Source organism: Micromonospora chokoriensis, from assembly GCF_000718555.1.
GTDB lineage: Bacteria > Actinomycetota > Actinomycetes > Mycobacteriales > Micromonosporaceae > Micromonospora > Micromonospora chokoriensis_B.
This window is the reverse complement of the sequence record NZ_JOAN01000014.1, coordinates 114,327-169,458: the sequence shown is the minus strand read 5'-3', so window position 1 is coordinate 169,458 and position 55,132 is coordinate 114,327. Positions and strand designations below refer to the sequence as shown.

The following is a 55,132-nucleotide window of genomic DNA, read 5'->3' as shown; positions in this document are numbered from 1 at the left end:
CCGCCGCGAAGGGCCGTCTCGCGGACCTGGCCGCCGACGTCACCGGGCCGCTGCGCGCGGCGCACGCCGACGCGGAGGCGCACCCGCCGACGCTGGTCCGCTACGACCCGTGGGGTGCCCGGATCGACCGCATCGACACCTCCGCCGGCTGGCAGGCGCAGCGCGCCGCCGCCGCCCGACACGCCGTGGTCGCGCTGCCCTACCTGCCGGACGCCCGGGGCACCTGGGGTGCCGCCGCGCGGGTCGTGCAACACGCTCTACTGCACCTGTACGGGCCGGAGTCGGCGACGTTCTCCTGCCCGGTGGCGATGGCCGACGGGGCAGCGGCGCTGCTCAGCACGCCCGACGTCGACGCCACGGTCCGCGACGCGTGGCTGCCTCGGCTGATCTCCACCGACCCGGCCACGGCGATCACCAGCGGGCAGTGGATGACCGAGGCACAGGGCGGCTCCGACCTGGGCCGATCCAGCACCCTCGGCCGACCCGCGGCGGATGGCTCGTGGCGGCTGACCGGGGAGAAGTGGTTCTGCTCCGCCGCCGACGCGGCGATGGCGGTGGCGCTGGCCCGACCGGAGGGCGCCGGCCGGGGCAGCCGGGTGCTCGCCCCGTTCCTCGTCCCCCGGTACGCGGTCGACTCACCGTTGGCCGACGCCACGGCGCCCGGCGCACCCGCACCGGGTGTCACGGTGCACCGCCTCAAGGACAAGCTCGGCACCCGGGCGCTGCCCACCGCCGAGATCGGTCTGCGCGACGCGTACGCGCTGCCGTTGGGCGACCCGGGTGTGCCCGGTCTGGTCCGGGCGATGACCCTGGTCGTGGTGACCCGGGTGCACAACGCCGCCGCGGCCGCCGGTGGGATGCGACGTGGTCTCGCCTACGCCCGCGCGTACGCCGACGTGCGGCACGTCGCTGGCGGCCCGCTGGCGTCCTCGCCCCTGCACCGGGCCACCCTGGGCACCCTCGCGGTCGACGCGGCGGGCGCGTTCGCCCTGGCTGGGCACGCGTTCGCCCTACTCGGGCGGGTCGAGGTCGGCGCCGACCCGCAGGCCGCGGCGGAGCTGCGCATCGTGGCGCCGTTGGCGAAGCTGGCGACCGGTCGGCTCGCCGTCAGCTCCGCCAGTGAGTACGTGGAGAGCTTCGGCGGGGCCGGCTACGTGGAGGACACCGGCGTGCCCCGGCTGCTGCGTGACGCCCAGGTGCTGCCGATCTGGGAGGGCACCACCAACGTGCTGGCCCTGGACGTGCTGCGCGCGCTGACCCGGGAGGACGCCGGGGCGCCGCTGCTGAGCCGCCTCGCCGCCGCCGTCGACCTGGCTCGGCCGCTGTCGCCGGTGCTGGCCGATACCTTGGCCGCTGCCGCCGGGCAGCTGGGCGACACCATCACCGCGGTGACCGCTGACCCGGGTGCGCCGACGGTGCTCGCGGGTGCCCGTGGGCTGGCGCTGCGCCTGGCGTACGCGCTGAGCGCCGCGTTGCTCGTCGAGCACGCCGCGTGGGGTGACGAGCAGGCGGAGTTGGCCGCCCGACTGTGGGCGCGGCGCTGGTTGCGACACGAGGAGATCGCCGAGGACGCCCACCAGCATCTGGATCTGCTCTGCTGACCGGTCGGCGCGAGCGGATGGGCGGGCCACCCGTGTCGGTGCTGATCGAGCTGGGTGACGACCGGGGCGCACCCCTGGACGACCGGGGGCCAGCGCCGCGGGTGTCCCGCCGCTGGCGGGCGGCATCGTTGGTGGCGGTCTGCGCTCTGCTCGGTGGCGCGGCCCCGGTCGCGCGCCTGACGCCCCAGATCGGGCCCGCGGTGCCCGCCCGGGCGACCGTGTTCGGCGCTGGGCCGCTGCTGTTGATCGTCGACCCCGGCACGAACCCGCCGACGCTGAGCGCCTACGACTCGGCCGCGCCGCACGGCCCGGCGCAATGGCAGGTCACCGTGCCGCCTGCCGTCGGGTGGTCCGCCGAGGTAGCCGGTGACCTGCTGCTGCTCGTCGAGCGCGATCAGGCGCGCGGGGCCCGGGTGACCACCGCGCGGTCGGCGCGGACCGGTCAGCCGCTATGGCGTCGACCCGAGCGGGTGTACGCGGCCGGGGACGCGGCGGTCGCGGTGAGTGAGGTCCGCAGCGCCTCCGAGCCGGGGCAGCGGGTCGAGGGCACGGTGCACGGCGTCGACCTGATCACCGGCGCGACGCGCTGGTCGATCCCGGTGCCCTCCACCGCCGTGCTGCGGGTGTTGCCCGGCACCCCCGGGCGGTTGCTGCTGGTGCAGGACGACGGGATGGCCCGGCTGCTCGACGCCCGCGACGGCACGGAGCATGGGCGGGGACGGCTTCCGCCGGCCGACTACGGCCCGGACAACCCCCAGGTCGCTGACGGGCACCTGGTGCTGCGCCACCCCAGCGGCGGTGCGGTGGCGCTGACCGGGTACGACCTGCCCGGGCTGACACCGCGCTGGCAGGTTCCGGTGCAGCCGGGTGAGCTGACCCTACGTTCCTGCCAGGGCCTGATCTGCGGGCAGGACGAGCACGGGCGCTGGGCGATCGACGCGGGCACCGGGGAGCGGGTGTGGACGTGGTCGGCCGGCGCGCGCTGGCATTCCGTGGCGGGTCCACGGATCGCCACGGAACCGCTGGTGCTGCTGGGAATGGCGGCGGACGGCAAGCGTGCCCTGGTCGCGACGGTGGGGCGCGACGGTCACCGGGTGTCCGCGGTGCTGCCGGCGGGCCTGACCGACTGCCGGCGGGTCGGCACCGGTCTCATCTGCCGCGACGGCACCGCCCGCGTCACGCTCTGGCCCCTCGACGTGCGCTGACTCTGCCGTCAGCGCACGGCTGGGGCCCGCGGGCAGGGGCATCCCCGCCCTAGTGGATCATCGGTCTACGAGACACAGAAAGGGGTGTCCTGACGTGGATGAGGATGACGACTATCTCTTGGCCAGTTCCGAAAGGGAGTCACCCGGTCGGCCAGCGGTCATCATCAGCCCGGACAACCACCGGCGCCATCTTGAGGACACGGTGGTGCTCTTGACCAATCAGGCCAGAGCCAGGGCTCGCGTACCCCCACTGAAGATGAACGAGCTGCTTCGTCAGGCGGCCCGCAGTCACAGCCTCGACATGGCGCGGCGTCGCTTCTTCTCCCACATCGACCCGGAGGGCGGGACGCCCTTCGACCGGATGCGGGCCCACGGCTACGACTATCCCGCCGGCGAGAATATCGCCGGTGGGCAGCGTCGGCCGCACGAGGTCATTCATGCCTGGCTGAACAGCCCTGGGCATCGCGCCAACCTCCTGCACCCCGACTTCTCCGAGATCGGCGTCGGCGTGCATCTGGGCTACGGCCCGCTGTGGACGCAGACCTTCGGCTACGCGTGACGACGCGACGACCTTCAGCTGCGGCGACGCGACCGGGCCGCCCACACCGCGTACGCCGGGTCGCGGTCGAGGTTGTGCCGGTCCCGGTCGTAGCGGCGGGTGGTGCGGGGGTCGGCGTGCCCCATCGCGTCCTGCACGTCCTCCAACGGCACGCCCTCCGAGCGGGCCGTGGTGGCGAAGGCGTGTCGCAGCGAGTGCGGTGACAGCTTCGCCCAGGCGGGGATGCCGGCGGCGCGGGCGAGGCGGCGGACCATCCGGAACACCGAGTGCCGGTCCAGTCGGGCGCCGCTGGCGGTGATCAGCAACGGGCCGGTCAGCTGCGGCACCGGTACGCCGGTGGTGGCGGCCCGCTCGGCCAGGTAGGCGTCCACGGCGTACGCGGTGCCGGGGGTGAGTGCGCGGCGGCGCTGCTTGCCGCCCTTGCCGACGAAGCGCACGCTGCGGTGGCCGCGTTCGGTGCCGAGGTCGGTCAGGTCCAGCGAGATCAGCTCGCCCACCCGCAGGCCCAGGTCGGCGAGGAGCGCGATCGCCGCCCGGTTGCGCGCGGCGGTCGCGCCGGTGTCCGCGTCGGCGGCGCTGAGCAGGGCGTCCACCTCCTCAGGGGTGAGCCCGACGGTGGCGGAGTGGTCCCGGTCGACGCGCGGTCGGTCGGCACCGGAGACCGGGTTGGCCGGCACTGCGCCCAGCTTGACGAGAAAGTCGTACCAACTGGACAGCGCCGAGAGTCGACGCGCGACGGTCGCCGGGGTCAGCGGTCGGCCGCTGTGCGCGCCGATGCTGCTTTCCAAGGCGCGGGCGTACTCGTTGACGTGCAGGAAGGTGGCTTGCAGTGGGTCCAGGTCACGGCCGACGCACCAGCCGAGCCAGCCGGTGACGTCACGCCGGTACGCGTCGCGGGTGTGCTCGGAGAGCCGCCGGTTACGCAGCCACGCCTCGGTGACCTCGACCGGCCCGCTCGGCAGCGCTGGTGGCGCGGACGGACGGGGTAGCACCGGAACGTTGGAGATCACCATGTGAAAAAGGCTCTCAGCCTCGGGTGGGATCGGCGTGCAGGCGCGCCGATCCCACCCGTCGCTGTGGCGGATCAGGCGTTGATCTGCCGACGGCCGTCGCCGTTGGCCTTGATGGTCACCCGGCGAGGCTTGGCGCGCTCGGCGACCGGGATGCGCAGCGTCAGCACCCCGTCCTGGTAGCCCGCCTCCAGCTTGTCGGCGTCCAGAGTGTCACCAAGGAACAGTTGCCGGGTGAAGGTGCCCATCGGGCGTTCGGCGGCGACCAACTCGACGCCGTCGCCGGCGGGTCGGCGACGCTCGGCGCGGACGGTGAGCACGTTGCGCTCGATGGTGCAGTCGATGCTGTCTGGATCGACGCCGGGCAGGTCGAACGCCGCGTAGAAGTGGTCGCCGTCGCGGTAGGCGTCCAGGTGCATCATCGCGGGACGGGCCGCCGTACCGAAGAACTGCTCGGCGAGTCGGTCGATCTCGCGGAACGGGTCGGTACGCATCAACATGGTCATGCCTCCTCGGTTCTCCTGGCCGAAGGTGATGAGTTGAGCCGGGGAGACTCAACTTCCTCTTCTTATTTAGCGCGTCCGCGAGCCGACGTCAACTGCTTCTCGAACCAGTGCTCGGCGTAGGGGCCCTCCGAGTACGCCGGGATCTCCCGGTAGCCGTGCCGGGCGTACAGGGCGCGGGCCTCGACCAGGTCGTTGCGGGTGTCCAGCCGGATCCGGTCCGCCCCGGCAGCGCGGGCCTGCTCCTCGACGGCAGCGAGCAGCGCGGCGCCCCCACCGGCGCCACGATGCTCGCGACGGACGTACACCCGGGTCAGCTCGGCCCAGCCCGGCTGCCAACGCAGCCCGGCGCAGCCGGCCAGGTCGCCATCGTGGTGAGCGAGCAGGAGCAGCCCGCTCGGGTCGGTCAGGTCGTCGCTGGGCAACTCGGCCAGCGCCGCGTCGACCTCGCCGGGCAGGGCCGCGCGGCGGTGGTAGCGCACCACCATCTCGGTCATGTACTCGCGCAGCAGGAGCACCGCGTCGGGCTGGTCGGGTCGGCTGAGACAGGTCGTCCAGGCTGGTCGGGCGGTGATGGTCATCTGTTGATCATCACCACCCGGTCAACGGCATTACCTCGGCGGCTCGCCGACGCGGCCAGTCGGCCAGGTTCCGCAGCCGCTGCCAGGCGTGGGTGGCGACGACGACGCGGCACTCGTGCCGCGGATCGCGGTGGTCAACTCCTCGGCCAGGCTTGACGACAGGCGGTTGGTTGGCTCGCTTCAGGCGAACACCCATCGTGGAGGCGTGGGCTGGGTGGGCCGTCGGTGGACGTGCAGGAGGCCATGCGCCGAGGCGGTTCGCGCAGCGGACGATCAGAGCCGCTGGTAGATGCCGTGCTCGCGGGTGAGCAGCCGCTCGTCGATCAGATACCGGCGTAGCGTCGCGTGATCCGACCCGCCTGCGGCGCACCACGGCTTGAGCGCGTCGTCGACGGCCCGCTCCGGATAGCGGATGCCCTGCTCGAACGACTGCTCGGCGATGTGCACGAGCAGCACCCGCCGCCGGCTCGGCTGCGCCGGCAGACTCACCAGGACACCCGCACGCAGGAAAGTCCGCAGCACCGGGTCGGCGGCGGGTTCGGCGGCGTCGGCTGGGCGGCTGTCGCGGGCGGTTGCCCGCAACGACGCCTCGTCGGCCGCGAGCACGCCGTCCGCGTCGATGACGAGGCCCGCGTCGGTGAGCCGGCGGATCCCGGTGAGCACCACCCGCGCCGGCAGGCCGGCGCGCTCGGCGACCTCGGTCGCGCTGGTCGCACCCAGCACGATCGCCGCGAAGATCCGTCGCCGTCCGTCGTCGGCCAGGGCTCCGGCCAGCACATGCGCAGTCACGCCGGTCACCCTTCCATCAGCGGTACGCGGACCGCCAGGCGATTTCCGGCCCTACTAAATCGGTCAGCGGCTGCTCGGCGACGAGCAACACCCGACGCAGCAGGGCCGAACCCACAAGCGTCCGCTGATCAAGCGGCAACTACCTGGTCGGCCCGGCCCACGCGAAAGGCTCCCGGCGCTGGCCGGGAGCCTTCGTGCGATGTGGTGGGTCAGCCGGCGTCGCGGGCCATCGCGACGAAGCCATGCCACGACTGCGGGGTGAACGTCAACGTGCCGCCGTCGCGGTCTTTCGTATCGCGAACGAGGACCACGCCCGGAAGGTTGTCGGCAACCTCGACACAGTCGCCACCGTTGCCGCCGCTCTTTGTGCTCTTCCGCCACCGCGCACCGGTCATGTCCATGATGCTGCCGCTTCTCTGAGAAGTTCCAAGGAACGCCCTCGGGGCAGGGCCTCTCCGCGAATACGCTCCCACCGTCGTTCCAGGCTAACAAGGTCATACGTTTGATCGAGGATCTGCGCCTGCGCCGCGCTGTCGACGTGCGCGACCCGCGACCCGTCCGGCATGTCCGCGATGGTGAACGGTCCGTCGAGCCCGGCGTAGCTGGGCGCGTCCGCCGGGACGATGTGCAGCTGCACGCTGCCCGTCTCGACGTGCCCGACCAAGCGGGCGAGCTGCGCCGCCATCAGCGCGCGGTCGTCGCCGACGCGCCGCCTCAGCACCCCCTCGTCCAGCACGGCGATCAGCAGTGGTCCGCCGCCCCGACCGAGAATCGCCTGCCGGCTGATGCGCGCCTCGGCGAACTCGGCGACCGCTTCCGCTGTCAGCACCCCGCCGGCCAGGGTCGCCCGCGCGTACGCCTCGGTTTGGAGCAACCCGGGTACCCAGGCGAGTTGGAACGACCGCAGCGTCACCGCCTCGCGTTCGAGGTCGACCCAGGGCCGGAACCACACCGGCTCGCGACGACGGACCACGTCCGGCCAGAGTGCGTCGGCATCCTTTGCCAGCAATCCTGCGACGGTCGCACGGTGTCGGCTCTGTGGAATGTGCCCCGGGTTTGCCCACCTGGCGACGGTCTTCGGGTGCACGCCGAGCTGACCTGCGAGGCTCTCGGCGGTGTGACCCGCCGCAGCCAGCGCTGCGACAAAGGCGTGATTCATGCCGTCCCTCCCCCGGGACAAACGAGCTGCCCTGAAGAGATTAGATAACGCTGTGTGTTTGTCCAGCAACCCCCGGCAAAGTGCGGTGTAGACGGCGCTGCGACGAGGGGGAGTTGTGCAGGACGAGCAAAAGGTACGGCAGCCCGCACGTCCGAAGCACTCTCCGTTGCGGCCGTCGTGGCGCTGCCCGGTCTGCGGCATCCTGTGGCCCTGCTCGGCTGCGAAGCTGCGCCTCCTCGGCGAGTACCGCGATGATCGGCCGGGCCTGCTGGTTCACCTGGCGAAGCTCCAGGAGGAGGCCACCGCCGATCTCACCAAGCTCAACCCGGATGTCGCTCTGCCCGATCTGACCCCGCGTTTCGTCGACTGGGCTGAAGCCCGCTGAGCCGATGCCGACGGGGCGGGCGATAGGTTGCCCGCCATGACTGAACTTGGGTCCATCGCCTGGCCACCTGCCCCGATCAAGACCGAACGGCTGGTGCTCCGTGAGCCCGAGGCCCGAGACCGGGCGGCGATCATCGAGCTGTTCACCTCACCGGAGGTGGGCACGTACCTGGGCGGCCCACGAGCGCGTGATGAGTGCGAGCGCGCAATGCCCGAGACGCCCCCGAGGCGTCTCGGCCTCTTCGTGATCGAGCTCGACGGAGCGATGATCGGCATCATCGAGCTCAACCGGCGCGGCGCGGAGCGTCGGAGTCACGACCGCCCGGAGGCCGAGCTCGGCTACCTGCTCCTGCCAGAGGCATGGGGACGCGGGTACGCCGCCGAGGCGTGCACGGCGGTGCTCGGCTGGTTCGCCGACGCGCTTCCCGGCGAGCCGGTGGTGCTCTGCACCCAGATCGCCAACGACCGGGCGATGCGGCTCGCGGCGAAGCTGGGGTTTACCGAGGTGCAACGGTACGAGGCGTGGGGCGCCGAACAGTGGATGGGCGTGTGGTCCCCGGTGACGCCGTCCGTCTGAGCGCCCACCGATCACCCTGCAGGCCGTCCGAGGGTCCGGGTTGGCCGCGATTGCCACGCGCGATGCGCCGTGCCGCCACCCGGGATCGCCGACGCGCACTCTGCACCGGTAAACCTCGCAGGCACCCATGGTGTCTTGTTGGTTGACGAGGCCGGGAGGTCAGATGAGGGATTCGCGTGGGACGGAGTTCGATGACTTCGTTCGCACACGGTCGGCGGTGCTGTTGCGGGTTGCCTTCCTGCTGACCGGAGACCGGCACGCTGCGGAGGACCTGCTTCAGGAGGTGCTGGAGCAGGTGTATGTGCGATGGCGTCGGGTGCAGAGCAGCCCCGAGGCGTATGCGCGGCGTGCGCTGGTCAATCGGTCGATCAACCGGTGGCGTTGGCGGGCCCGGCGTCCGGAGCAGGCGTTGGGTGACCACGACGGGGTAGCCCGGGACCACGCCGAGGCCGTGGCGGTTCGCGAGTTGGTCGTCGGGGCGCTGCGGGCGCTGCCGGCCCGGCAGCGGGCCGCTGTCGTGCTCCGCTACCTGGAGGACCTGCCAGTCGTCGACGTCGCGGCGGCGATGGGGTGCTCCGAGGGCGCGGTGAAGAGTCACGCCTCGCGTGGGTTGGCTCGACTGCGAGAGGCGCTGGCCGGAACGAGTCTCGTCATGCCCATCACTGGAACCGGGAGTTCGCGATGACCATGAACGACAGTGACGTGCGCGGCATCCTGCATCGCGCGACGGACGACCTGGTCAGCCCGCCGGGTCTGCTCGCCGAGGTGCGTCGGGGTGGACGGCGTCGGGTGGTCCGTCGGCGGGCCGTGTTGGCGGCGGTCTGCGCGGCCGTGGTGGCCGTTCCCGTGGCCGGCGTCCTCGACCTGCCCGGCAACGCCGGTGATACACAGCTCGCTTCACCACTGCTCGACGAGCCCACTCGCGGTGACCTGGCCACCGACGAAGGGTATCTGCGGCAGGTCCGCGAGGTGTGGCAGCGCGGCATGGAGCAGGCCGATGATCCGCCGCGCGGCGAGCCGAACATCGTGTGGGCAGGAGATACGCCTGCGGGCCCGGCCGCCTACGTCGCCCATGCCACCGTGCACGGCATGACGGTGGGGTTCGTCAAACCCACCGCCGACGGTCCGCGCGTCGGCACTCTGACGCAGGTCACCGACACCGAAACAGACGGCCTTGAGCAGGCGGCGCTGCTCGGATCCCAGCGCGACGTGCTTGTTGTGCTCGACTTCGGGCAACCGGCGGAGTTCTCCCCGCAACTGCGGTACGCGCCCGATGGCAAGGTCGAGCGGACCTTCGAGCCGGTGGTGTTCCGAGACGGTGCGGCGGTGTTGTCGGTGCCGCCACAGCGCACGAAGCTCACCGTCGCGCTCTCCCGTACTCCCGTTGGACGGGAGAACGTGATTCACATCGACGGTACGAGCGAGATCTACTTCCCCGGCAACAAGGATCGGCCGGCACCACCGCTGATTCGGCGCACGCTGCCCGGGGCGGAGCAGGTCTGGGGCATCGACCCGGCTGCCAAGGAGGTGAACGCGCCAACCGAAGCCCTCGCCGAATACCTCGACCCGGCCGGAGCGCACACGCTCAATGGCTCTCCCCTGCTGTGGGTCTACGGCGTCACCCCCGACGGTCGGCGGCTCCTCGTGGAAACCGTCCAGTACGACGACGGTCCTTCCCGCGTCATCGCGCTGCTGGCCGGCAACAACCTCCCCTTCGAAGCGGTGGCCAGCACGACCGCGGACTGGACAGCACCACTACCGGTGCGGCTACGACTGCCCGACGACCAAGGCGTCGTCGTCGCCGCCGAGGGCTCGGCGCTGAGCTACCGAGCCGGCGAAGGGCAATGGCAGGACGCCGGCCGCGACGCGGCGCTGCTACCCGCGACCGCCACCGACGTACGGGTCACCGACGCCAACGGAACCACCACCAGCGTCCCCGTCGGTTCCTGATTCAGCCCCCGTCGCCAGCCGAGAGTGCAGGTGCATGTCGTGCCAGCCGTCGGCGTGGCGCACCGACCCTCGGGCCACGCCCTCCTCGGTGAACCCGGCCCGTCCGGCCACCCGGCAGGACGCCGCGTTGCCGGTCGAGTGCTCCAGCGCCAGCCGGTGGAACCCGCCCCGGGTGAAGGCCCACCGGGTCATGGCGAGCAGCGCCTCGGTGGCGAGGCCTCGACCGCGCGCGGCGGGCACCAGCCAGTACGACACCTGCGCCGACGCCTCGGTCAGCAGCACGTCGCGCAACCCCACCTGACCGACGGGCCGGTCGTCGGCGTCGACGAGCGCCCAACTGGCGGCGCTCTCGTCGCGCCACCGGCCGGCCCACTGCGCTGTCCACGACAGTGCCTCGTCGTCGCTGTCGAGACGACGCACGTGCCATCGCTGGATCACCGGACAGTCGAAGGCAGCCCGCACGGCCGGGGCGTCGTCGTCACGCCACGGCCGCAGCGCCAGCCCGGGGCGTACCGGAAGGTGGGGTTGCTTCTGGGCGGCGAGGCTGCCGGCGGGCAGCGCGGGTACGACGAGCAGCGGCATCCATCCATTATCGAGCCGGCGGCCGCACGCACCGGCCGGGCCACCGACGAGCGCGGCGACCACGTCGAGGGGCTGGCTCGGCGGAAAGGACGACCCGGTCAGGGGTTGACCAGTTTCCAGTCGCCTTCGGAGATGACGTCGACCTTGCCATCGACCACTGTGATGGCGGTGTTGTCGTCGATGGCGTAGGTCGGGACCGGGATTCCGGACGCCCACTTCTGGATGGAGGACAGCTCGGTGTCCTCCATCTCCGGATGATTGAGGTGGGGGTACAGCGTGAAGTCCACCAGCCCCAGCGCCCGGTCGGCGTCCTGTCCCCTGTCGCTGCCGTCCGGGACGAACGCGAGGTCGAACTCGGCGTCGCAGTTGTACGGGGTGACCGCGATACTCCCGGCGCTGACCCCCACATAAACCGTGTCAGTCAGCGACGGCAGCAGATCGGCCAGGCCCGACCGGCGCAGCCAGTAGGTCAGGTACAGCACGTCGCCGCCCCAGACGAGGAGGGCGTCGGCCTCCCGGACCGCCGGGACCCAGTTCTCTTCGCGAATGGTCGGCAGCGCGGTGAGCTCCAGCAACCCCAGGGATTTCCAACCCAGTTGGCACAGCGGGATGTCGGACCGACCGTGAACCGCCTTCCACGCCCGCTCAGCCCCGCCGGGGAAGGGGTAGACAGCGGTGGGCACGAACAGGGCCGTGGACTCGGCGATCGGCTTGCCCAACAGGTCGACGAGCGCGTCGGAGATGCTCGGGTTGCTGATGCCTCCCGACGTGAGAAGGAACTTCAGCACATCCGCTCTCCTCAAGCCATCGCAGGACCGCCGATTGAAGGCCAGCGTCCCGGCTCGCTGACCCGAGCGCCACCTTGCTGGATCATCCGCTGGCGGCCGTCCAACAGTCAACCGCCGCCGCGCGCGCACCAACCAGTGCGCGGCACCGTGACCAGCCCGCCGACGGGCTCACTCCCCGGTCGGGCCTCCGGCGAGTTCGGCGACCACGTCGAGGTGGCCCAGGTGGCGGGCGTACTCCTGGACCAGGTGGAACAGCACCCGCTCCAGCGACGCCGGGTCCGCGCCTTCCCAGCGCGGGCCCGGCGCGCCGATCTCGGTCAGGTCGTGCCCGCTCACCACCGCGCTGGTGTGTGCGCCCTGCGCCCGCAGTGCTGCCACCAGGTCCGCGCGGGTCTCGTCGGGGGCGACGTACCAGCGGTCGTCGCGGCGGTCGCCCCACGGCTCGGCGACGACGCGGCCCTGGAAACCCCACTCGATCCAGCGCCGCTCGACGTGGCGCAGGTGCGTGAGCAGCTCCAGCGGGGTCCACCCGGACGGCAGTCGGCTACGCCGCAGCTCCGGCTCGTCCAGCGCCGACACCTTGGCCACCATGGACTCGCGGAAGTAGTCCAGGTAGCGCAGGAAGACCTCGGCGCGGCTGCCGGCCGGGGCGGTGGGCTCGGGAAACGACGTCATGAGCCGGTCGGTAGGTCACGCCCGCGCTGGCGCACACCCGCTGCGCCGTACGGGTAGTCGCCCACCGGCGGGGCGCTCGCCTCGTCCAGCAGCCGCATCTGCTCGGCGTCGAGGACCAGGTCGGCGGCGGTCAGGTTGTCGTCGAGCTGCTCGGTGGTGCGTGCGCCGAGGATCACCGAGGTGACCGCCGGTCGGGCCGCCAGCCAGGCCAGCGACACCGCCGACATGGACACGCCACGGTCCCCGGCGACCTGGCGGACCGCGTCGAGCACCCGCCAGGTGCGCTCCTCGGCGTTACGACCGGCGTACGCCTCGACGCCGCGCTGCGGGTTCTCGCCGAGCCGCGTCGCGCCGGTGGGCGTGTTGTCGCGCTGGTACTTGCCGGTCAGCCAACCGCCACCCAGCGGTGACCACGGCAGGATGCCGATGCCCTCGTTCTCGCAGACCGGCACCAACTCGAACTCGATCTCCCGGGCCAGCAGGTTGTACTGCGGTTGCAGGGTCACGATCGGGTTGAGGTTGAGGTGCTGGGTGAGCAGGGCGGCCTTCTGCAGTTGCCAGCCGGTGAAGTTGCTGACCCCCGCGTAGCGGATCTTGCCAGCGCGCACCGCGTCGTCGAAGAACCGCAGCGTCTCCGGCAGTGGGGTCAGCGGGTCCCAGGCGTGCGCCTGGTACAGGTCGACGGCCTCGACGCCGAGGCGCCGCAGGCTGGCGTCGAGGGCGCGGGTGAGGTGCACCCGGGACAGGCCGGCGTCGTTCGTCCCCGGGCCCATCGGGAACCGTCCCTTGGTGGCGATGACCAGGCGGTCACGCAGGTCCGGCCGGGTCCGCAGCCAGCGTCCGACGATCTCCTCCGAGACCCCGACCGAGTAGACGTCAGCGGTGTCGATGAAGGTGCCGCCGGCCTCGACGAACCGATCCAGTTGGGCGAAGCTGCCGGCCTCGTCGGTCTCCGCGCCGAAGGTCATCGTGCCCAGACAGAGGGTCGAGACCACCGTGCCGGTCGCCCCCAGAGTGCGATAGCGCATATCGTCCTTTCGGTCCGAGTGACGAAGCCGATCTTCGCACCTGGTCAGCTCGGGTGCACGCGCAGACGTACGGGCACCCACGCGGCGGCTCGGCCGGTCATGATGGGCGGGTGAGCGAGTCCGCGATCGAGATCGACCGACCTCACCAGCCGACCCAGTCATCACCGCCAGAGCCCGGCGCGCGTACGCGCGGCCCGTGGCTGGTGGCCGCTGCCACCACCGTGACGCTGTTGCTGCTCGCCGGCCGCTATGGCTATCACCGTGACGAGCTGTACTTCTTGCTCGCCGGTCGACACCTCGACTGGGGCTACGTCGATCAGGGCCCGCTGGTGCCGGCGCTGGCCCGGCTGCTCGACACGATCGCCCCGGGCAACCTGGTGGTGCTGCGTACCCCGTCGGCGTTCCTGGCCGGCGGCGCGGTGCTGCTGGTCGCCGCGATCGCCCGCGAGCTGGGCGGGGGCCGGGGCGGGCAGCTCGTCGCGGCGGTGCTCGCCGCGTTCTCCGGCATCGTGCTCGCCAGCGGGCATCTGCTCAGCACCACCACCGTCGACCTGCTGGTCTGGCTGGTGGCGGCGTGGTGCGCGGTGCGGTTGCTGCGCACCGGGGACAGCCGTTGGGCGCTGGGCATCGGGCTGGCGCTCGGCGTGGGCATGCTCAGCAAGCTGCTGCCGGCGCTACTGGCCGTCGGCCTGGTCGCCGGCGTGCTCATCGCCGGGCCGCGCCGGCTGCTGCGCGACCGGTGGGTGCTCGCCGCCGCCGGGATCACCGTGCTGCTGGCCGCGCCGAACCTGATCTGGCAGGCGTCGCACGATTTTCCGCAGCTCAGCGTGGCCGCGTCCATCTCCGACGGCGACAGCTCCTACAGTGGCCGCCTCGAGGCGTTCACTCTCCAGTTCGTCATCATCAGCCCGTACGCCGTACCCATCTGGATCGCTGGCCTCGTCGCGCTGCTGCGCCGACCGGCGTGGCGGGCCTACCGAGCGGTGGGTTGGGCCTGGCTGGTGGTGGTCGGCATCGTGCTGATCGCCGGCGGCAAGGGTTACTACGACGCACCGCTGCTGCTGGTCCTCACCGCCGCCGGGGCGCTGGTCACCGTCGCGTGGGCCTCGCGCGGGTCGGCCTGGTGGCGTCGGGGTTTGCTCGCGCTGGGCGTGGTGCCGCTCCTGCTGCCCAACGTGGTGCTGCTGCTGCCGGTGCTCCCGGCCGACCGGTTGCCCGCCTTCGTGGTCGACGTCAACTACGACGCGGGCGAGACGATCGGTTGGCCGGAGTTCGCCGACTCGATCGCAAGCGTCCATCGTGGGCTGTCGCCGCAGGAGCGTTCACGGGCAGTCGTCCTGACCGGCAACTACGGCGAGGCCGGTGCGCTGGCCCGCTATGGTCCGGCCCGTGACCTGCCCCGCGCGTACTCCGGGCACAACAGCATGGTCGACTTCGGTCGGCCGAGCGCCGACGCGGACGTGGTCATCGCCGTCGGCTGGGAGCGCCCCGACCAGCTGAACGCCTGGTTCGAGCAGTGCACCCTCGCGGGGAGAGTGGACCAGCGGGTCGAGGTGGAGAACGACGAGAACGGCGGCCCGATCCACGTGTGCCGGGGGCTGCGGCGTCCGTGGGCGCAGATCTGGGACACCGAGGTACGCCACACCGGCTGACCTCGCTCAGCTGGTGCCGCTGGTCAGCCAGGTCTGGATGCCGGCCAGGGCCTCGGGGCCGGAGTTGGCGTCGACGTCTCGGGCGAGGTCGGCGATCGTGACCGCGGCGAGCGCCTGACGCCATGCCTCCTCGGCGGCCCACATCGCGCGGGCGACCGGGCACGGCGTGGTGCAGGAGTCGGCCGGGGTCGCGAAGGGGCCGCGCTGGCGGATCTCCGTGCAGACGAAGGTCGGGCCAGGGCCGTCGACGGCCCGCACCACGTCGAGCAGGGTGATGCTCTCCGGCGCGCGGGTCAGCACGTAGCCGCCCGACTTGCCCTGCACGGAGTGGATCAAACCGGCACGGGCCAGGGCCTGGAGCTGCTTGGCGAGGTAGCTGCTGGAGACGTCGTGCAGCTCCGCCAGCTTGGCCGCCGCGACGGGCGTGTTGCTGGCGGTGAGCACCACGCAGCAGTGCAGCGCCCACTCGACCCCGCCGGACATCTTCATGACGTCACCCTAATCACCCCGTTACTCGGACTCATCTTGTCCGAGTATAGTTTTCGGACAAGAGAGGTCCGAGTTTGGCTGGTGTCAGCGTCCGGACCACACAATCACGGGAAGGTGCATGGGCATGAAGATCGCCGTACTGGGCGGGACCGGCCTCATCGGGTCGCAGGTCGTCAAGATCTTGCAGGCCGCGGGCCATGAGGCGGTGCCGCTCTCGCTGTCCACCGGGGTGGACCTGCTCACCGGGCAGGGCCTGTCCGAGGCGCTCGCCGGCGCCGAGGTCGTCGTCAACCTGACGAACTCACCGACCTTCGACGACGCCTCGCCCGCCTTCTTCCAGGCGACCATGGACAACCTGCTGGCCGCAGCCGAGCGTGCGGGCGTCGGCCACGCCGTGGTGCTCTCCATCGTCGGCGTCGACCAGGTGCCCGACCTGGACTACTACCGCGCCAAGGTTCTCCAGGAGGACATCCTCACGGCCGGACCCATCCCCTACTCGATCGTCCGCGCTACCCAGTTCTTCGAGTTCGTCGACGCGATCCTCTCCTGGACCGCCGACGACACCACCGTGCGCCTGCCCAGCACGCCAGTGCAGCCGATGGCCGCCGCCGACGTGGCGCAGGCCGTCGCCGAGGTCAGCATGGGCGCACCGCTGCGGGGCATCCGCAACGTCGCCGGGCCGGACGTCTTCGCCCTCGACGAGTTGGGAAGGATCACCCTCGCCGCCCGAGGTGACCAGCGCACCGTCACCACCGAGAACAGCGCCGGCATGTTCGCCGCCGTACCCGGCGACGCCCTCATCGCCGCCGCCGACGCCGTCATCGCACCCACCGCGTACCGGGAGTGGCTCGGCCGCCGAGCCTGAGCAGGCACTACCCGCGTCTCGCGGCGGCGATCGACCGCCACCGCGAGACGCGGGTACGGCGATACCGTGCTCTCGGCCGTCATCCCGAGCCCCGGAGAGCCGACTACATGAACATGCGTACATCGGATTCCCGCGTGACCGTCCGGAATGCCGTGGCCGAGGACGCGCCGTTCGTCAACGAGGCCTTGGCCGACACGTTCGGCAGCACCATGATGGCGGTGCACGACGAACTCCTGGACGCCGCCGGTGACGCTGCCGCCGTAGCCGAGCGGGACAGCCGTCGGGTCGGGGTGATCACCTACCGCCGCGATGGCACCCAGACGTGGGAGATCCTCTCGCTCGTCGCCACCGAACCGGGGATAGGTGCGGGCAGCGCCCTCCTCGGCTGGCTGCGGGCCGAGGCAATCCGTCAACGCGTCACAGTGCTCTGGTTGGTGACCACTAATGAAAATCTGGCGGCGTTGCGCTTCTATCAGCGGCGCGGCTTCGACCTGGTACGCGTCGAACGGGATGCCGTGACCCGGGCCCGGCAGCTCAAGTCCAGCATCCCGCTGGAGGACGACGGGATCCCCATCCGGCACGAACTGGTGCTCGAGTTGCGTCTCTGACCAGGGCGTCAGCCCAGTTACTGGCGCGTCCCACCCGGCAACGTGCTGGTCCGGGCCCGCCACTCGTGCGCCAGGATCGCGAAGACGAGCCGGTCGGCCCACTCCCCCTTGAACAGGTAACTCTCGACATGGCGTGCCTCCTGCCGCATGCCGAGCCGCGCCATCAGCCGAGCCGACGCGTCGTTGCGACCGTGGCACCGACCGTAGATCCGGTGCAGCCCGAACTCGTCGAAACCCCAGGCCAGCAACGCCGTGGCGGCCTCCGTCGCCAACCCGCGGCCACCGTGGTCGGGGTGGAAGACGAACCCGAGCTCGGCGGTACGGTCGGCCGGGCTGCGCCACACCAACTCCACGATCCCGATCACGCCGGCATCGGTGACCGCTGCCACCGTCAGGCAGTCACCCTCCGCTCGCCAGGCGTCCTCGCCCGCCATGGCGCGCACCGACGCCCGGGACTGCTCACGGGTACGCGGCTCGGCGCCGAGCATCCAGCGCACGACGTCGGGCCGGCGCTGAAACGCGTGCACGTCGTCGAGGTCGTCGATCGTGACCGGGCGCAGGGCGAGCCGTGCGGTGCGGATCGGGTAGGTCGGCTGGAACATCAGGCGATCGTAGGCACCCGTGCGGAATGCTCCGGTGCCGGTTGATCGGCGTCCGGGCGCCGGGGCAGTAGTAGCGGGCTGGCGAGGATCAGCAGGCCGGCGACCGTGATCGCCGTGCGGGGGCTGGTGGCCTGCGCGAGCAGCCCACCCGCCGCGCTGAGGGCGGCGATGGTGGCGCTGCTGCCGATCGACCAGGCCGAGAGCGTACGCACGACGCGATCCCTGGGCGTCTGCTGCAGGCGGTAGGTGGCGAGCACCGGGTTGTACAGGCTCATGCTGATGATGATCGCCAGCTCGACGGCGATCACCGTGGCGAGACCGACCACGCCCGGCTGCACGAAGGCGAGGCCGACCAGCCAGATCGCGCGCAGCGTGCCGACGGTACGGATGACCCGGTGTTGGCCGTAGCGCACCACGACCCGCCGGGCCAGCCGTGAGCCGACGAGTCCGCCGACGCAGGGCACGGCGAAGGCGAGACCGTACTGCCAGGGTGCAAAACCCAGCTCGCCGAGCAGGAGCACGGCCAACAGCGGCTCGGTGGCCATGATCAGCCCGCCGATGAGCATCTGATTGAGGTAGAGCGCACGCAGGCCGGGGTGGGTCAACAGGTGCCGCCACCCGTCGAGCACCTCACCGGCCCGGACCCGGGCTGCGCCGGTACGCCGGGGGTGGTCGACATGGCCGCGGATGGCCGCGATGCCCAGCGCGGAGAGCAGGTAGCTCAGCGCGTCGGCCACGATGGTGACGACCGGCCCGAACAGGCCGACCGCAGCCCCGCCCAGCGGCGGCCCGAGCGCGATCGCGCTCCAGGTCGTCGACTCGAACCGCGCGTTCGCCACCAGCAGGTCATCCGGGCGCACGAGGGACTTGAGGAAGGCGCCGCTGGCCGCGCCGAAGGCGATCTTGGCGGTGGCGACCACGGCCGAGACGACAAGCAACTGCCCGAAGCTGAGTCGGCCCAGCGCGTACGCGATGGGGATCGTCAGCAGCACCGCGAACCGGGCCAGGTCCATCGCGATCATCACCTGCCGCTTGCGCTGGACCTCCACCCACGGCCCGAGCGGCAAGGCGATCAGCGCGCCCATCGCCGGCCCCAGCGCGGCCAACGCGGACACCTGCGCGGGGCTGGCGTGCAACACCAGCACGGCGATCAGCGGCAGCGCGCCGAATCCGAGGCCCGAGCCGTAGGCGCTGACCGCGTACGACGCCCACAACCACCCGAACCGCCGGCCGAGGGACCGCCTCGCGGACAAACCCACACCTCCCGCCTCCGACAACTCACCGTTGATCGCTGCGATCAGATCAGGGCCGCCGACCAGGGATCAAACAACCAATTCAGCGGCATGTCACAACCAGACGTTGTGTCAGTAGGGTTGTCGGGTGAATCTCGACGCCGTGCGCACCTTCGTCGCCGCCGCTGACGCTGGCCAGTTCCAGGACGTCGCCGCCGCGCTGTCGATCACCCAGCAGGCTGTCTCCAAGCGCATCGCCGCACTGGAGAAGGACCTGGGTGTACGGCTGTTCACCCGCACGGCGCGCGGCACCCACCTCACCGTCGACGGTCAGACCTTCCTGCCCCATGCCCGGGAACTGCTGCGGGCCGAGGCGCGCGCCGACGCCTCCGTGCGCCCCGGCCGGCGGGCGCTGCGCGTCGACGTGCACAGCCGACGGATCGCCCCGGCGGTGCTGCTGCAGGACTTCCACCGTGCGCATCCGCGCATCGAACTGGATGTCGTCACCCTCGACGCCGACGTGCACGCCGCGATGGCCGCCGTCGAGGCGGGGACTGTCGACGCCACCTTCCACGCCGTCCCGGTCGCCGCGCGTCACCTACCAGCCGCGATCCGGGCCACGCGGGTGATCGACGAGCACCACGAACTGCTCGTCGGCCCCCGTCATCCGCTCGCCAACGCCCGTACCGTCACGCCTGCGCAACTTGCCGACCACCGCATCTGGATGCCCGGCATGGCCCCCGGCACCGAGTGGGCCGACTACTACGACGTACTCGCCGCCGCGTTCGGCCTCACCATCGACCTGGTCGGGCCGGTCTTCGGCAACGAGGCGCTGCTGGCCGAGATCGCCGAGTCCGCGCAGTTGGCGACCCTCGCAGGCGTTCACACCCGGTACCTGTGGCCGGACAGCTACGACCTGCGCCGCATTCCGGTGCGCGACCCGGCGCCCATCTACCCGATGTCGCTCATCTGGCGCGACGACAATCCGCACCCCGCGCTGCGCGCACTGCGCGACTTCCTCGACTCACGACGCGCGCAGACGCCCGACGAAGAGGTCTGGCTACCGCCCTGGGGCTGAGCCGGCGAAGGCGTCGACCAGCGTGTGCGGCGTGCCCTCGCCCAGCATGTCGTGCAGGTCGGAGGCCTCGGCGTTGGCCGCGACACTGCGCACGAACATGGCCTGCTCGTACGCGCTGAGCGCGGTCTCGATGTCGTCGGGGTGCGCGGCGATGGCCTGGCCCAGCTCGGCGCCGTCGAGTAGGGCCAGGTTGGCACCCTCGCCGTTGGGTGCGGTCAGGTGTGCGGCGTCGCCGAGCAGGGTCACTCCGGGCGTCCGGTCCCACCGGTGCGCGACCGGCAGGGTGAAGATGTGACGCAGCACCGGCGGGGTCTCGCCATCGGCGATTAGAGCGGTGAGCTCCGGCGCCCAGCCGTCGAACTCCCGCACGATCCGCGCGGTGGCCACGTCGGGGTCGGCGAAGTCGATGGCGGCGAACCACTCCCGTGACCTGGCGAGCATCACCCAGGTGTGCAGGTTGCCGCCGCGCTCGCGGTGGGCCAGGATGCCCCGGCCCGGCTCCAGCACCATCATCGCTCCGCCGCCGACGGTGGCCGCGCTGGTCGGGTGCCGGGTGTCGCCGTCGAACAGGTGGGTCTCGATGAACGAGATGCCGGTGTACTCGGGTGTCGCGTCGGACAGCAGCGGTCGTACGCGGGACCAGGCGCCGTCCGCGCCGACCAGCAGGCTCGTGACGACGGCCGTGCCGTCGGCGAAGGCCACCTCGTGGCGACCTTCGCCGAGGGTACGCACGCCGCTGACCTTGTGACCCCAGCGCACCGTGTCGGCCGGCAGTGAGTCGAGCAGCATCTGTCGCAGCTCACCGCGCTGCACCTCGGGGCTGGCACCCGTGCCGTCGTCGGGCACGTCGAGCAGGACGTTGCGGTGCCGGTCGAGGAGTCGCATCGCCTGACGCCCCTGCAGGACGAGCCTGCGGAACTCCTCGGTCAGGCCTGCCGCCGCCAGCGCCGGCTGACCGTTGTAGTCGCGGATGTCGAGCAGCCCGCCCTGCGCCCGCGCCGAGGGGGACGCCTCCGCCTCGTAGACGGTGGACGGAATGCCGTGCACATGCAGTACGCGGGCGAGCATCAGGCCGCCCAGACCTGCTCCGATGATCGTGACCGGTGTGGTCATGGTGGTCCCCCCAGATCCGCTCGGCAACCCCCATTGGATCGCCGCTCCAATGCGACGCTAACACGGTTTGGAGCGGCGATCCATCAGTGCCATACTGGGGCCATGGCGAAGGCTCAGCGGCGCACGGACAGCCTGTCCAGAGAGCTGATCATTCAGACCGCCACCGAGATACTGGACAGCGACGGCGAGAACGCCCTGACGCTGCGCGCTCTCACCGTCCGCCTGAAAACCGGCTACGGGGCGATCTACCACCACGTGACGGACAAGAGTGACCTGCTCGCGGCGGCCACCGACGACATCATCACCGGCGTGCTGTCCCACACGGCCACCGACGCGGACCCCCGCGAAACCCTGCGCCGCCTCGCCCTGGGCCTGTTCGACGCGATCGACGCCCACCCCTGGGTCGGCGCGGAGCTCTCCCGGCAACCATGGCGGCCCGCGCTGCTGGACTTCTACGAGAGCATCGGCCGGCTGCTCGACGCACTCGCCGTACCCGAGAAGGCACGCTTCGACGCGGCCGGCACGCTGGTGAACTACGTCCTCGGTGTCGCCGTCCAGAACGCCGCGAACGCCCGCCACCTCACCGCCCAGGACGCGGACCGGGCGGCATTCCTGAACAACGCCGCCGCGCAGTGGGCGCAGTTGGACCCGAGCAGGTACCCGTTCGTGCACGCGACGGTGACCCAGCTACGCGAGCACGACGACCGCGAGCAGTTCCTCGCCGGTATCGACATCTTCCTGGCCGGCATCGCAGCCCTACGCTAGTACGTGCCCGTCGAGCCACGCGGGTACGGTGACAGCGTGCTCTCGGCAGTGAAGGGTCTATCCCGCTATCACACCGAGGAGTCGCTGCGCGCCTACCTGCTGCAACGCTCGCACCGCACCGACAACGGCTGCCTCGTCATCCACGGTTACGGGCCGCGACGCGGGATCCACCAGAAGGTCGCCGGTCGCGCATGGGCACACATCGCCGCGTACGTCGTCCTCGTCGGCGGGTACGACCCCGCCCTCGACGTCGACCAGACCTGCGGGGCCGCCGACTGCATCGAGCCGACACATCTGCGCCAGGTCAGCCGGGCCGATGCCTCCCGTAACCGAGTCCAGCCGGCACAGTGCCGCAACGGCCACGACCGTGAACTCGACCCGGCGACCGGCCGCTACCGTCGGGTCTGCCGAACGTGCAACCGGGACGCTCAGCACCGGTGGCGTGAACGCGAGGCCGCCGAGGTAGCCCAGGCCCGCGCCGCGTACGGCCGCTCGTAGCCGCAACCCTTGCTCTGCGCTCCTGCACCGGCCACGCAAGCGGCTGGTATGGGGTGCGGGCCAATCGCGGCAAGGTGGTCCTTCGCCCGCAACCGCGAGGATGCTTTTGCGTGTCAGTCAATCTGAGGCATCTCGGCTTCCCTCTTATTCGGGATGACCTGACAGGCGTTCGCGATCTCTCCGTCGCGGACAAGCCCGTCGATGGCTTCGAGCATCGCGGTGATGCCGGGCCGGGGCGTGATCACGAGGTCAGTCGCGTAGAAGTATCGGCCGCCAGCGGCTTCGCCGGTGTGTCTCCATCGGCGTAGCACATCGTTGATGGCGTCGAGGGTCATCAGGGTCGCGTAGTAGGTCGGTCCGTCGGTGACGGTGACGTACATGTCCTGGTCCTGGAGTTGTTCCAGGTCGTCGTCCGGGGCCGCCGGGAAGCGGGCGACGAACCGGTCGCGCTGAATGACGAGGAAGGGCCCGTCTTGGAGGATCTTCATGGTGTGCCTTGATGTCCCGTCGTCCGTGCGGGTCGTGCGTTGAGGGCCTCGCGGCTTCCATTGGAGCCGGTTCGAGACCGGGCGTGATCCGCGCGCTGGTGGACCGTCCCCTCGGTCACGGTTGGAGCCTCTGCGTCTCTGAGGCCACTCAGCGTGTGGGTTGCCGCTCTGCGGCGGTCATCTGGTCGCGGCAAGCTCGGTGAGAATCGGGTGCAGTCGATCGGCCAGGGCCGGTTCCGTACGAGTCAGCTCTGCGGTCAGTGCCGTTGCGGCGGCGGAGAGTGCGCGACGCAACTCGGTGTCATCCAGGGAGCGGACCAGGGTCGTTTCCAGCGAGCCGGTGATGTCCGCGGGTAGTAGATGAGCGCCCTTGGCGTAACTGGTGGCGTGGCCCAGGCGCCGGCAAGTGAGCGCGATCGTCTGGGTGCGCAGGGCGCTGATCCAGTGCTCGGCTTGCCAGTATCTGCCCCGTTCGATGCTGACCCGCGCGTGCAGTGCGTGGTGCCAGGCCAGACCAGCCATCTCGTCGTGGCCACTCGGCGTGGTGACCTGGGGTGGGGTTGACTGCCCGAACATGAGCCGCCAACTCGGGCCTCGTGGCCCGAACTCGGCTTCCGGGCTGAACGCGAGGTCGACCTCCAGGCAGTGCGCTAGCAGGAACACCCGGTAGATCGCAGACCCGGACACCAGGTCCCAGTGGTGAACCGCGGCGAAGTCCTGATACATCTGGTGCGTCCATCGGCGCATGACGACGTCGAGCGGTTCGCTGACCGCGAAGGCCAGGTCGATGTCCGACCAGCGATCCTCATCGTCGGTCGCGTGCGAGCCGGTGATCGCGGCGGCGGCGACAGCGGGATCCTGTTCCGCCAGGCGCAGCAGCCGCTGCCGGACCAGGTCGCGTTCCTCTACTGAGAACATAACCACCGATGATGTCGCAGTACCCGCTGCGCAAGCGCGCGACGGCATCCTCTGGGTACGCCTACAGCAAACTTTCGGGCGGGACCGGATGTCTCCCGCACCACCCAACGACCGGGCGGCGGACGGGCCCGTCGGACCGGTAGCTCCAAGCCGCGTCGATCGCGACGACGCGCGGCACGCCGGCATTGGGGCGCGGGAGCGGGATCACGGTTACCAGGCTGCCTCTGCCTGCGGTGCCACCACCCTGAGACACCATCCTGATTCCTTACGCACAAGAACTGTCATTATGGTGCGCGCACCATATGCCCGTTTCGTGGTAGTGATTTATTGAATTATCGTTACCGGTAATCCAATAAACGGCTAATCGTGGGGCTGGCGAGGTCGCGGAGCCAACGGAGGTAGTAGTGGTTCGCGCCGACCGACCATCTGCTACCCGGCCCACTGAAGCTGCTTAGTGGCTGCGACAACGATGCGGTTGATCTGCGAGCATCGTGCGATGGAGCGCTTGGATAGTCGGACCGTCTACGCCAACGCCTGGATGACCGTCCGGGAGGATCGCGTTCGCCGGCCCGACGGCTCGACTGGTATTTACGGGGTGGTGGAGAAGCCGGACTCCGCGCTGGTCCTGCCCCGCTGGGCCGAGGGCTTTTGGCTGGTCGAGCAGTTTCGCTACCCAGTTGGCCGGCGAGCCTGGGAGTTCCCTCAGGGCAGTTGGGGACACGGGGTCAGGGGTGGCGCCTCCGCGCTGGCTCGTCAGGAGTTGGCCGAGGAGACCGGATTGCGGGCGGAGACGGTCACCCATTTGGGGCACCTGTACGAGGCGTACGGCTTTTCCACCCAGGGCTTCGACGTGTACCTGGCCACCGGGTTGACCGAGGGGGAGCCGGACCGCGAGGCGACCGAGCAGGACATGGTGCACCGGGCGTTCACCGACGCGCAGATCCGTGCCATGGTGTTGGCCGGCGACATCGTCGATGCGCCGTCGCTGGCTGCGCTGACCCTCTACACAATGTCCGAATGACCCGCCGCTCGACTCACGGCAGACCGGCCTGCGCGGCTATCTGCCGCACGATCAGTGAGAGATCGGCGTGGGGTTCTATTCCTCCGGTTCCCAGGCGATCAACTGGTCGAAGACGCGCCGGTCGCCGTCGAGCTGCAGCGAGTCCATCGAAATGCGGCCGTAGCAGAACATGACCAGCTCATTGGCCGTGCCCCGGGCGGAAACGTAGGCCGCCTCCGAGTCCTCGGCGGCGGCCGACGTGGGGAGGCGGGCGGCCCGGGCGCCGTCGGCGGAGAACCAGAGCCGCCAGGAACGGCCCTCGGTGGCGTGGTAGTCGACGACTGCGGGCTTGTGCGGCCACCCGGCGGTCGTCGCGACGCAGGTGGTCACGAACTCGTCGATACCGTCGAGGGCCACCTCGGTCGGCAGCGGCTGCGGGGCGCCCACGGCGACCTGGGCGTCGTAGGTGTGCACGGCAACCTGCTGGAGCTGGTGCCGGGCAACGGCTTCAGTCGTCTGCGGCGACTGCGACGAACCCCACCACGTCCAGCAGCCACGATCCGGGCCGGCCTCCCGCAGCGCGTCCAGCAGCTCCCGCGTCGACGCGGCGAACCAGGCCAGCAGGGCCTCGCGCTCCCGGGGCACCACCGGGGCCGTCCGGGCCGGCGGAGCGTCGGCAGGCCCTGCGGCCACGATGGCGGCCCATCTGAGGCGCCCTTCGCCCAGGTGCTGCACCAGGTCGAACAACGTCCACTCGGGGCAGGTCGGCACCCGCACGTCGAGGCTGGGTGCTGCGGCGACCGCCGCCCGGAAAGCGGTCGCTCGTTCGTCCATCAGCCGCAACAGGTCGACGAACTCCAGAGGCTTTTCCACTGCGGCTTTGTACCACCCCGTTCCGATAACCGGCAGCGGGTTTTCCCCACCCCCTTACCTGATCGTCCCCAGTCCGGGACCCTCGGTCGCCCCGGCCCGGTATGACTTCCTGCCCCTGCCGTTCGGATGATCCGGGGGGTGTTGTCGCCGGGTCGGGTGGCGTCGGCGGACCGCTGGTAGGGGCACGGCCACCCGTGTTGGGGTAGGTCTCCTCGTAACGTGGCTGCCGGCAGTCCGACGCCTGGACCAGCGGCCGAGGCCACGATGCGATGCGTGGAGGCGGGTCTGGTGCGCGACGGATAGCCGTCCGGTCTGGCTGCTGGACATCTACGGCGTCCTCAACGCCACCCGACTCGGCTGGGGCACCACACCCCGCAACGGCACCGCCTACGGCGTCAGCCACCCACACCGTTATAGGCAAATCCTCGCATGTCTATTGAGGCTCGGGTGACACGGTCAATCGGCCAACTCGTCAACGCTGCGGACTGCCGCCGCCAGCAGCGCCGGGTCGGGCGCGGCGGCGAGTACGTCGGCGACCGCGTCGGCGTACTTGATCGCGTGCGGATCACCGATCGCCACCGCCCGGCTGGCCAACTCCGCGATAGTGAGGTCGGGGCGGGGCTGCGGTAGCGGACGCGGTTTGGCCGGTGCGTATACGGCAGTGACCGCAGCCGTTGCGGCCCAGGCCGCAGCGAGACTTGCTGGCCGCATCGCCTCGGGAAGAACCGGTAGGACACGCATGACCGCGTTCGGTGCGGTGACGGCGTGTACCAGCATCACCGGGTTGGCGTACCCGTAACTGCCGTGCCGCTCGGCGGCCGCCCTCACCACGGTCGCAAGCCGTTCCGCCGCGGTGCCAGCGCCTGCGTCGGGGATCGCGCCGGCGGCCTCCGGCCACCGTGGTAGGTCGGCAAGCTGGGCCAGCCGGTGCCGGATGCCGAAACGCTGGTCCGGTACCCGCGGTACCGCGTCGAGCGCCGCCCGGGGGTCCGCCGACCGGTAAGGCCCTGCGCCAGCGGGTGCGAGCGGTTGCCAACGCGCCGCCCAGTAGGCCAGCCCTTGTCCGAGCTCTGTCACCCGGGCCGGCGTCTCTATCTCCTGCAGCGCCCGCACCGCGTGGCCGACCCGGATGACGCCATGCGTGGCGCCGGCGGCGATACCGGGCAGCAGCCGCGGCCACCACCGCAACAGCACCCCACGCCAGGGCGCCGCGCGGAGTTCGCGCTCGAACAGGTCGAGCCAGTCGCCGGTGCGAACAGGGTCACCGAGCGGGTCACGCCACTCGTCGAGGGCTATCCGTGCGATGCCGCGGGGCCGCTCTTCCAGCCGGTCGGCGTATCCATCGATCCACTGGTGCACTCGATGCCCGTAGCCGGCATGCGCCAGCGCCTCCACCGCCATCGGCGCGTGATTCGACAGCCAGCCGACGCGCTCAGGCCCGGTGTCGCGTAGCCGGTCAAGGGCCTCGTCAAGAATCGTCGCGGTCATGGCGTCAGCCTCATACCTCAACGACGGTTGAGGTCAAGGCCAACTGCGTCCATGGCATCAGCCGACACCGGTGTCCGGGTCGCGCAGGGGCCTGAGCCGCGGTGCGCTTGACGCCGAGCGGCGACGAGCGGGCGGCGTCCTCATCGCGGACCTGGTAGCCCTGGGCCTGCAGCCCCATACCGATCTTGTGATGCAGGAAGAAGCCCTCTTCGTCTCGTACTGAGGTGGCGGGCGCTGTGCAGTAGGTGGCGGGGGTTCCGAAACCTCGTTGCATCAGTCACAGTGGATCTGAAAGATGCGGTCCGTGAAGATCGAGATCCGACCCATCTCCCGAGCCGAGGCAGTCGACTACCTGAAGGTGTTGCCCTTCGCCAACGGACTGCCGAATTGGGAGCCAGCGCCGGCAGCATGGCACGGCGGTCCTGAGGCATGGCCCCCGCCGAACAATCCAGCGACCGAGCAGCAGTTGGAGAGCTGGGCCGACGAGGTGATGGCCGATCATTTCCATCCCCAGGCCGCGTTCGCCGACGGGAAGCTGGTGGGTGGATCGGCGATGATCTCGATGGCGATCACCGTCCCCGGGCTGGGCAGCGTTCCGTTCGGCGGTGTCACCGCGACGGGCGTGATCGCGACCCACCGCAGGAGAGGGCTGCTTCGCGCCATGATGCAGGCGATGTTCGACGAAGCCCTCGGGCGCGGCGAGCCGCTGGCCGCCCTGAGCGCCAGCGAAGGCGGCATCTATGGGCGCTACGGCTTCTCACCAGCGACGATGCGCTCTCGGTGGGAGCTGGAACGCAGCGCCGCCACGTTCCTCGATCAGGAACAACCACCGGGTTCGCTGGAGCTGGTGGACGCTGCGGCGGCACGGCTGGCCTGGCCGGAGATCCACGAGCAGCTCCGTGGGCGGCAGGTTGGTGAACTCACTCCCCAGCCCGACCAGTGGGCGGGGCTGACGGATGACGCCGTCGGCACCGGCGGGCCGATGCGCTACCTGGTGCATCGCGACCGGCGCGGCAACCTCGACGGAGTCGCGAACTTCCGGCTGCCGTGGTCGCCGACCCCAGAGCACGCGGGGACGCTCGTCGTCGATGGCTTTCAGACCGTGAGCATGGACGCCTACCGCGCGATGTGGATGCTCCTGACTGACTTCGATCTCACCCGGAAGGTTGTCGCGGCATCTCGCCCGACCGACGAGCCGCTGCGCTGGCTCCTGCGCGATCCTCGCGCCATGCGCATCACCCGCCAGGCCGACAACCTGTGGCTGCGCATTCTCGACCTACCGAAAGCGCTGACCGCTCGGTCCTACGAGTGCGCCGCCGAGCTGACGATCGCAATCGATGTGGACGACATGTGCCCACACAACGTCGGCGTGTGGCAGCTAATGGTGGGTCCCGAGGGCGCAAGCTGTACTCCCACTGGCAAGCAGCCGGACCTCACGATGGACATCCAAGCGCTGGGCTCTCTCTACCTCGGTGGCATGTCGGCTGCTCTCCTGGCCGCGGCCGGGCGCATCCGCGCGCACCGCTCAGGTGCCCTTGCCGACCTCACCCGCGTCTTCCGCTGCGACCCAGCGCCGTTCAACTCCTTCGGGTTCTGACGGGTGCTTCCTCCATCATGGACAGGAGCACATTCGCGGTCACGTCGAGCTCTACCAACGCGATGCCAGGTGGATTGCCGCGTACGCCGATCGTCTGGGCGGGGAGATCAGCCGGCGAGCTGGTCGCGGCGGCGGGTGAGGTAGGCCCGCTCGGCGGGGTTGCCGGCCAGGTCGATGGCCCGGTCGTACGCCGTCCGTGAATCTCCGCTGCGCCCTAGTCGACGCAGTAGGTCGGCGCGTGCGGCGTGCAGCGCGTGGTAGCCATCGAGCGCCTCGGCGAGCCGGTCGATCTCGGCGAGCCCCACTGCCGGGCCGTCGACCTCGGCGAGGGCGACCGCCCGGTTGAGCCGCACGATCGGCGAGGGGTCGAGCAGCACCATGCGGCCGTAGAGGGCGAGGATCGTGGACCAGTCGGTGTCGCGGGCCGATGGGACGTCCATGTGGACCACGTTGATCGCGGCCAGCAGTTGGTAGCGCCCGGCCGGGTCACCGCCGGCCGCCACCACCTTGACCCGTTCGCGGATCAGGGCTCTGCCCTCGGCGATGAGGGCGGCGTCCCATGCGCCGCGGTCCTGCTCGTCGAGGGTCACCAACTCCCCGGTACGGGACACCCGCGCTGGCCGTCGCGCGTCGGTGAGCAGCATCAGGGCGAGCAGGCCGGCCACCTCGCCGTCGTCCGGAAGGAGAGCGCGCAGCAGGCGGCCGAGGCGGATCGCCTCGTCGGTCAGGTCGACGCGTAGCGCGTCGCTGCCGTCGCTGGCGAGATAGCCCTCGTTGAAGACGAGGTAGACGACCGCGAGCACAGCGCCGAGCCGTTCGCGGATGTCGTCGGCCTCCGGCACCCGGTAGGGGACGCGGGCCGCCTTGATCTTTGCCTTGGCGCGGGTGATCCGTCGCGCCATCGTCGTCTCCGGCACCAGGAAGGCCCGGGCGATCTCGGCAACGGTGAGGCCGCCGAGCAGGCGCAGGGTCAGCGCCACCCGGGCCGGTACCGGGAGCGCCGGGTGACAGCAGGTGAAGACCAGCCGGAGCCGGTCATCCTCGACCGGGCCGGTCGGCTCGGGCGGGCTGTCGTCGTACGCGATCTGGGCCGCCTGGTGTTTCGCGTCGCGCTGCGCCTCGCGACGCAGCCGGTCGATCGCCTTGCGGGTCGCGGTGGTCGCGAGCCAACCGCCGGGATTCGGGGGTACGCCCTCGCGCGGCCACCGCTTCACGGCCTCGACGAACGCCTCGGCCGTCGCGTCCTCGGCGGTGTCGAGGTCGCCGAAGCGGCGGGCGAGGCCGGCGACCAGCCGCGCCCACTCCTCGCGGTGGGCACGGGTGATCGCCGGCTCGACGGTGGGGTCGGTCATGACCCAGCAGGGCTCGGCGTCGCGCTCACTTCTCTCCGGTGCCCGGGAACCGGTGTATCTCCTGCGGCCAGTCGAGCGCGGTCGCGAGCCGGCCGGCCCAGTACCGCGCCGCCTCGTCGTCGGGCACGTCCACCACGGCGAAGCCGCCGAGGTGCTCCTTGCTCTCGACGTACGGGCCGTCGGTGAAGACGGGCTTGCCGTCCACCGACTCGACACTGCACACCGCGGTCGACCGGTCGAGCGCGCCGTTGCTGAAGATCAGGACACCTTCGGCGCGCATCTCCTCCATCAGGGCCCGTCCGGCCGTGGCCTTCGCGCGCAACTGCTCCGCCGTGTGCGGGGGCACCCACTCATCGTTGAATGCGATCAGGTACTCCGTCACCGTCGTCTCCTCTCGGTTCCCGGACGAGGGCCGTTCGGGCAACCCTCGTGCGCGGCGGGCCGCCACACACCAGGTCTACGAACGGCTGCGCCCGGATACGACATCATCCCGGGAGGTCCTTTTCAAGGCAGCCTCCGGGCCGGGCTGGGCTATGGGCGAGTCACCGATCGGCTGAGCCACTCGGCCATCAGCGCACGTTCGGCGTCGCTGAGCCCGGGAAGGTCGGGGACCACCGTCGCGAATGTCACCGCGATCGCGTTCGTGGTGCTGTCGGGTGTCGCCGGGGCGGTCGCCAGGATGCCGCTGAGCACGGCGTCGAACATGGCGTCACCGAGACCGAGGTCGCGCTCTCCGGCAGGCGTTCCCAGGAGAGCGAGGATGGTTCCGTTGCCTGCGGCGTGGATCATCATGAGCGCGCGCTGCTCGTCGACGCGGAGCAGGCCGACCGCGGCGAGTCGTCGTACGCGAGCGCGCAGCACCTCCATGCCCGCGACCGCGGCCGGCGAGGATGCGCCGCGTCCTCGGGTGGCGATGAGCGCGTACAGCTCAGGGTTTGCCAACCCGAACTCCAGGTGCGTCCGCCAAGCGGAGCGCAGATCCGCCACCGGGTCACCATGCTCGGCTGCCGCCGCTGCCGACTTGCTGCTGACGTAGGTGGCCATGACGTGCTCGGCGACGGCGTCGACGAGGCCGTCCTTGTCACCGAACAACCGGTAGATGGTCGGCGCCTGCACGCCCGCCGCCTGGGCGACCGCGCGCGTCGTCACCGCGTTCGCGCCCTTCTCGCGTAGCAGTTGGGTGGCTGCCGCGATGATCGCGGATCGGACGTCGTCCCGGGATGCCGTGTCCTGCGCCGAAACCATGAACCGATGCTAACAGCAACTTGTTATCCATGGATTATCGCTGCTAACGTATTTGGCGTATCGCCGATAACAGCAGGGAGTGCAGCATGTACGTCGTCACCGGTGCCACAGGTCACCTCGGGTCCCAGATCGTCGACCGGCTCCTCGATCGGATTCCCGCCCAGGAGGTGGGCGTGAGTGTGCGCGACGTCGACAAGGCCGCGGGCCTCGCCGAGCGCGGCGTGCGGGTCCGGGCGGGCGACTTCACCAACCCGGGCACGTTGGCGCACGCCTTCGAAGGCGCCGAGACGGTCCTGGTCGTGTCTCCCGCCATTCGCGGCGCCGGCGCGGTCGTCGCCAACCGCGCCGCGATCGACGCCGCCCGCGCCGCCGGAGCCAAGCGGATCCTGTACACCAGCCACCAGGCCGCATCCAGCGATTCGCTCTTCGCCGCCCAGCTCACCCATGCCGCGACCGAGGAGTACCTGGCCGGTGTGGGGGTTCCCTTCACCGCCCTGCGCAACGGGTTCTACGCGAGCACGCTCGGCTACTCCATCGGTGCGGCGCTGGAGACCGGGCAGCTCGTGGCCCCTGCGGACGGCCCGGTCTCCTGGACCGCGCACGCCGACCTGGCCGAGGCCGCAGCCATCGCCGTGGCCGAGGAGGGACTGCTCGACGGCGTTACGCCTGCGCTGACCGCTCTGGAGATGCTCGACCTCGCAGCGGTGGCCGACATCCTCACCGAGATCACGGGACGCGCGATCACCCGAGTCGTCGTCGACGACGACGAGTGGACCGCCGCTGCCGTCGACGGTGGCATGCCCGCAGAGGTAGCCGACTTCACCCTCGGCATCTACCGCGCGGCGCGACGAGGTGAGTTCGCCGTCACCGACCCGACGCTGCAACGCCTCATCGGCCGCCGCCCGACCTCCGCCCGCTCGGTGATCGAGGCCATCGTCGCCCAGCGATGAGACGTCCCGACCCTGCGGTGCGGGTCGGCCTCGTCGCCGACCCGACTCTCCTGCGGCGGTAGCGACGGTCGGCCTGGTCCCGCGGCGCGCACCGCGCTCTGCGGTGCGCGCCGCGGGCCGAGGTGGTGTCAGCGCAGCATCGCGCGGGTCATGCGACGAGTGGCGACGTGCATCGCGATCGAGCCGAACGCGACGAGGTAGACCACCGGGATCAGCAGATCCCAGCTGAGGTGGCCCAGCGCAGGCTCACGGACCAGCTCGATGGCGTGGTAGAGCGGCAGCGCCCGGATCAAGGGCTGCACCGCCTCCGGGTAGACCGAGAGGGGATAGAACGTCGTCGCGAACAGGTACATCGGCAGCATGAAGAGCTGGACGTACTGGAAGTCCGGGAAGTCGCGCAGGTACGTCGTGACGGCCAGCCCGCCGGCGGCGAACGCGTACGAGATCAGCACCGACGCCGGAAGGGCCAGCAGCACCCACGCCGACGTGACCAGCCCGCCAACGGCCATCAGGGTGAGGAATCCGATCGACGTCAACAACGCGTTGATCATCGCGCTGGTCACCTCGCCGACGGCGATGTCGGTGACGGACAGGGGTGTCGGCAGGATCGCCTCATAGGTCTTCTCGACCCGCATCCGGGTGAAGACACCGAAGCTGGTCTGGTTGAACGCCGTGTTCATCGCGGTCGTGGCCAGGATCGCCGGGGCCACGTAGACGGCGTACGGGACGTCGACCCCGGGGACCGTGCCGACGAGCAGCCCGACACCGACACCGATCGACAGCAGATACAGGATCGGTTCGACAAGTGCGTTGAGCAGCGGCGTGACCGACCGGCGGTAGATCATGACGTTGCGTTCGATGAGCGCGAGGGCTCGCCGGCTCGTCCAGGTGGGTACGACGACGGTGCTCATGCGGCCTCCACGAGACGCGGGACGTGTGTCGTCACGGGTGCAACCGTCGGCGATAGGTGACGCGGGCGACCAGGAAGCCGCCGATCGCGAGCGCCAGCAGGTAGGCGATGTGCACGGAGCTGCCGGCGACAGTCGCCGTGCCGAGGCTCAGCGTGCGGCACAGCTCCACCCCGTGCCACAACGGCAGGAGATAGGAGACCGGTCGGATCCACTCCGGTAGCTGCGAGACCGCGAAGAACGTTCCGGAGAACATGTAGAACGGCATGATGACGAACCGGAACACCGTGTCGATGTGGCGCAGTTTGCGCACCCCGACCGCCCACGCGGCCGCTGGTGCCGCGAACGCGACCCCGGTCAGCGTCGCGCCGAGCAGGGCGCCGAGCGCCCACCACCCCCCGACCAGCCCGAACGCGGCCATCACCGCGATGAAGGCACCGCTGGCGATGAGCAGCCGGAAGGTGATGAAGAGCAGGTGCCCGGCGGCGAGCTGCTCCGGGGCGAGTGGTGTGGGCGTGGCGCTGCGGTAGGCCCCGAAGCTCGCAGCCCGGGCGACGCCTGCGGACCCCTCCAGGAACGCGTTCTGCATCGCGGCCGCGGCCAGCATGCCCGGGGCGAAGAACGCCGCGTAGGAGACGCCGGCGATCTGGGCCGGCGCGTTGTCGTCTACGAGCGCGCCGAGGCCGGCGCCGATGCCGATGAGGAACAGCAACGGGTTCAGTACGTTGATCACGATCGAGCCGCGCCAGGTGCGCCGGTAGCGCGTGACCCAGTATCCGAATGCGCGAAGCACCAGTGCCCTCTCCTGCTACTCGATCAGCGATCGGCCGGTGAGTTTGAGGAACACGTCCTCCAACGTCGCGCGGCGGACCAGCGCGGTGAGCGGCGTGAGCGACATGGCGTGCACCGCGCCGAGGGCGGCCTCGCCGTCGGCGGTGTAGACGAGCACCCGGTCGGGGAGCATTTCGACGCGTCCGTCGGTGTCGGTGCCGCCGGTGGCCAGCACCGAGGTTCGGAGCTTCTCCGCGGCGGTGTCCCGTTCGTCGAGGCGGAAGCGAAGTTCGAGGACCTCCCGGGTGGCGTACCTGGTGATCAGGTCCCGAGGGGAGCCTTGGGCGACGATCCGGCCGTGGTCGACCACGATGAGCCGGTCGCAGAGTTGCTCAGCCTCGTCCATGTAGTGCGTGGTGAGGATGAGCGTGACGCCCTCCTGTTTGAGCTGGAAGAGCCGGTCCCACAGGATGTGCCGAGCCTGCGGGTCGAGGCCGGTGGTCGGCTCGTCGAGCAGCAGGATGTCGGGCTCGTTGATCAGGGAGCGGGCGATGGTCAGCCGCCGACGCATGCCGCCGGAGAGCGTCTCGACCGGGTCGCCGGCCTTCTCCTGCAGCTGAGCGAAGTCGAGCAGCCGGGTCGCGCGGTCTCGGATGACGGCCCGCGGCAGGCCGAAGTATCGCCCGTAGATGTGCAGGTTCTCCCGCACGGTGAGCTCGTTGTCCAGGTGGTCGTCCTGCGTCACGACGCCTAGCCGGGCCCGGATCTCCGGCCCTTGTTTCATCGGGTCCATGCCCAGCACCCGCAGGCTGCCGCCGCTGATCGGCGACGTCGCGGCGATCATCCGCATGGTGGTGGACTTGCCGGCGCCGTTGGGGCCGAGAAGCCCGAAGGACTCCCCCCGCGCAAGCGCGAAGTCGATGCCGTCGACCGCCCGGAACTCCGCTGTGGAGCCACGTGGTGGATAGATCTTGGTCAGATCTCTCGCCTCGACCAGGGGAGGTTTGCTCACCACGGCAGCCTACGAAAACCAGACAGCGAAGTGCAAGATTTGAGCAGCAGATTGTAATTTTAAGACGGCCAGGTGCCGGTGGTGGCGATTTGACCCTCGACCGGGTCGAGGCCCGAGCATCGGCGACATGAACGACCAGCCGACACCCGATCCGACCATGACCCGCATCATCGAGGCGGTGCAGCTCGGCCAGACCGGCGCCTCCGCCCAGGCCCGTGAGCTGCTCACCGCGCTGTGGGACGAGCTGGGCCCCACCGGTGACGCCCTGCACCGCTGCACCCTGGCCCACTACCTCGCCGACCTGCAGGACACCACCGAGGCGGAGCTGGGCTGGGACGAGCGTGCCCTCGCCGCCGTCGGCGACCTCACCGACGACCGTGCTCAGCGGTACCACCACACGCTTCAGGTGCAGGGCTTCCTACCGTCGCTGCACCTGAACCTGGCCGACTGCCACCGACGCCTGGGCAACATCGGCCCGGCCCGGGAGCACCTCGCCCGAGCCCGCGAACACCTGGCGCACCTACCGGACGACCCGTACGGCGAGATGATCCGCGCCGCCATCGGTGACTTCGTCGCCGACGATCCGACCGGCCGCCGGCGGTAACGGTCCCCGCGCACGTGCGGGACCGGTGGGGTCACCGCTCCTGGTGGACGACGGCCATCCGGTAGGCCTGCGGTGAACGTCCGTAGCGAGCGCGGAAGAGACGGCTGAAGTGGGCCTTGTCCGGGAATCCCCAACGGGCGCCGATGACCTGGACCGGCTGCCGCAGTTGCAGCGGGTTGCCCAGATCGCGACGGCACTGCTCCAGGCGCTTGGCGCGGATGAGTTCGGCAGCGGTCGTCGCCTCCCCCTCGAACAGGCGGTGCAGGGACCGCAGCGAGATGTGGTGGGCGGCCGCGATGCTGCGCGGGCTGAGCTCAGCACTGTCGAGGTGACGGTCGATGAAGTCGACGACGCGGGCTCGTAGCGCGGTTTGCTGGGCCTCCGGTGACAGGGTGCCCTCAAGGTCGAGGTGCTGAGCGAGCGTGGCAGCGAGCAGGTCCAGCGCCACACTGCCCAGGACCTCGGCCTCGGCCGGCTCAAACTGCTCCGGGTGCGCCGCGATGCCGCGCAGGTGGTGGGCCAACAGCCCGCCGACGCCGCGGTGCGACGGCATCGGCATGGCCAACAGTCGGCGGAGCCGGTCCGGTGCCAAGGACAGCGCCGCGTGAGGTATCTGCACGGTGATCGCGGTGGCGAGACCGGGGCCGTCAGCGCGGTGCCGGGCGACGTGCGGCCGCGCGGTGTCCAGAAGCGCGAAGTGATTCGCGGCTTCCAGCGTGGACTCGGTGCGGTCCTGAGTCAACACGCTGCGACCCGTGAGCGGTAGCGCGAGCTGATACACGTCCGCCTCGGCTTTGCGGACCAGTTGCGCAGGCCGGATCGAGTCCAGCGACGGGTACCGCAGCGAGGTCAACCGGATACGACCAAGATCGATGGCCTGGATGTACGCGGCGAAGTCGTCGAGGTGGGCGCTGCTGATGTGCGCTGGTGCCGTCTCCTGAGCGACCAGGGCATACCAGAACTCGAACCTGTCCGCCGGTGGCAACACCGTCGTGTCCACCACCAGGTTGGGCAACACTCCGCTCGCCTCCCCCACGCGACGATGGATTCTCGCATGCGTCGAACCCTCTTGCCCATCACAGGATTCCCACGCGGATCCCGGTTGCGCCGTCGACGTGGCCCTGCGAGGGTCGACGGATGTCAGCGGTGACCGGAGCCGACCTGCGGGCGGCGGCCGAGGAGATGACCCGGGTGCTGGTGCCGCACCACGAGCGCGACTGGTCGGTGCCGGCCGGCACGCTGACCTGGAGCTGCTGGACCACCGCGGCGCACGTCGCGCACGACCTTCTCGCCTACGCGGGCCAGGTCGCCGCAAGCCCGGACGACGCCTACCTCCCGTACGACCTGCGGGTCGACCTCGACGCGAGCCCGGCGCGGGTGCTCACCGTGGTGCGGGCCTGCGCCGGGCTGCTCGCCGCTGCCGTCGACGCCGCCTCGCCGCACGCGCGGGCCTGGCACTTCGGCCCATGCGATCCGGCCGGCTTCGCCGCCATGGGCGTTGCCGAGACTCTGCTGCACACCCACGACATCACCCTCGGTCTCGGTGTGCCGTGGCAGCCGCCGCAGCGGCTCAGCGCGCTGGTGCTGCGGCGGCTCTTCCCCGACGCGCCGGCCGGGCCCGCTCCCGAGGTGCTGCTCTGGATGACCGGCCGCGGTGAGCTGCCCGGCCGGGCCCGGCGCACCTCCTGGGTCTGGCGCGCCGCGGTGCACTGATCGCTAGACGGCGGTGAGCGAGTGCCGGTGACCATCGAGCGGGAAGGGCGGCCGAGCCGGCAGCACCTCCTGGAACAGGAAGCCGCACTTCTGCGCCACCCGGCAGGACGCCACGTTGTCCGTCTGGTGCAGCAGGTCGAGATGTGTCAGGGCGGGGAACCGGTCGAACGCCCACCGGCTCAGCGCGGTGACGGCGCGCGGGGCGACGCCGCGACCGCGGGCCCACGACGCCGTCCAGTAACCCACCTCCGGCACCGGGCGCTGGTCGGAGATGCCCTTGAGCACCACGTTCCCCACCAGCCGAGCGCCGTCGGCGTCCTCTTCGAGGACGGCGAAGGTGTACCGCCGGTCGTCGTCGAAGTCCCGCAGTGCGCCTTCCAGCCACCGCCGGCCGTCGGCGGCGGTAATCACCGGCACGTTGGTCCAGCGCCGCAGGACCGGATCCCGGTACGCCTCCACCAGATCATCCAGGTCGTCGGCGCACCAGGGACGCAGGGCGAGACCCGGCGTCGAGGGCATTCCGGGTGACGGCGATTCGATGAGCATCGGGACAGTCTGCCGTGGTCGTGGCCGTGGGTCAGCCCCGACGGCGGCGCCACCGCCGCCACCAGCTACGGCCGGGCCGGCGCGGCGGCGTTACGAAGGTCGCCGGCTCGGTGCCGGTCGTCGTGACCTCACGCCGGGTACGGTCGGCGCGCCAGCGGTGGACCACGTCCTCGGCGTTGACCGGACGCACCACGACCCGAGGGCCGTCGGGATTGCGCAGCCACGCCACGATCTGCGCGTTCAACTGCGCCACGACGTCGCGGACAGACTGCTCGGTGGGCAGGTCACGGACCTCGTCGGGGACCTGCTCGATGCGTCGGCGCAGTTGCAGCGGGGTGGGCAGCAGCAGGTCGCTGGGGAGCGCCTCGCGCTCCAGGAAACTCTTGATCCACCACGACTCGTCGTACGGCGCCCCACGCCCGGGGATCGGCTTGCCCATGCCGGGCAGGTCGTCGAACTCGCCGCGCTGCACGGCTCCCCGGATTTGCGCCTCCACGGCCGCTTCCCACGCCTCGCTCACCCTGCGGCACCTCCCCTGGCCACCGTATCGCGCCGCCTCCGGCGCTCGGCCCGCACTTTCCAGGGTCAGCGCGTCCACGCCGGTGACCATTCCCGCCGGATCGCAGGCCACGGCCGGCCAGGTGGCCCTGGGTGGCGAGGTTCATCCCGTTTACGGTCGGTGTGGGGATTACCGAACGGGGGAAACGTCGTGGTGGTGGGTACGGGTGCACTGCTGGGCATCGCGCTGGTGGCGTTGGGGCTGGTTCTCACGCCCGGCCCGAACATGGTCTACCTGGTGTCCCGCTCGGTGGCACAGGGCCGCCGGGCTGGGCTCGTCTCGCTGCTCGGGGTGGCCGCCGGCTTCGGCGTCTACCTGGCGGCGGCGGTCGCCGGCCTGGCCACCGTCTTCGTGCTGGTGCCGACGCTGTACGCGGTGGTGAAGCTCGCCGGCGCCGGCTACCTGCTCTGGCTGGCCTGGCGGACGCTGCGTCCGGGCGGACACTCGCCGTTCACGCCCGCGCCGCTGCCACCGGACCCGCCCCGGCGGCTGTTCACCATGGGCCTGGTCACCAACCTGCTCAACCCGAAGATCGCGATCCTCTACGTGTCGCTGCTGCCGCAGTTCATCGACCCGGCGTGGGGGCACCTGGCAACGCAGAGCCTGCTGCTGGGCCTGACCCAGATCGCCGTCGCGCTGAGCGTGAACGCGCTGATCGTGCTCAGCGCCGGCACCCTCGCGGGGTTCTTCGCCCGCCGGCCGGGGTGGCTTCGGGTGCAGCGGTGGGTGACCGGCACCGCTCTCGCGGCGCTGGCCGTACGGATCGCCGCCGACCGTTCCCGCGCGGCGGTCGCCGCGCCCTGACCCGACGATCACCGCCCCCGGTGGCGGCCCACCATCGCGGCGGCCAGTGGCGCGGCGTCCAGGTCACCGGCGGCGAGCCGGGCGGCGAGGGTACGGCGTACCAGCCGGTCGGCCAGCGCGGGCGCGTGCCGGCCGACGGCCATCTCCAGCCGGCCGCGTGCGGTGGTCGCCACATCACGCGGCGCCCGCCGGGCCGTGGCGGTCCGCAAAATCGCGGCGACCACCCCTTCGACGGGCTCGGGGCGGGACACCCCTTGCAGGGACAGCCCGGCCTCGGCGGTGCTGTCGTGAATCGGTGAGGCGACCATGCTCGGGTAGACGACGCTGACCCCGACGTGCGTGCCCACCTCGTGGCGCAGCGCGTCGGCGTAGGCGACCAGGGCACGCTTGCTCACCCCGTACGCGGCGGCGAGCGGCAGCGGCAGCACCGCCATCCGACTGGCCACGAAGATCACCCGCCCGCGTGCGGCGAGCAGCGGGGGCAGCGCCGCGGCGGTGGTCCGCCAGGCCGCCAGCAGGTTGACCTCCAGTTGGCGGCGGACCACCTCGTCGGGCGGCAACTCGGCCGGTGCGGGGCCGCCGACCCCGGCGTTGTTGATCAGCAGATCGAGCCCGCCGAGCCGCTCGACGGCGGCCCGCACCGTCGGTGCCACGGCGTCCGGGTCGGTCAGGTCGCAACCGAGCACCGGCACGTCGTCGTCGGGGCACCCGTGCAGGTCGAGCCCCACCACCCGCGCGCCGGCGGCGCTCAGCGCGGCGCCGAGGTGGCGGCCGAACGTGCCGGACGCCCCGGTCACCAGCACCCGGCGGCCGGCCAGCGACCGCCGGCTCACTGTGCTGCTCGCGCCGAGGACGCCGCGCCGGAAACGTCGGCGCGGGCACGGCGGGTCCCGGCGGTCAACTCCCTGGCCAGCTCAGCCAGGTAGACGTCGAAGTCCACGCGCATCGCCGGGCGGCGCTGACCCCAGCGGGCGGTCGCGGCCCGCAGCTCGGCCCGGCAGACGGCGCGCTGTCGGTCCGGGTCCGGCAGCGCGTACCGGCCGGACAGTTGCGCCGCGATCAGCTTGGCCTGCGCCTCGACCAGGGGGAACGCCGAACCGGTGGACTGCATCAACCCGACGAAGCTCAACCCGGGGGCGTCGGGGTGAAACACGTGTCGGTACAACGCCACGGTGTCCGCGCCGCCGGCGAGCAGCGCCGGGTCGAGGAACGGGACGTCCACCCGGTAGCCGGTGCACCAGATGATCAGATCGACGCTGTCGCTGCGGCCGTCGGTGAACTCCACCCGATCGCCGTCGAGGGCGGCGACACCGGGTCGGGCCTCGACGTCACCGTGGGTCAGCCGCGACAGCAACCCGTCAGACAGCGTCGGATGGTCCTGCAGGAAGCCGTGCGTCGGCGCGGGCAGCCCGTAGCGGGCGGGGTTGCCGACGGTGGTGCTCAGCATCGCCTGGCTGATGCGTTGACGCAGACGCCACGGCAGTCGGCGGGCCAACGCCCCGTTGAGGGTGTCCGAGGGGCGACCCAGCAGGTACTTCGGCACCACCCAGACGCCCCGGCGCAGCGATAGCAGGGTGCGGGTGGCGGCGTAGGAGGCGTCCACGGCGATGTCCATCGCGGAGTTACCGCCGCCGACGACCAGGACCCGCCGGCCGGCCAACTGCTCCGGGCCTCGGTAGTCGTGGCTGTGGATCTGCTCGGCGGTGCAGGTGCCGGGGTAGCCGGGCTCGGGCCGCCGGGGCACCCGGTTGTGCCCGTTGGCGACGACCACGGCGTCGACGGTGACCTCGACCGGGCCGTCCGGGCCGCTGGCGGCGACCGTCCAGGTGCCGGTGGGGTTGCGGGTGACCCGCTCGACGGTGTGGCGCAGCCGGATGGCGTCGGTCAGCCCGAAACGCTCGGCGTAGTCGGCGAGGTAACCGGCGACACGACGGTGGTCGGGGTAGTCGGGCCAGTCGGCGGGCATCGGGTGGTCGGCGAATTGGGTGCGGCCACGGCTGGTGTTCAGGTGCAGCGTGCGGTACGCGGGCGAGTCGGGCGCCCCGTACACCCAGAGACCGCCGACCTGCGCGGCGGTCTCGAAGCCGACCGTTGGCAGGTCGGCGTCGCGTAGTGCCTTGACCGCGGCGAGCCCGGCGGCACCGGCGCCGATCACCGCCACCTGAGGTGGTACGCCCATTGCCGCCCCCACTAATCCAACGTCCGATGGATAATCGTCGCGCGGCAGCGGCCCGTCAAGGGGTCGGCGAGCCGTACAACCCGTCGAGCAGGCGATGCACGAACGCCCGGAACTCGCGCCGTTCCCGAGCGCCAGGCGCGCCCGCGGCCAGCGCCACCACGTGCCCGTGCGTCGCCCACACCAGACTCCGTACGGTGATGTGGGGGGTCGGCTCGGCCAGCGCCCCGGCCGCCGCGGCGGCGGTGAGCAGCTCCGCGATCAGCCGGTAGAGCGGGTCGGCATAGCGCTGGTCGAGCTCGGCGTGCCGCTGCGGTTCCAGCCAGCGGCGCAGCCACAGCGCGGTGGTCTCGGGGCGGTCCTCCAGGAAGTCGACGAAGACGTCGACCAGCTCGTGCAGGGCCCGCCGTGCCGCGTCCGGCCCCGCGTCGAGCGCGGCGCGGGCCTGCTCGGCGGCCTCGGTCAGCACCTCCCGCTCGGCGGCGAAGACCCGGGCGAAGCAGGCGTCGTAGAGCGTTGCCTTCGTACCCGTGTGGTGCGCGACCGTGGCCACGTCGACGCCGGCGGCGGCGGCGACCTCCCGCAGCCCGACGGCATCGAAGCCCCGTTCGGCGAAGAGCGTGGTCGCCGCGGTGAGGACCACCTCGCGGGTCGGCCGGCTCTCGTCGCGGCGGGGCCGGCCCGGGCGGCGGCGGGGCATGGTCATGGCCGTCATTCTGCCCCTAGAATCCAGCAACCGTTGGATTGCGGAGAGGATGCGGCGATGACCGGGCTGGACCGGCGGCCCGCGGCCGTCACCGACGCGACGCTGCCACGCGGCCCCCTGGCGGGCTTCGCCGCCGGCTCACTCGGCATGGGTGTCTGGGTGACCGTGCCCGGCCTGCTGCTGCTCTATTTCCTCACCGACGTGCTGGCCGTCGGGCCGTGGCTGGCCGGCCTCGCGCTGCTGCTGCCGAAGATCGCCGATGTGCTGCTGCATCCCTGGGTGGGTCACCGCGCCGACGTCGAGCAGACCCGACGCGGCGACCGGCGTCGCCTGCTGCTGCTCGGCTGCGCCCTGCCGGTCGCGTTCGCCGGGCTCTTCGCCGTGCCCGGCGGCCTCACCGGTGCGCCGGCCGCCGCCTGGGTGGCGGTGTTCTTCATCGCCGGCAACCTGCTCTTCGCCGCCTACCAGGTCCCCTACCTGTCCACCCCGGCCGACCTGCGCATCGGCTACCACGAACGCACCCGGCTGATGGCATTCCGGATGGTCGTGCTGACCCTGGGCATCCTCGTCTCCGGGCTGCTGGCCCCGCTGCTCACCGGCGGCGACGCCGCGACGCGCGGCGGCTACCAACGCATGGGCGTCATCCTCGCCGTGGGGATGCTGGCGGCCATGCTCGTCGGTGTCGCCGGCATCGCCCGGCTGCGCGGGTCCGCGCCGGGCACCGCCGCCACCGGGCACGGCGGGTGGCGCGCGCTGCGCACCGCGCTGCGCGACAGGCAGTTCCGGTGGCTGGTCGCCGCGTACCTGGCGATGTCCACCACCACCCATCTGGTGCTCGCCGGGGTGCCCTACTACGCCGAGTACGAGTTGCGGGCGCCCGCCCTGACCACGGTGCTGGTGGCCGCGTTCGTGGCTCCGGCGCTGCTGGTAACCCCGGTCTGGCTGGTGGTGGCCCGACGGGTCGGCAAGCAGCGGGCGCTGCTCGGCGCGCAGGCCGCGTTCGCGATCGGCTCGCTGGTGCTGGCGGTGGGCCGCCCCGCCGGCCTGCCGGTGCTCATCGGCGCGGTGGCGGTGCTCGGGGTGGCGTTCGCCGGCATGCAACTGCTGCCGTTCTCGATGCTGCCCGACGTGATCCGCGCCGCCGCTGGTGGTGGCACCGGTGCCGGCACCTACACCGGGGTGTGGACGGCCACCGAGGCCACCGGCGCGGCGCTGGGGCCGTACGCGTACGCGCTGTGCCTGACCGTCGGTGGTTTCGTGGCCTCGACCGCCGGTGAGTCCCCGGTGCAGCCGGACGCGGCGCTCGCGGCGGTCCGCTACGGCTTCGGGTTGCTGCCGGCGGCGGCGATGCTCGCGGCGCTGCTGCTGCAACGCCGCTACACCCTGGACGCGACGGCCCGGGCGGCGAGCTGACCGGCTCGCACTAGACTTCGCCCTCGATGGACGCCCAGCCCAGCACCACCGAGACCCGCCCGTGTGCCCACTGTGGAGCGCCGGTGGCGCAGCGTGTCGGCGCGGGCCGACCGTTTCGCTACTGCCGGGACAACGACGGCGCCTGCCAACGTGCCTCCCGCAACACCCGGATGCGTCACCGCAACGCACCCGGTCTGCCCGGGCAGGTGGCCCGCACCTGGGAGGCGGTGGACCGGCTCGACCAGATCGTCGAGACGTTGACCGAGTCGCTGCACGCCGAGTTGTCCCCGGTGGGCGTGCAGCGACAACTCGCCCAGGCCCGCGCGGAGGCCGCCACCGAGATCGCGGCGGCGCAGACCGAACGCGACGAGGCCCGCGACGACGCCGAGAACGCGGCGGCCGACGCGGCGCGTGCCCGCGAGCAGGCCCGCGTCGCCCTGACCGAGGCCGACGACGCCCGCCAACGCGCCGAGCAGGCGCAACGGCACGCCAGCGCCGCCGACGAGCGGGCACGGCACGCCGAGGCCGCCCGCGATCAGGCACGCCACGACGCCAGCGCCGCGCAGGCGCTGCGCGCCCAGGCCGAGCGCGACCGTGACCAGGCTCGCGCCGAGGTGGCCGACCTGCGCGCGGAACGCGACGCCGAGCGACAGCGGGTGGCCGACCTGAGCGTGGAGCGCGACGCGGTGCGCGCCGACGCCGAACGGGCCACCCGGGCCGCGTCCGAGGCGACCGAACGGGCCGGGCGGTGGCAGACCGAGGTGCAGGACGTGCGCCGCCAGATCGAGCAGGCTCGCGCCGACGCCGCGCGGACCCGCGCCGAGGCCGCTGACGCCGCCCGCGCGCGCGAGCAGGCAGACCGGGCCCGCGACCGCGCCGAGGTCGCCGCCCGGCAGGCCGACGAGGCCCGGCAGGAGGCTGCGGAGTTGGCCGCGCGGCTGCGCGCCGAGTTGGCCGCCCTGGCCGCCCATCGCGACACGCTCACCGCCGAGCTGAGCGTGGCCCGGCAGGCCGCGGCGACCGCCGAGGGTCACCGCACCGCCCTGACGGTACGACTCGACGCCGCCGAGACCGACCGGGACCTGGCCCAGCGGCGGGTGGCGCAGCTCGGTGACCAGGTCAGTGACCTGGCGCTGGCGCTGGCCCGCCTCGGTGCCGCCACGGGCGGTGACGCCACCTGATCAGCGTGGCGCAACCTTCGGTAGGCTCGGGCGGTTAACCCCCCGGTGGCAGCGGACACACACCGCCGTCGCGACTCACCTGGGGATCACCTCACCGGGTGACCGTTGCGGCCGGATACCCTTGGTCCCGGCCCACCCGTGGATGCCTCACGCCCTCGGGCGGGAATGGCTCGACGGGAACGCACCGTTACACCCAGAAGACCAGCACCACGAACGAGGGGAAGTCGATCATGGGCGAGCGTATGCTGCGCGGAAGCCGCCTTGGCGCGGTGAGCTATGAATCCGACCGCAACACGGAGCTCGCGCCGCGTCAGACCCGCGAGTACCTCTGCGCCAAGGGCCACCAGTTCGAGGTGCCGTTCGCCGTCGACGCCGAGGTCCCGATGACCTGGGAATGCAAGTTCGACGGCAGCGTCGCCCGACTTGTCGACGGCAACGAGCCGGAGCAGAAGAAGGCCAAGCCGCCGCGCACCCACTGGGACATGCTTCTGGAGCGGCGCTCGATCGCCGAGCTGGAGGACATCCTCGAGGAGCGCCTTCAGGAGGTTCGGACCCGCCGCGGCCGCGCCTGAGCCGCACGACGCACACGACGGCGCCCCCGGGGTTTCCCCGGGGGCGCTGTCGTTTCTGTGCTTCGTCTCAGTGCCGACCGGGCTCGACGATCTCACCCTCGATGGCCCGACCGCCATCGACCACCACCGGCTCCTGCGGCTGCGGGGTCGGCTGCGGCGCACCCTGGCGCACCCGCACCGTGCGGGGCCCGAACAGGTCACCGGCGACCATCGACGACACCCGCCGCTCGGTGGCGCGTCGCACCCCGGCACGGGCCAGGCGGCGCACCGGCGGCACCAGCAGCAACAACCCGACCAGCCCGCTGACCAGGCCGGGCACCGCCAGCAACATCGCCCCCGCCAACCCCACCATGCCGTTGGTCACCTGCGCCCCCGGTGGCTGCCCGGCTGCCGCGGCGGCGCGGAACCCACGCCAGGCGCGTGTCCCCTCGCGGTGCATCAGCACCAACCCCAGCAGCGACGCGGCAAACACCAGCAACACCGCTGTCCCGAACCCCAGCGCCCGTCCCACACCGACGAACACCGCCAGCTCCAGCACCACCGCCAGCACGATGGCCACCGGTGCGAACCTCAGTTTCCGGCGCATCTCACCTCATCGCCATTCCCGCGCGACATCATGGACGTGTCCCGCTCATCCAGCATGACACGGTCGCGCTCACGGCCACCGCGCCTGACCGGTGGCCGTGCCGTGCAGGCCACGGCGTACCGCCTGACGCCGGTCGCGCACACCCCAGGCGGTGATCCGCCACAGCGCCTCGGCCACGATCTTCGGGCTCATCTTGCTGTCGCCGTGCTCCCGTTCGGCGAAGGTGATCGGCACCTCCACGATCCGCACCCCGGCCTGGTGCGCCAGCCGGGACAGCTCCACCTGGAACGAGTAACCCTGGGAGGTCACCGACTCCAGGCCGATCGCGTCCAGCGCGCTGATCCGGTACACCCGGTAACCGCCGGTGGCGTCCGACACGGGCATGCCCAGCGCCAGGCGCGCGTACAGGTTGCCGCCGCGCGACAGCAGCAGCCGCCGCAGCGGCCAGTTGAGCACCCGCGCGCCGCTGGTCCACCGCGAGCCGATCACCACGTCGGCGTCGCGGGCGGCCTCCAGCAACGCCGGCAGGTCCTCCGGAGCGTGCGACCCGTCCGCGTCCATCTCCACGACCGCCTGGTAGCCGCGCTCGCGCGCCCACCCGAACCCGGCCAGGTACGCCGCACCGAGGCCCTGCTTGCCCTGACGGTGCAGCACCTGCACGTGCGCGTCGCCATCGGCCAGAGCGTCGGCGATCGCGCCGGTGCCGTCGGGGCTGTTGTCGTCAGCGATGAGGATCTGCACCGCCGGGACGGCGCGCCGGACCCGGCCCACGATCGCGGCGATGTTGTCGGCCTCGTTGTAGGTGGGGATCACCACCAGCACCCGGCCCACCCCGGGCACCTCGTCCGGGCGTCGGATCGTATCGGTCGCCTGGATCACGGTTCCTCCGCTCCCGCCGGCGTACCGGCTGTTGCTATCCGGGCCTGACCCGCTGCCGCCGACGCAGCACCGCCGCGCCGACCAGGGCCGCCACGGCCAGCGCGGCGAGCGCCACCTCGGGCCACCAACCGAGGCGGGTGGCGAGGGTACGCCCGTCGTCGAGCCGCAACTGCCGCACCACGACCTCCCGGGTGTTGAACCCGGTGGCATCGCTTACCCGCCCGTCGGGTGCCACGAACCCGGACACGCCGACCGTGGAGGCCATCAACGCCGGTCGGCCGTGCTCCACCGCCCGCAACCGCACCATGGCCATCTGCTGGCGGGCCTCCGCCACGTTGAAGGTGGCGTTGTTGGTCTGCACCACCAGCAGTTGCGCGCCACCGGTGACGGTGTCGCGGACCACGTGGTCGTAGGCGACCTCGAAGCAGATCACGTCACCGAGCACGGTGGGGCCGGCGCGTACCACGCCCGGGGTGCTTCCCGGCACGAAGTCGCTGCGGATCAGGTCGACCTGCTTGCTGACCATCCGGGCCACGTTGCGCAGCGGCACGTACTCGGCGAACGGCACCGGGTGGCGTTTCGTGTACAGCTGGTCCATGTCCGCGCCGGTGCCGGGCCGCCACAGGATGCCCGCGTTGCGGACCTGCCCCGCACCGGGACCCAGCAGCACCGCGCCGACCAGGATCGGCGCCCCGACGGTGTCAGCGGCCTGCGAGATTCGTGCCCCGGCGGTGGGGTTGCGCAGCGGGTCGATGTCGCTGGAGTTCTCCGGCCACACCACCAGGTCGGGTTGCCGCTGCTGCCCGGCGGCGACCCGCGCGGCCAGCTCGATGGTGGCGTCGACGTGGTTGTTGAGCACCGCCTGCCGTTGGGCGTTGAAGTCCAGGCCCAGCCGCGGCACGTTGCCCTGCACGATCGCCACGGTGACGGTGGCGCCGGACCCGGCGGTGGCGACCGGCACCAACAGACCCCCGGCGGTCAGCGCGACGGCCACGACGGCCGGTCCGAGCACCGGTGCCCACCGCCGCGCCGCCGTGGCGCCCTGCGGGCCGTTCAGGCCCGCCGTGGCGCCCGCTACGGCGTCCGGGGGTGCCGTGGTGTCCTGCGGACTGTCCGGGCCCGCAGGGGTGTCCTGCGGGCTGTGCGGTGCGCGGCGCTGGGCGGTGACCCAGCCCCGCCAGGCGGCGGTGACCAGCAACCCGCCGACGAGGGCCACGGCGAAGGTCACCAGCGGCGCGCCGCCCAGCGCGGCGAGGCGCAGTAGCGGTGAGGTGTCCTGGCTGAACGCCAACCGCCCCCACGGGAACCCGCCGAACGGGGTGCGGTCGCGCAGCGCCTCCTGCCCCACCCAGAGCAGCCCGGTCAGCGCCGGCCACGCCCAGCGGCTGCGGTCGGCCAGCGGCGACACCCAGGCGGTGGCCGCGCCCAGCAGCGCCAGGTAGCCGGCCTGCAGCAGCGACAGCAGCACCCACGGCAGGTAGCCGGTATGCAGGTTCGTCCAGGCCAGCATCGGGGCGAACAACGCCACCCCGGTCAGGAAGCCCAGGCCGGCGCCGGCGCGCAACCGCCGCCGGTGCGCGGCGGCGGCCAGCAACGCCACCCCGACGGGCGCGAGCGGCCACAGCCCGTACGGGGGAAACGCCACCAGCAGGGCCAGCCCGGCGGCCACCGCCAGGGGCACGGCGACCCGCAGCGGCAACGGCCGACCGGTAACGACCGGCCGGGGCAGCGCCGCCGGGGTGTGGGTCTCATCCCGGTCCAGGGTCGTCACCGCTTCACCTCGATCACCCGGCGAAGGCTACCTGGCTGGCGGGTGCACCGGCCGCGTCGGGCGGCGGGCTGCCCCGTCACCGCCTTGTTCGTGCTCGATCCCGGTTGTCGTGGCCTTGTCGGTGCAGGTGGGGCCTGGTCCCTGGATTGAGCGTGATCTTGGCGGACTGCGGTGCGGGCGGCATGGTGCGCGAACGCACGGCCATCCCGGGGGGAGACGAAATCGGGGCGCGGCTCGCGCCGCGCCCCGATGCTCCCAGGCCCTTCCCGGCCGGTGTGGCGAGGATGGGGCACGACGACCTTCGGACCGACCGGACGTGGACTGGCTGCCCCCGCCGGGCCGTTGTCTACTGGCCGTGCACCTCACCCTGCCCAAACACCGGTAACCGCGGCCGGTTCGCGCCGCCCCGCCGACCCCCGCCCGCTGGACCTGGCCGCCGCGACGATGACGCTCGAACATGTCGCTCGGCCAGCGGACGAAGGGACGAAGCGAACAACAGCCGCTTCCCGTGGTAGGACTCAAAGACGGTACGTGCCAACCCCCGTCGGTTGTCAACCCACACCCGGCCTGTCGTGTGTTGCGCCACGGCGTGTCGGGTCGGCGAGTCTCAATGCGGGCGCAGATGCTGACGCAGCAGCGCCCCCGCCGCCGCCCGGTGCTCCTCGGCGAGCAGCCCTCCGGCGGCCAGCACGTAGTCGACGTCGATGACCGCGGCGGCGGCACGCGGCAACGCCCACCCGCCGGCGTGGTCGGCGAGGACCGCCTCCAGCACCTGCCCGGACACGTCCGTCGGCGCGTGCCGCAGCACCCCACCGGAACCCACCATCAGCCGCACATCGCGCAGATCACGCCCAGCCCGCTCGCCGGTGGCGGCGCCCCGGGCGTGGCGGCGCATCGCCACCGTCGCCGCGAGAGCGGCGATGCGCCGGTCCACGACCTGATCGACGTCGTCGACGGCCAGAAACGCCGGGTCGGCCGCCCGGCGCGCCGCGGCGTCCGCCAGGCCCGCGGCGTCGTCCGCGGACAGCAGTCGCTCCTCGACGGCGGCGCGGATCACCCCGGGGGCGCTCCACCGCATGCCCAGATCGCCCTCCACGGTGCGGGCCCGCCACAGACTGCCGGCGACCTCCCGGCCCGGCCCGGTGGCCCGCTCGTCGGGCGTGAGCACCGAGTACACATCGGTGGTGGCCCCACCCACGTCGACCACGGCGAGGTCACCACCGATGGTGTCGGCGAGCACCTCCACACCGGTGAGCACCGCGTCGGGGGTGGCCGCCCGCACCAGCCGCGCGAACCGGGTGCCCCTCGACAGTCGTTTACCACCGATGACGTGGCGCAGGAACACCGTACGGATCGCCGCCCGCGCCGACGCCGGGGCGAGCACCCCGATGCGCGGCAGGACGTTCTGCGCGTCGGTGACCGGCACCCCGGCGTCGCGCAGCAGCCCGGTCAACTCCTCGCGCACGTCGGCGTTGCCCGCGTACACCACGGGTGTGCGCCACCGGGCGCGCGCCAGCCTGGTGGCGTTGTGGGTGATCGTGTCGGCGTCGCCGCCGTCGGTGCCGCCGACGAGCAGCACCACGTCGCATCGGGCCGCCCGCAACGCCGTCAGGTCCGCGCCGCCGAGCCGACCGGCCGCGACGTGCACCACGTGCGCGCCGGCGGACAACCCGACGCGCCGGCCGGCCTGCGCGGTGACCAGCGGCTCGTAGCCGACCACGGCCAACCGCAGCCCCCCACCAGCCGACGAGCACACGTACCACGGCACGTCACGCACCCCGAGCCCGACGGTGGCCGCCGCGACCGCGGCGTCCAGGCCGTGCAGCACGTCGGTGCCGACCGTGGTGGGCGCCGCCGCCGCGCCAACCAGGACACCGGCGGCCAGGTCCACCACCGCCACCTTCGTGTACGTGGAACCGACGTCCGCGCAGACCGCCAGGGTCACGAGTTTCCCTGTTCGCGACTGCGGGGCTCGCAACCCCGGCTCACTCCTCGCGACTCACTGTGCCTCTGGTGTTCGCGACTGCGGGGCTCGCAACCCCGGCTCACTCCTCGCGACTCACGCTGGCGGCGGGAACGACCACGGTGCCGGTCGCGGTGACCGCCACGATCGGCGGGTCGAGGACCTCCGCGGCGGACGCGGAACGCTCCGGGCGGCCCCGGCACACCACCGCGCAGCTCAGCTCCAGGGTGCGGCTGCGGGTGCCCACCCGCGACACCTGCGCGGTCACCTCCACCACGTCGCCGGCGTGAATCGGCGCGTGGAAGCGCACGTCGGCGTACCCGGCGAACAGACCCTCGTCGCCGTCGGTGCGGATACACACCTCCGTGGCGACATCACCGAACAACCCCAGGGCGTACGCCCCATCGACGAGGTTGCCGGCGTAGTGGGCGTGCGCGTACGGCACATACCGCCGATGCGTCACCGTCAACCCAAGCCGCACGTCGCTCATGCCATCACCTTCCGCTGCGTGATCAGGGCGTGCACGAGGTAGCTGGCCACCTCACCGGGCGTGGTGCCCCGACCGAAGATCCGGTCCACACCCAACTCGTCGGTCATCGACTCGTCGAAACGGGGACCACCGACGATCAGCAGCGGCCGCCGCCCCGCCGGCATCGCCTCCCGGAACGCCGCGGACATCTCCCGGGTGTTGTGCAGGTGCGCGTCGCGTTGGGTGACCACCTGCGACACAAGCACCGCGTCGGCCTTCTCCACCCGGGCAGCCTCCACCAACTCCGGCACGCTGACCTGCGCGCCCATGTTGGTGACCTTCAACTCCCGGTAGTACTCCAGGCCCTTCTCCCCCGCGATGCCCTTGACGTTGAGGATCGCGTCGATGCCCACGGTGTGCGCGTCGGTGCCGATGCACGCCCCGACCACGGACAGCTTGCGCCGCAACCGCTGCTTGATCACCGTGTTGACGTCCTTCGCCGACAGCAACGCGAAGTCACGCTCCACCACCTGCACCGCGTGGAGATCGACCAGATGGTTGACCCGCCCGTACACGACGAAGAACGTGAACCCGTCGCCCATCGGCTTGGCGTGCACCACCATCGCCGGGTCGATGCCCATCTTGTTGGCCAACTGCACCGCCGCGCCCTCGGCACGCTTGTCGTGAGCCACCGGCAGGGTGAACGACACCTGCACCATCCCGTCACCGGTGGTGTCCCCATACGGCCGCACGATCTGCTTCTTGTCCCCGCTCACGCCGCCGCCTCCAGGATGTCGGTGGCCGGGTTGCAGTAGTCGGCCTCGTGCGCGGCGACCCCGTCGAGGCCCTTACCGCGGTCCGCGGGCCGCTTCATGATCCCGAAGGTGCCCTCGGCGATCGCCGACAGCAACGTCTGCTCCCCGATGCGCTCCAACAGATCCAGCGCCTCACCGAGGACCTGGTTGGCGCGGCGGCGGATGAACCCGCCCGGCGCCGGCACGAAGTCCTCGTGCAGCCCACCGGCGGCGCCCAACACGTAGCGCACGTTCTGCAGGGCGATGTCCCGGTCGGACAACCACGGCGTCACCACCGCCTCGGTCATCATCCCCACCAACAGGATTCCCTGACCGGTCAGCGCGCCCGCCAGGTTGAAGAACCCGTCGAGCAGGTTGCCCCGGAACACGTCACCGGTCATGTGCTTCGTCGGCGGCATCCACTTCAACGGCGCGTCCGGGAACAACTCCCGGGCCAGCAACGCGTGCGCCAACTCCAACCGGAACGACTCCGGCACCTCCGGGTTGATCTCGAACGCGTGCCCCAACCCCAACTGCCAGTCCGCCAACCCCGCCTCGTGCGCGAAGAACTCGTTGAGCAGCTGCGACACCGTCACCGTGTGCGCCTCGTCGACCGCGTCGGCGGTGGTCAGGTAGTTGTCCTCACCGGTGTTGATGATGATCCCCGCGCGGGCGTGCACCTGCCGGGAAAACCGCTGGTCGACGAACGTGCGCACCGGATTGATGTCGCGGAACAAAATCCCGTACATCGAGTCGTTGAGCATCATGTCGAGGCGTTCCAACCCCGCGAGGGTCGCCATCTCCGGCATGCACAACCCCGACGCGTAGTTGGTCAACCGCACGTAGCGGCCAACCTCCTTCGACGACTCGTCCAACGCCGCCCGCATCAGCCGAAAGTTCTCCTGCGTGGCGTACGTGCCGGCGAACCCCTCCCGGGTCGCGCCCTCGGGCACGTAGTCCAACAGCGACTGCCCGGTGGAGCGGATCACCGCGATCACGTCCGCGCCCGCCCGCGCCGCCGCCTGCGCCTGCGGAATGTCCTCGTAGATGTCACCCGTCGCGACGATCAGGTAGATCCACGGCCGCTGCAACGGGTCACCGTGGCGCTTCACCAGCCGGTCCCGTTCGGCACGCCGCCGGTCGATACGCCGGATACCCGCCCCGACCGCCTTACGCGCCGCCGCCCGGGCGGCCGTCGCCGCCCGCCCGCTCGGCTGGGTGAACCGCACCGACCCGGCGGCGGCCTTCTGCGCCAACAACGTCACGTCGGTGCTGCCCTCGCGGACCAGGGCGTCGAACACCGGCACCGCCACCCCGTGACCCAACCCCACATCCGCGGCGACCGCCTCGACGAGCCGGTTCACCCACGGAATGCCGTCCGGGTCGGCACCGGTCACCCCGGCCAACCGCAGGACCGCCCGCTCCACCGACACCGTGGTGTGGCTACGCGCCAGGTCCACCACCGGCTGCCCGGCCCGACGCGCCAACTCCCGCGCCCGCGCCACCAGCACCGGATCAAGATCAAGCTTGCCGGTCACGCCGTCGCCCCCGCCACATAGATCAACCGCTCGTTCACGACGACCCTTCCTCATAGATGACCTCACCGCGCAACACCAGACGCCGGCACACCGGCAGCGGCGTCGGGTCGTCCGGACCCCGCTGATCCGGGTCCTCAGCCAGCAACACCGGCAGACCCCGCTGAACCCCCGCCGGCGTCGACCACACCGCGAACGTCGCCGGCGCACCCAGGGCCAGGACCCCCTCGACGTCAAGGTGCACCGCCCGCCACCCACCACGGGTGTGCGCCGCGAACGCCGACCGCACACTCATCCGCTGCGCCGGGTTGTGGTGCGCCGCCGCCGCCCGCACCGACCCCCACGGGTCCAGCGGCGTCACCGGCGAATCCGACCCGAACGCCAACGCCACCCCCACCGAGTGCATCGCACCCATCGGGTTCGACTCCAACGACCGGTCCAACCCCAACCGCGCCTCGTACATCCGGCCCGCGCCACCCCACAACCGGTCGAACGCCGGCTGCATGCTCGCCACCACCCCGTACTCCACGAACCGCGCGATCAACCGCTTGTTCATGATCTCCGCGTGCTCGATGCGGTGCCGGGCCGCCCGCAACCGCTCCACACCCACCGTCCGCGCCGCCGCCGCGAAACCATCCAGGACCGTGGAGATCGCCGCGTCACCGATGGCGTGGAACCCGCCCTGCATGCCGTGCGCCGCGCAGTCCAACAGGTGATCACGCACCTGCTGCACCGACAGGTACCCGTGCCCGCAACCGTCACCATCGCCGTACGCCTGCGACACGTGCGCCGTACGCGACCCCAACGCCCCATCGGCGAACAGATCCCCACCGGCGCCCACCGCACCCAACTCCCGGGCCCGCGCCGCGCCACCCAACTCACCCCAGTACCCGTACACCTCCGGCAACCCCGCACCGGAGATCCCCAGCAGCCCGGTGAAGTCCTCCTCGTCGGAGATCTCCGGACCACCACACTCGTGCACCGCCGCGATCCCCAACGACGCCGCGTGGGCCAGGGCCACCCGCTGCGCCGCCACCCGCTGCGCCCGACTCACCGACCCCTGCGCCACCGCCCGCACCACATGGTGCGCGTCGCGCCGCAACCAACCCGACGCGTCGTACCCGGCCGCCCCCACCGCCTGCGGACACGCCGTCAGCATCGCCGACGACACCAACGCCGAATGGATCGACGCCTGCGACAGGTACACCCGCCGACCACCGGCCGCCCGGTCCAGCGCCGCCGCGTCCGGCAACGTCGCATCCGACCAGCCCGACTCGTCCCAGCCATGCCCCAGCACCACCGCGTCCGTCGGCAGACCCGCCGCGAACGCCGCCACCGCGTCGAGCAACTGCCCCGCCGAGCGCACCCCGGACAACTCCAACCCGGACAACGTCAACCCGGTGTCGGTGGCGTGCACGTGCGCGTCGACGAACGCCGGAGTCACCAACGCCCCACCCAGGTCCACCACCCGGTCGGCCGGCGGCGCGTCACCGTCGGTCCCCAACCAGGCAATGCGCCCACCAGACACCAGCAGCGCGGTCGCGCTCGGGTCGGCGGGGCAGTGCAGCACGCCGCCGCGGTACAACGTCGAGGGGTTCGTCATGGCCTCAGTCTGCCGCGACCCGCGCCGCGAAGAGTTGACGCACCCCCGGCTCGGCGCGCAGCAGCCCCAACGCCAACTCCGCGTGCCCCGGCACGTACCCGTTGCCCACCAGCATCGTCACGTCCGCCGCCAACCCCTCGGCGCCCAACGCCGCCGCGGAGAAGCTCGTCGCCATCGAGAAGAAGATCACCGTGCCGCCGTCCGCGGTGGCCAACACCGCCCCGTGCTCACACCCCGGCACGTCCACGCAGACCACCGTCACGTCCGCCGGCACACCCAGAGCGGTGGTCACCGCCGTGGACAACCCCACCGGGTCCCGCGCGTCGGCCAACGCCACCACCGAGGCCAGCCCGGCGGCCGTCA

Annotated in this window: 62 protein-coding genes (2 of these 62 only partly in view); 22 read left to right on the top strand and 40 right to left on the bottom strand. The window is 71.6% G+C overall.

All coding sequences use genetic code 11. The features are described 5' to 3' along the window. The 3 genes in view from IF46_RS0119750 to IF46_RS0119740 are tightly spaced (at most 52 nt apart) and all read left to right on the top strand, a layout consistent with a single transcriptional unit that may run on beyond the window. Positions 1 to 1,601, top strand: the 3' portion of a protein-coding gene (locus tag IF46_RS0119750; protein WP_030489828.1) for an acyl-CoA dehydrogenase family protein. 103 nt of this gene lie to the left of the window's left edge; the window shows 1,601 of its 1,704 coding nt (coding positions 104–1,704); the start codon falls outside the window, past its left edge; it ends in the stop codon at positions 1,599 to 1,601. A gap of 17 nt (positions 1,602 to 1,618) precedes the next feature. Beyond that, a complete protein-coding gene (locus IF46_RS0119745) occupies positions 1,619 to 2,806 on the top strand; it encodes a PQQ-binding-like beta-propeller repeat protein (RefSeq protein WP_157563181.1) in 1,188 nt (395 codons plus the stop codon). Positions 2,807 to 2,858: 52 nt separating this feature from the next. Beyond that, on the top strand, positions 2,859 to 3,365 hold the full coding sequence (locus IF46_RS0119740; RefSeq protein WP_332261498.1) for a CAP domain-containing protein: 507 nt from the start codon (positions 2,859 to 2,861) through the stop codon (positions 3,363 to 3,365). Positions 3,366 to 3,379: 14 nt separating this feature from the next. Here the strand turns inward: IF46_RS0119740 and IF46_RS0119735 are convergent, their stop codons facing one another. The 7 genes from IF46_RS0119735 to IF46_RS0119710 form a co-directional block, all read right to left on the bottom strand. Continuing rightward, positions 3,380 to 4,378, bottom strand: coding sequence for a tyrosine-type recombinase/integrase (locus IF46_RS0119735; RefSeq protein ID WP_030489825.1), 999 nt, complete (start codon positions 4,376 to 4,378; stop codon positions 3,380 to 3,382). A 71-nt stretch (positions 4,379 to 4,449) separates the two neighbouring features. Then, on the bottom strand, positions 4,450 to 4,875 hold the full coding sequence (locus IF46_RS0119730; RefSeq protein ID WP_030489824.1) for an Hsp20/alpha crystallin family protein: 426 nt from the start codon (positions 4,873 to 4,875) through the stop codon (positions 4,450 to 4,452). A 68-nt stretch (positions 4,876 to 4,943) separates the two neighbouring features. Next, the gene (locus IF46_RS0119725) at positions 4,944 to 5,459 is read right to left on the bottom strand and encodes a GNAT family N-acetyltransferase (RefSeq protein WP_030489823.1); all 516 of its coding nucleotides are present in this window, start codon (positions 5,457 to 5,459) and stop codon (positions 4,944 to 4,946) included. A 273-nt stretch (positions 5,460 to 5,732) separates the two neighbouring features. Continuing rightward, entirely contained in the window at positions 5,733 to 6,248 is a 516-nt protein-coding gene (locus tag IF46_RS0119720) for a DUF2087 domain-containing protein (protein WP_030489822.1), read from the bottom strand. A 16-nt stretch (positions 6,249 to 6,264) separates the two neighbouring features. Continuing rightward, positions 6,265 to 6,387: a hypothetical protein gene (locus IF46_RS35535; protein WP_269639522.1), complete on the bottom strand. Its 123-nt coding sequence runs from the start codon at positions 6,385 to 6,387 to the stop codon at positions 6,265 to 6,267. Between the two features lie 70 nt (positions 6,388 to 6,457). Then, positions 6,458 to 6,649, bottom strand: coding sequence for a DUF397 domain-containing protein (locus IF46_RS0119715; protein ID WP_030489821.1), 192 nt, complete (start codon positions 6,647 to 6,649; stop codon positions 6,458 to 6,460). Beyond that, positions 6,640 to 7,407: a DUF5753 domain-containing protein gene (locus IF46_RS0119710; RefSeq protein WP_030489820.1), complete on the bottom strand. Its 768-nt coding sequence runs from the start codon at positions 7,405 to 7,407 to the stop codon at positions 6,640 to 6,642. The genes IF46_RS0119715 and IF46_RS0119710 overlap by 10 nt, the downstream gene beginning before the upstream one ends. Before the next feature lie 115 nt (positions 7,408 to 7,522). Here IF46_RS0119710 and IF46_RS0119705 point away from each other — a divergent pair, with 115 nt between their 5' ends. The 4 genes from IF46_RS0119705 (at position 7,523) to IF46_RS0119690 (ending at position 10,318) form a co-directional block, all read left to right on the top strand. Continuing rightward, a complete protein-coding gene (locus IF46_RS0119705; protein ID WP_051724014.1) occupies positions 7,523 to 7,792 on the top strand; it encodes a hypothetical protein in 270 nt (89 codons plus the stop codon). Between the two features lie 36 nt (positions 7,793 to 7,828). Beyond that, positions 7,829 to 8,368, top strand: coding sequence for a GNAT family N-acetyltransferase (locus IF46_RS0119700; protein ID WP_030489818.1), 540 nt, complete (start codon positions 7,829 to 7,831; stop codon positions 8,366 to 8,368). A gap of 163 nt (positions 8,369 to 8,531) precedes the next feature. After that, positions 8,532 to 9,053 (top strand): SigE family RNA polymerase sigma factor, encoded by a 522-nt coding sequence (locus tag IF46_RS0119695; RefSeq protein WP_036392601.1) that lies wholly within the window; start codon positions 8,532 to 8,534, stop codon positions 9,051 to 9,053. After that, entirely contained in the window at positions 9,050 to 10,318 is a 1,269-nt protein-coding gene (locus tag IF46_RS0119690) for a hypothetical protein (protein WP_157563178.1), read from the top strand. Before IF46_RS0119695 ends, IF46_RS0119690 begins: the two co-directional genes overlap by 4 nt. Here the strand turns inward: IF46_RS0119690 and IF46_RS0119685 are convergent. The 4 genes from IF46_RS0119685 to IF46_RS0119670 form a co-directional block, all read right to left on the bottom strand. Beyond that, entirely contained in the window at positions 10,244 to 10,900 is a 657-nt protein-coding gene (locus tag IF46_RS0119685) for a GNAT family N-acetyltransferase (RefSeq protein ID WP_084597959.1), read from the bottom strand. The genes IF46_RS0119690 and IF46_RS0119685 overlap by 75 nt on opposite strands. A gap of 98 nt (positions 10,901 to 10,998) precedes the next feature. Beyond that, entirely contained in the window at positions 10,999 to 11,685 is a 687-nt protein-coding gene (locus IF46_RS0119680; RefSeq protein ID WP_030489814.1) for a Type 1 glutamine amidotransferase-like domain-containing protein, read from the bottom strand. A 171-nt stretch (positions 11,686 to 11,856) separates the two neighbouring features. Continuing rightward, positions 11,857 to 12,363, bottom strand: coding sequence for a DinB family protein (locus IF46_RS0119675; protein ID WP_030489813.1), 507 nt, complete (start codon positions 12,361 to 12,363; stop codon positions 11,857 to 11,859). Continuing rightward, on the bottom strand, positions 12,360 to 13,391 hold the full coding sequence (locus tag IF46_RS0119670) for an aldo/keto reductase (protein ID WP_030489812.1): 1,032 nt from the start codon (positions 13,389 to 13,391) through the stop codon (positions 12,360 to 12,362). Before IF46_RS0119670 ends, IF46_RS0119675 begins: the two co-directional genes overlap by 4 nt. Before the next feature lie 110 nt (positions 13,392 to 13,501). On the opposite strand from IF46_RS0119670, the gene IF46_RS0119665 reads away from it, so the two are divergent. Beyond that, positions 13,502 to 15,043: an ArnT family glycosyltransferase gene (locus IF46_RS0119665; RefSeq protein WP_030489811.1), complete on the top strand. Its 1,542-nt coding sequence runs from the start codon at positions 13,502 to 13,504 to the stop codon at positions 15,041 to 15,043. A gap of 6 nt (positions 15,044 to 15,049) precedes the next feature. On the opposite strand, the gene IF46_RS0119660 is transcribed toward IF46_RS0119665, so the two are convergent. Continuing rightward, entirely contained in the window at positions 15,050 to 15,532 is a 483-nt protein-coding gene (locus IF46_RS0119660) for an RrF2 family transcriptional regulator (protein WP_030489810.1), read from the bottom strand. A 124-nt stretch (positions 15,533 to 15,656) separates the two neighbouring features. On the opposite strand from IF46_RS0119660, the gene IF46_RS0119655 reads away from it, so the two are divergent. Both IF46_RS0119655 and IF46_RS0119650 read left to right on the top strand, forming a co-directional pair. Further along, complete coding sequence (locus IF46_RS0119655; protein WP_030489809.1) at positions 15,657 to 16,397, top strand: SDR family oxidoreductase; 741 nt, start codon at positions 15,657 to 15,659, stop codon at positions 16,395 to 16,397. A 134-nt stretch (positions 16,398 to 16,531) separates the two neighbouring features. After that, positions 16,532 to 17,005: a GNAT family N-acetyltransferase gene (locus tag IF46_RS0119650; RefSeq protein WP_198041475.1), complete on the top strand. Its 474-nt coding sequence runs from the start codon at positions 16,532 to 16,534 to the stop codon at positions 17,003 to 17,005. Positions 17,006 to 17,022: 17 nt separating this feature from the next. On the opposite strand, the gene IF46_RS0119645 is transcribed toward IF46_RS0119650, so the two are convergent. Together IF46_RS0119645 and IF46_RS0119640 are read right to left on the bottom strand one after the other, a co-directional pair. Further along, entirely contained in the window at positions 17,023 to 17,607 is a 585-nt protein-coding gene (locus IF46_RS0119645) for a GNAT family N-acetyltransferase (RefSeq protein ID WP_030489807.1), read from the bottom strand. Continuing rightward, the gene (locus IF46_RS0119640) at positions 17,607 to 18,860 is read right to left on the bottom strand and encodes an MFS transporter (protein WP_036392647.1); all 1,254 of its coding nucleotides are present in this window, start codon (positions 18,858 to 18,860) and stop codon (positions 17,607 to 17,609) included. The genes IF46_RS0119645 and IF46_RS0119640 overlap by 1 nt, the downstream gene beginning before the upstream one ends. 127 nt (positions 18,861 to 18,987) lie before the next feature. On the opposite strand from IF46_RS0119640, the gene IF46_RS0119635 reads away from it, so the two are divergent. Beyond that, positions 18,988 to 19,917, top strand: a complete 930-nt coding sequence (locus IF46_RS0119635; protein WP_030489805.1) for a LysR family transcriptional regulator — start codon at positions 18,988 to 18,990, stop codon at positions 19,915 to 19,917. On the opposite strand, the gene IF46_RS0119630 is transcribed toward IF46_RS0119635, so the two are convergent. Further along, positions 19,900 to 21,030 (bottom strand): FAD-dependent oxidoreductase, encoded by a 1,131-nt coding sequence (locus IF46_RS0119630; protein WP_030489804.1) that lies wholly within the window; start codon positions 21,028 to 21,030, stop codon positions 19,900 to 19,902. The two genes, IF46_RS0119635 and IF46_RS0119630, sit on opposite strands and share 18 nt — an antisense overlap. Before the next feature lie 102 nt (positions 21,031 to 21,132). Here IF46_RS0119630 and IF46_RS0119625 point away from each other — a divergent pair, with 102 nt between their 5' ends. Together IF46_RS0119625 and IF46_RS0119620 are read left to right on the top strand one after the other, a co-directional pair. Next, a complete protein-coding gene (locus tag IF46_RS0119625; protein WP_030489803.1) occupies positions 21,133 to 21,795 on the top strand; it encodes a TetR/AcrR family transcriptional regulator in 663 nt (220 codons plus the stop codon). Positions 21,796 to 21,831: 36 nt separating this feature from the next. After that, positions 21,832 to 22,293 (top strand): hypothetical protein, encoded by a 462-nt coding sequence (locus IF46_RS0119620; RefSeq protein ID WP_030489802.1) that lies wholly within the window; start codon positions 21,832 to 21,834, stop codon positions 22,291 to 22,293. 113 nt (positions 22,294 to 22,406) lie between these two features. Here IF46_RS0119620 and IF46_RS0119615 read toward each other — a convergent pair whose 3' ends face one another. After that, complete coding sequence (locus tag IF46_RS0119615) at positions 22,407 to 22,781, bottom strand: hypothetical protein (RefSeq protein ID WP_030489801.1); 375 nt, start codon at positions 22,779 to 22,781, stop codon at positions 22,407 to 22,409. A gap of 177 nt (positions 22,782 to 22,958) precedes the next feature. Then, positions 22,959 to 23,699, bottom strand: a complete 741-nt coding sequence (locus IF46_RS0119610) for a nucleotidyltransferase domain-containing protein (RefSeq protein ID WP_030489800.1) — start codon at positions 23,697 to 23,699, stop codon at positions 22,959 to 22,961. Positions 23,700 to 24,195: 496 nt separating this feature from the next. Here IF46_RS0119610 and IF46_RS0119605 point away from each other — a divergent pair, with 496 nt between their 5' ends. Continuing rightward, on the top strand, positions 24,196 to 24,720 hold the full coding sequence (locus IF46_RS0119605; RefSeq protein ID WP_030489799.1) for an NUDIX domain-containing protein: 525 nt from the start codon (positions 24,196 to 24,198) through the stop codon (positions 24,718 to 24,720). 75 nt (positions 24,721 to 24,795) lie between these two features. Here the strand turns inward: IF46_RS0119605 and IF46_RS0119600 are convergent, their stop codons facing one another. Then, positions 24,796 to 25,572: a maleylpyruvate isomerase family mycothiol-dependent enzyme gene (locus IF46_RS0119600; protein ID WP_030489798.1), complete on the bottom strand. Its 777-nt coding sequence runs from the start codon at positions 25,570 to 25,572 to the stop codon at positions 24,796 to 24,798. Between the two features lie 456 nt (positions 25,573 to 26,028). Then, a complete protein-coding gene (locus tag IF46_RS0119595) occupies positions 26,029 to 27,060 on the bottom strand; it encodes a questin oxidase family protein (protein ID WP_030489797.1) in 1,032 nt (343 codons plus the stop codon). Between the two features lie 466 nt (positions 27,061 to 27,526). On the opposite strand from IF46_RS0119595, the gene IF46_RS0119585 reads away from it, so the two are divergent. After that, complete coding sequence (locus tag IF46_RS0119585) at positions 27,527 to 28,657, top strand: GNAT family N-acetyltransferase (RefSeq protein WP_198041474.1); 1,131 nt, start codon at positions 27,527 to 27,529, stop codon at positions 28,655 to 28,657. A gap of 107 nt (positions 28,658 to 28,764) precedes the next feature. Here the strand turns inward: IF46_RS0119585 and IF46_RS0119580 are convergent, their stop codons facing one another. The 3 genes from IF46_RS0119580 to IF46_RS0119570 form a co-directional block, all read right to left on the bottom strand. Then, entirely contained in the window at positions 28,765 to 30,009 is a 1,245-nt protein-coding gene (locus tag IF46_RS0119580) for an RNA polymerase sigma factor (RefSeq protein WP_030489795.1), read from the bottom strand. Positions 30,010 to 30,034: 25 nt separating this feature from the next. Next, entirely contained in the window at positions 30,035 to 30,391 is a 357-nt protein-coding gene (locus tag IF46_RS0119575; protein ID WP_030489794.1) for a YciI family protein, read from the bottom strand. A gap of 149 nt (positions 30,392 to 30,540) precedes the next feature. Continuing rightward, complete coding sequence (locus IF46_RS0119570) at positions 30,541 to 31,254, bottom strand: TetR/AcrR family transcriptional regulator (RefSeq protein WP_030489793.1); 714 nt, start codon at positions 31,252 to 31,254, stop codon at positions 30,541 to 30,543. 86 nt (positions 31,255 to 31,340) lie between these two features. Here IF46_RS0119570 and IF46_RS0119565 point away from each other — a divergent pair, with 86 nt between their 5' ends. Continuing rightward, positions 31,341 to 32,204, top strand: coding sequence for an NAD(P)H-binding protein (locus IF46_RS0119565; RefSeq protein WP_030489792.1), 864 nt, complete (start codon positions 31,341 to 31,343; stop codon positions 32,202 to 32,204). Positions 32,205 to 32,332: 128 nt separating this feature from the next. Here IF46_RS0119565 and IF46_RS0119560 read toward each other — a convergent pair whose 3' ends face one another. From IF46_RS0119560 to IF46_RS0119550, 3 genes are read right to left on the bottom strand one after another with little or no spacing between them, the layout of a single operon-like run. Further along, entirely contained in the window at positions 32,333 to 33,115 is a 783-nt protein-coding gene (locus IF46_RS0119560) for an ABC transporter permease (protein ID WP_030489791.1), read from the bottom strand. Positions 33,116 to 33,146: 31 nt separating this feature from the next. Further along, complete coding sequence (locus IF46_RS0119555) at positions 33,147 to 33,905, bottom strand: ABC transporter permease (protein ID WP_198041473.1); 759 nt, start codon at positions 33,903 to 33,905, stop codon at positions 33,147 to 33,149. A gap of 15 nt (positions 33,906 to 33,920) precedes the next feature. Continuing rightward, complete coding sequence (locus IF46_RS0119550; protein WP_157563171.1) at positions 33,921 to 34,898, bottom strand: ABC transporter ATP-binding protein; 978 nt, start codon at positions 34,896 to 34,898, stop codon at positions 33,921 to 33,923. A gap of 124 nt (positions 34,899 to 35,022) precedes the next feature. Between IF46_RS0119550 and IF46_RS0119545 the strand changes: the two genes are divergently transcribed. Beyond that, complete coding sequence (locus IF46_RS0119545; protein WP_030489788.1) at positions 35,023 to 35,499, top strand: hypothetical protein; 477 nt, start codon at positions 35,023 to 35,025, stop codon at positions 35,497 to 35,499. Positions 35,500 to 35,530: 31 nt separating this feature from the next. On the opposite strand, the gene IF46_RS0119540 is transcribed toward IF46_RS0119545, so the two are convergent. After that, a complete protein-coding gene (locus IF46_RS0119540; RefSeq protein WP_198041472.1) occupies positions 35,531 to 36,535 on the bottom strand; it encodes a helix-turn-helix domain-containing protein in 1,005 nt (334 codons plus the stop codon). A 101-nt stretch (positions 36,536 to 36,636) separates the two neighbouring features. Between IF46_RS0119540 and IF46_RS0119535 the strand changes: the two genes are divergently transcribed. Continuing rightward, entirely contained in the window at positions 36,637 to 37,212 is a 576-nt protein-coding gene (locus IF46_RS0119535) for a maleylpyruvate isomerase N-terminal domain-containing protein (protein WP_030489786.1), read from the top strand. Between the two features lie 3 nt (positions 37,213 to 37,215). On the opposite strand, the gene IF46_RS0119530 is transcribed toward IF46_RS0119535, so the two are convergent. Both IF46_RS0119530 and IF46_RS0119525 read right to left on the bottom strand, forming a co-directional pair. Beyond that, on the bottom strand, positions 37,216 to 37,758 hold the full coding sequence (locus tag IF46_RS0119530) for a GNAT family N-acetyltransferase (protein ID WP_030489785.1): 543 nt from the start codon (positions 37,756 to 37,758) through the stop codon (positions 37,216 to 37,218). Positions 37,759 to 37,789: 31 nt separating this feature from the next. After that, positions 37,790 to 38,278: a DUF1992 domain-containing protein gene (locus IF46_RS0119525; RefSeq protein ID WP_030489784.1), complete on the bottom strand. Its 489-nt coding sequence runs from the start codon at positions 38,276 to 38,278 to the stop codon at positions 37,790 to 37,792. A 192-nt stretch (positions 38,279 to 38,470) separates the two neighbouring features. Between IF46_RS0119525 and IF46_RS0119520 the strand changes: the two genes are divergently transcribed. Beyond that, positions 38,471 to 39,121, top strand: coding sequence for a LysE family translocator (locus tag IF46_RS0119520; RefSeq protein WP_030489783.1), 651 nt, complete (start codon positions 38,471 to 38,473; stop codon positions 39,119 to 39,121). A gap of 8 nt (positions 39,122 to 39,129) precedes the next feature. Here IF46_RS0119520 and IF46_RS0119515 read toward each other — a convergent pair whose 3' ends face one another. Genes IF46_RS0119515 through IF46_RS0119505 form a run of 3 tightly spaced genes read right to left on the bottom strand, consistent with a single transcriptional unit; the run spans position 39,130 to position 42,003 of the window. Next, positions 39,130 to 39,954, bottom strand: a complete 825-nt coding sequence (locus IF46_RS0119515) for an SDR family NAD(P)-dependent oxidoreductase (protein ID WP_030489782.1) — start codon at positions 39,952 to 39,954, stop codon at positions 39,130 to 39,132. Then, positions 39,951 to 41,300, bottom strand: a complete 1,350-nt coding sequence (locus IF46_RS0119510; protein WP_030489781.1) for a flavin-containing monooxygenase — start codon at positions 41,298 to 41,300, stop codon at positions 39,951 to 39,953. Before IF46_RS0119510 ends, IF46_RS0119515 begins: the two co-directional genes overlap by 4 nt. Before the next feature lie 55 nt (positions 41,301 to 41,355). Beyond that, a complete protein-coding gene (locus tag IF46_RS0119505; protein ID WP_420063579.1) occupies positions 41,356 to 42,003 on the bottom strand; it encodes a TetR/AcrR family transcriptional regulator in 648 nt (215 codons plus the stop codon). Between the two features lie 57 nt (positions 42,004 to 42,060). Here IF46_RS0119505 and IF46_RS0119500 point away from each other — a divergent pair, with 57 nt between their 5' ends. The 3 genes from IF46_RS0119500 to IF46_RS0119490 all read left to right on the top strand — a co-directional run bounded on the left by IF46_RS0119500 (position 42,061) and on the right by IF46_RS0119490 (position 45,169). Next, positions 42,061 to 43,416 (top strand): MFS transporter, encoded by a 1,356-nt coding sequence (locus IF46_RS0119500; RefSeq protein WP_030489779.1) that lies wholly within the window; start codon positions 42,061 to 42,063, stop codon positions 43,414 to 43,416. 26 nt (positions 43,417 to 43,442) lie between these two features. Beyond that, positions 43,443 to 44,597 carry a hypothetical protein gene (locus IF46_RS0119495; RefSeq protein WP_030489778.1) on the top strand — a complete coding sequence of 385 codons (1,155 nt, stop codon included), beginning with the start codon at positions 43,443 to 43,445 and terminating at the stop codon, positions 44,595 to 44,597. A gap of 230 nt (positions 44,598 to 44,827) precedes the next feature. Continuing rightward, positions 44,828 to 45,169: an RNA polymerase-binding protein RbpA gene (locus IF46_RS0119490; RefSeq protein ID WP_030489777.1), complete on the top strand. Its 342-nt coding sequence runs from the start codon at positions 44,828 to 44,830 to the stop codon at positions 45,167 to 45,169. A 67-nt stretch (positions 45,170 to 45,236) separates the two neighbouring features. Here IF46_RS0119490 and IF46_RS0119485 read toward each other — a convergent pair whose 3' ends face one another. From IF46_RS0119485 to IF46_RS0119445, 9 genes are all read right to left on the bottom strand, one after another. After that, entirely contained in the window at positions 45,237 to 45,755 is a 519-nt protein-coding gene (locus IF46_RS0119485) for an FxsA family protein (RefSeq protein WP_030489776.1), read from the bottom strand. A gap of 69 nt (positions 45,756 to 45,824) precedes the next feature. Continuing rightward, the gene (locus IF46_RS0119480; protein ID WP_232234094.1) at positions 45,825 to 46,634 is read right to left on the bottom strand and encodes a polyprenol monophosphomannose synthase; all 810 of its coding nucleotides are present in this window, start codon (positions 46,632 to 46,634) and stop codon (positions 45,825 to 45,827) included. A 34-nt stretch (positions 46,635 to 46,668) separates the two neighbouring features. Next, positions 46,669 to 48,405, bottom strand: coding sequence for an apolipoprotein N-acyltransferase (lnt, locus tag IF46_RS0119475; RefSeq protein WP_030489774.1), 1,737 nt, complete (start codon positions 48,403 to 48,405; stop codon positions 46,669 to 46,671). Between the two features lie 607 nt (positions 48,406 to 49,012). Further along, on the bottom strand, positions 49,013 to 50,350 hold the full coding sequence (locus IF46_RS0119470; RefSeq protein WP_030489773.1) for a glutamate mutase L: 1,338 nt from the start codon (positions 50,348 to 50,350) through the stop codon (positions 49,013 to 49,015). Positions 50,351 to 50,450: 100 nt separating this feature from the next. Continuing rightward, positions 50,451 to 50,858, bottom strand: a complete 408-nt coding sequence (locus IF46_RS0119465; protein WP_030489772.1) for a hotdog domain-containing protein — start codon at positions 50,856 to 50,858, stop codon at positions 50,451 to 50,453. After that, positions 50,855 to 51,613 carry an OAM dimerization domain-containing protein gene (locus tag IF46_RS0119460; protein ID WP_030489771.1) on the bottom strand — a complete coding sequence of 253 codons (759 nt, stop codon included), beginning with the start codon at positions 51,611 to 51,613 and terminating at the stop codon, positions 50,855 to 50,857. The genes IF46_RS0119465 and IF46_RS0119460 overlap by 4 nt, the downstream gene beginning before the upstream one ends. Further along, entirely contained in the window at positions 51,610 to 53,169 is a 1,560-nt protein-coding gene (locus IF46_RS0119455; RefSeq protein WP_030489770.1) for a lysine 5,6-aminomutase subunit alpha, read from the bottom strand. The genes IF46_RS0119460 and IF46_RS0119455 overlap by 4 nt, the downstream gene beginning before the upstream one ends. 34 nt (positions 53,170 to 53,203) lie before the next feature. After that, a complete protein-coding gene (locus IF46_RS0119450) occupies positions 53,204 to 54,769 on the bottom strand; it encodes an amidohydrolase (protein ID WP_030489769.1) in 1,566 nt (521 codons plus the stop codon). Positions 54,770 to 54,773: 4 nt separating this feature from the next. After that, positions 54,774 to 55,132 carry the final stretch of a hypothetical protein gene (locus IF46_RS0119445; protein WP_030489768.1) on the bottom strand. 691 nt of this gene lie beyond the right edge of the window, so the window shows 359 of its 1,050 coding nt (coding positions 692–1,050); the start codon falls outside the window, past its right edge; its stop codon occupies positions 54,774 to 54,776.

Coding starts and splice junctions, on each gene's coding strand:
- IF46_RS0119745 (WP_157563181.1), top strand. CDS start 1,619: ATGGGCGGGCCACCCGTGTCGGTGCTGATCGAGCTGGGTGACGACCGG.
- IF46_RS0119535 (WP_030489786.1), top strand. CDS start 36,637: ATGTCAGCGGTGACCGGAGCCGACCTGCGGGCGGCGGCCGAGGAGATG.
- IF46_RS0119710 (WP_030489820.1), bottom strand. CDS start 7,407: ATGAATCACGCCTTTGTCGCAGCGCTGGCTGCGGCGGGTCACACCGCC.
- IF46_RS0119630 (WP_030489804.1), bottom strand. CDS start 21,030: ATGACCACACCGGTCACGATCATCGGAGCAGGTCTGGGCGGCCTGATG.
- IF46_RS0119450 (WP_030489769.1), bottom strand. CDS start 54,769: ATGACGAACCCCTCGACGTTGTACCGCGGCGGCGTGCTGCACTGCCCC.
- IF46_RS0119565 (WP_030489792.1), top strand. CDS start 31,341: ATGTACGTCGTCACCGGTGCCACAGGTCACCTCGGGTCCCAGATCGTC.
- IF46_RS0119675 (WP_030489813.1), bottom strand. CDS start 12,363: ATGACGTCGTTTCCCGAGCCCACCGCCCCGGCCGGCAGCCGCGCCGAG.
- IF46_RS0119660 (WP_030489810.1), bottom strand. CDS start 15,532: ATGAAGATGTCCGGCGGGGTCGAGTGGGCGCTGCACTGCTGCGTGGTG.
- IF46_RS0119605 (WP_030489799.1), top strand. CDS start 24,196: ATGGAGCGCTTGGATAGTCGGACCGTCTACGCCAACGCCTGGATGACC.
- IF46_RS0119495 (WP_030489778.1), top strand. CDS start 43,443: ATGGACGCCCAGCCCAGCACCACCGAGACCCGCCCGTGTGCCCACTGT.
- IF46_RS0119730 (WP_030489824.1), bottom strand. CDS start 4,875: ATGTTGATGCGTACCGACCCGTTCCGCGAGATCGACCGACTCGCCGAG.
- IF46_RS0119715 (WP_030489821.1), bottom strand. CDS start 6,649: ATGGACATGACCGGTGCGCGGTGGCGGAAGAGCACAAAGAGCGGCGGC.
- IF46_RS0119645 (WP_030489807.1), bottom strand. CDS start 17,607: ATGTTCCAGCCGACCTACCCGATCCGCACCGCACGGCTCGCCCTGCGC.
- IF46_RS0119690 (WP_157563178.1), top strand. CDS start 9,050: ATGACCATGAACGACAGTGACGTGCGCGGCATCCTGCATCGCGCGACG.
- IF46_RS0119595 (WP_030489797.1), bottom strand. CDS start 27,060: ATGACCGCGACGATTCTTGACGAGGCCCTTGACCGGCTACGCGACACC.
- IF46_RS0119700 (WP_030489818.1), top strand. CDS start 7,829: ATGACTGAACTTGGGTCCATCGCCTGGCCACCTGCCCCGATCAAGACC.
- IF46_RS0119530 (WP_030489785.1), bottom strand. CDS start 37,758: ATGCTCATCGAATCGCCGTCACCCGGAATGCCCTCGACGCCGGGTCTC.
- IF46_RS0119735 (WP_030489825.1), bottom strand. CDS start 4,378: ATGGTGATCTCCAACGTTCCGGTGCTACCCCGTCCGTCCGCGCCACCA.
- IF46_RS0119655 (WP_030489809.1), top strand. CDS start 15,657: ATGAAGATCGCCGTACTGGGCGGGACCGGCCTCATCGGGTCGCAGGTC.
- IF46_RS0119505 (WP_420063579.1), bottom strand. CDS start 42,003: ATGACCATGCCCCGCCGCCGCCCGGGCCGGCCCCGCCGCGACGAGAGC.
- IF46_RS0119570 (WP_030489793.1), bottom strand. CDS start 31,254: ATGGTTTCGGCGCAGGACACGGCATCCCGGGACGACGTCCGATCCGCG.
- IF46_RS0119610 (WP_030489800.1), bottom strand. CDS start 23,699: ATGTTCTCAGTAGAGGAACGCGACCTGGTCCGGCAGCGGCTGCTGCGC.
- IF46_RS0119685 (WP_084597959.1), bottom strand. CDS start 10,900: ATGCCGCTGCTCGTCGTACCCGCGCTGCCCGCCGGCAGCCTCGCCGCC.
- IF46_RS0119580 (WP_030489795.1), bottom strand. CDS start 30,009: ATGACCGACCCCACCGTCGAGCCGGCGATCACCCGTGCCCACCGCGAG.
- IF46_RS0119615 (WP_030489801.1), bottom strand. CDS start 22,781: ATGAAGATCCTCCAAGACGGGCCCTTCCTCGTCATTCAGCGCGACCGG.
- IF46_RS0119545 (WP_030489788.1), top strand. CDS start 35,023: ATGAACGACCAGCCGACACCCGATCCGACCATGACCCGCATCATCGAG.
- IF46_RS0119465 (WP_030489772.1), bottom strand. CDS start 50,858: ATGAGCGACGTGCGGCTTGGGTTGACGGTGACGCATCGGCGGTATGTG.
- IF46_RS0119560 (WP_030489791.1), bottom strand. CDS start 33,115: ATGAGCACCGTCGTCGTACCCACCTGGACGAGCCGGCGAGCCCTCGCG.
- IF46_RS0119670 (WP_030489812.1), bottom strand. CDS start 13,391: ATGCGCTATCGCACTCTGGGGGCGACCGGCACGGTGGTCTCGACCCTC.
- IF46_RS0119625 (WP_030489803.1), top strand. CDS start 21,133: ATGGCGAAGGCTCAGCGGCGCACGGACAGCCTGTCCAGAGAGCTGATC.
- IF46_RS0119725 (WP_030489823.1), bottom strand. CDS start 5,459: ATGACCATCACCGCCCGACCAGCCTGGACGACCTGTCTCAGCCGACCC.
- IF46_RS0119695 (WP_036392601.1), top strand. CDS start 8,532: ATGAGGGATTCGCGTGGGACGGAGTTCGATGACTTCGTTCGCACACGG.
- IF46_RS0119485 (WP_030489776.1), bottom strand. CDS start 45,755: ATGCGCCGGAAACTGAGGTTCGCACCGGTGGCCATCGTGCTGGCGGTG.
- IF46_RS0119490 (WP_030489777.1), top strand. CDS start 44,828: ATGGGCGAGCGTATGCTGCGCGGAAGCCGCCTTGGCGCGGTGAGCTAT.
- IF46_RS0119510 (WP_030489781.1), bottom strand. CDS start 41,300: ATGGGCGTACCACCTCAGGTGGCGGTGATCGGCGCCGGTGCCGCCGGG.
- IF46_RS0119500 (WP_030489779.1), top strand. CDS start 42,061: ATGACCGGGCTGGACCGGCGGCCCGCGGCCGTCACCGACGCGACGCTG.